Raw genomic sequence first — 57671 nt, forward strand, 5'->3', positions numbered from 1 at the left:
ATTTTGCAAGATGTGACTTTTTCTATTCCGGTCGGCCAAATCATTGGGCTTGTTGGAGAAAATGGGAGTGGCAAGTCGACACTATTAAAAGTATTAGCGGGCTTATTACGACCATCTAGTGGTGAGGTCTTGCTAAATGGAAAGGCTGTTACACGTAGAAGTGCTGATCAGATTGCTTATTTACCAGATATTGATTTGTTTTTTGATTTTTACACAGGAGAGCAGCTTTTTCAGCACTATGCCTCTCAATTTGAAGATTTTTCGTATGATAAGGCATGTATCGTTGCAGAGTTTTTAAACGTTGATAAAAATATGAAGCTACGGCAATTATCAAAGGGGAACCGAGGTCGAATGAAAATGGCCGCAACTCTTGGGCGAGAAGTACCCTTTTATTTAATGGATGAGCCATTTTCTGGCCTGGATCCAATTGTTCGTGAACAGCTTATTAAAGGGTTAATTCAATTTACAGATATTGAACACCAAACAATACTGTTATCAACGCATGAAGTATATGAGGTAGAACCTATTTTAGATCAAATCATTTTACTACAAAATGGATCGATTATTGCACATGAGGAAGTAGAGACGATTCGAGATATTACGAATAAGGATGCTGTGCAATGGATGAAGACGTATTATAAGAAAGGATGAAATTAATGACAACACAACCAATAGTTCAATTGCAAAATTTATCAAAAACTATTCGTGGTAAGCAATTAATTCAGCAATTAAATATCGATTTATATCCAGGTCAAATCACTGGATTTTTAGGACCAAATGGCGCAGGGAAAACGACGACTATTCGTATGATGACAGGGCTTATGCATCCAACAGAGGGGAAAGTTATTGTTGATGGCCTTTCCTTACAGGAGAATTATGAAGAAGCAATTAGTAAGATCGGCGTAATTGTAGAAAACCCGGAAATGTATAAATTTATGACGGGTTATAAAAACTTATTGCATTTTGCGCGCATGCATAAAAACGTCACAAAAGAGCGTATTGAAGAGGTGGTTAGACAGGTCGGTCTAGAGAAACGCATTCATGAAAAAGTATCGACGTATTCACTTGGGATGCGTCAGCGTTTAGGACTTGCTCAGGCACTACTTCATCGACCAAAATTTTTAATTTTAGATGAACCAACAAATGGTCTAGATCCAGCAGGCATTCGTGAGTTTCGTATGTATTTACGTAAAATCGCGGCTGAGGATGGAGTATCTGTTTTTGTTTCTAGCCATTTATTATCTGAAATTGAGTTAATGTGTGATCGAGTTGCTGTCATACAAAATGGTAAGCTTATCGATATTCGTGATATTCACATTGAAACTTCTTCGTTTTATTATATTGAAGCTACACCAAATGAACAGGCTGCTGCTCACCTACAAAAGCTCGATTACAAATTTGTTAAAGAGAATAATGGTTACGTGGTAGAAATAAAGAAAGAGGATATTCCGAAACTAATTACGCAATTTGTCAATGAAGATATTCAATTATTTGCCGTACAACCACATCAAAAAACATTAGAGGATCAATTCTTAGAAATGACAGGAGGTGGCCAAATTGCTGAAGCTAATTCAAAATGAATGGATGAAATTGTGGCATAAAAAAGGAACTTGGGCAATGGTCGCACTATTAATCCTCTTTATTGTTGGTCCTGGTATTATGATGAAATACTATGATACAAAAACGACAGAGGATATATCGTGGCAGGAAAGTGAACAACAGGTCATTAATAATAATAAAGACATGTTGAAGGGTGACGATGTTTCAGAAGCAGATAAAAAACACATTGAAGAGCAAATTGCTATTTCTGAGTATCGATTAGCAAATGACGTGCCATCTCAAACAGAGGGAAGCCTTGCAAGCTTTATGTCATTTGCAGGTAATATGCTAACTTTAGTGACATTGTTTACAGTGATTATCGCAGCAAGTATCGTATCAAATGAATTCTCAACAGGTACGATTAAAATGCTGTTAACACGTCCGATGTCACGTGCAAAAATATTAACTTCAAAATTATTGATAACCTTCATATTCGGACTCTTTTTAGTTGTTGTCAATGTAGTAGTTAGCGCTCTAGTAGGGTTAATACTATTTGGCGGTACAACGGGTGTTGAATTAGAGATGGTCAATGGTCAGATTGTTGAAAAAGCAGTATGGAATGATTTAGCATATCACTACTTACTGTCTGGCGGAGACTTTGTGATGTCAACATTGTTTGCTTTCTTAGTGGGCTCAGTTTTCCGTTCAAGCTCTTTAGCGATTGGTTTAACGATGTTCTTATCGTTTATGGGTGGAATGATTGTGATGTTCTTAAGTAGATACGAATTTGTTAAATATATTTGGATAACACATTCTAATTTAACACAGTATGAAAGTGGTAATTTAATGGTAGAAGGTATTACAATGCCATTCTCTCTTACAATTCTCGCGATTTATGCGGTTATTTTCCTTGTGATTAGCTATACGTCCTTCATGAAACGTGATGTGACAGCATAAAAAAGACACGGTATGAAATTTGGTTTTCGTACCGTGTTTTCTATTTTATTTCTGAATCTACAAATGTTTGGAAATAATTTGCTGTAGCTTTGCTTGAATATTAGGTAAGTCCTGTATCGTAATTGTTGTTCTGAAATTGCTTTCGTCCATATCTAAAGCTTCAGAGAAGAAGCTACCAATACCTCTTACTTTTCGATCAATTTGCATGAGTAATTCTACTGAATGATTAGTTTGAGATAAAAAGACGATTTCAAGTTCATCTAAATGTCCTCTAAATTGCCCAGTTGGCACAAATTCAAACTCTTGAATGAATGGATAGTACCCACGGAATTTGGCTGGCGCTTGCTCACATTCGGCTTCGCGTAAACGGAATCCAAGTCCGTTAATTGCACCGAGAATACGTTCTGCAAGCTCGGAAGGTTGGACACGAATGTAATCTCGATCATTTGGGTCTACTGCATTTTTAATATCAAGCCCAGTTTGAATCCATACTTTTGTTTTACCCGCCGTAATAGGTGTTTCGAATGGCAATGTGAATGAAATAGGAAATACTTTCTTCTCACCGCTGGCAATCACAAATGGCTCTGTTACTTTAACTTTTTGTAGAGCTGCGACTTCCGTATATTTATGGTCATTAGATTCTCGAATGTAAGTAGTATTCACCGACAAAAAAATAGTATCGACTTGCTGCTCAACATTTCCACCTTGTACAACGATTTCACCACGCATAACTTCTCCCGCCTGGTATGTAGACTTCTCTAGTATTGTATCGACTGTTGCCGAGCCAATCCCAATACTTGCAAATGCTTTGTTAAAAAATGACATCCAAATTCCTCCTATTGACTTTTATAATTATACATACGCATAATTTTGGAAAAGGTTTCAAGACGTGAACAGTTTTCGATATAATGAATGAAAAACTAGAGAGGCATACTTATGGAGACAGAATGGTTACGAACTTTTATTGTTGCTGCGAAAACAGAGAATTTTCGTGAGACGGCAGAACAACGTTTTATTACTCAATCGACAGTATCGAAGCATATGCAACATCTAGAAAAAGAACTTCAAGCAACGCTTTTTGAAAGACAGGGTAAGCATGTGAAATTAAATCATATTGGTGCCCATTTTTTACTACAAGCAGAGAAAATGATTGCAACAATTGATGAAGGATTACAAAATACTGCGTCCTTTATGAATGGGTATACATCTCAGTTAACAATTGGTGTTGCACCTCAAATCGCTAATTCTACTTTACCGATAATCATTCATACATTTCAGCAGCAAAGACCTGCCATTCAAATAACGATTGAACTGTTAAAATCCAATGAAATCGGAGAAGCGGTATATGCAGGTGTAGTAGATATCGGCTTATCAAAATTGACAACAACACGAGACATTCACGAAGTTCTTCTAGCACAGGAACCACTTCAATTGATTGCTCCGATGTCAAAAAGAGCAACAGATGCACTGACTCTTTTACAGCAGGAAACTATTTTAACACATGAATATGCACCTTATTGGCAAGACATACAACAAGTACTACAACGATTCCCAAGCTATAAAAGTATGAATATTAATCAAACAGAGGTCATCAAAAACTTTGTCAAACATGGATTAGGTATCGCCTTTTTACCAAAGAGTGTGATAGAGGCGGAATTTCAGCAGCAATTGCTTCATAGCTACTCGGTGCAGGAATTTTCCCATATTGTTTCAAATACCTATTTTTTATCGAAATATTTGTCTGCGGATATTGAGGCATTCTTAGCGGTTTGTCATTCCATCTACTGACTAAAGGAACAAGCTAATAAACCCTATTGCCGCTTTAAACATAGACATAATTTGGTCAAAATTAGTTCTAATCAAGCTTTATTCGCGTTAATCTGCATCATTTATTCATATTTACCTTTTAAACTGTGGAATGTCAGAATTGATACCTTAGTTTAAGGAGGAGTGGAAAAATGAAAGCAGGAAAAATAATGTTTAGTTTGTTAGTTGCAATATCTGTATTATCTGCTTGTATTGCTAATGAGGATAAGAGATTTACGTATGAAGAAATTAAAAATAGTACAGTAGAACATATCCATGGTTTAGGTTATATAAATGGTCAACAAGAAATAGCCATAGCAACGCACAATGGTTTATACAAATATGGTCAAGATGGATGGCGAGAAGCGAATGGTCAGAAACATGATTATATGGGCTTTCAAGCGACAAGAGATGGTTTCTTTGCGAGCGGACATCCCGAAAAAGGATCAAATTTGAAAAATCCATTTGGCTTAATAAAAAGTACTGACAGCGGTGCGAGCTTTGAACAATTGTCGTTTTATGGAGAAAACGATTTCCATTATCTTGCAGCTGGTTATAATTCTAATATGGTGTATGTTTATAATGAAACCGCTACTAATGACATGGAAGTTGGATTACATTTTTCTGAAAATGAAGGGGAATCGTGGACAAAGGTTAAAATGAAGGGATACAACTCGAATACACTTTCTAATTTAGCAGCACATCCACGAAAAAGGAGCTATTAGTAGTAGGGAGTCAAGATGGGGTATTTATGTCCAATGATTAAGGTGAAAACTTTACATTAATCAATCATGCTAAAATGGTGACATTTGTGATATTAAATCAAATAGGCGGATTCTATTCAAATTTCGAAAATGAGCAAGTAAAGCTTAAGGCATTCTTCTTTGATAAAAAAGATGAAAAAAACATTCCATTACCTAAAGAAGAAAATTTACAGCCCATTTTATATATCGCAACAAACCCTGAAAATCCTAAAGAAATCGTTTTTATGACAAACAATATTGATATTTATCTAACGAAAGATGAAGGTATTACTTGGAATAAACTTGCTGCCGAGGGTGAGTTATTAGAATAAAAATAGAAGGTGTTTCTATATGTATAGTTTGATGTCGAAAATAAGCCAAATCATCAGTGAACCTATAACAGTATTTTTAAACTCCTATGAACATTCACCGTTTATTATTGCGATTCTACTTGGATTAATAGGCGCATTAGCACCTTGTCAATTATCGGGGAATATGAGTGCTATCACTTTTTATGGAAGTCGAACATTGCAAATGAAAAGCAATTGGCAAGAAATCATGTTTTTTATACTTGGGAAAGTCGTCGTTTTTAGTTTAATCGGCTTATTTGCTTGGCTTTTCGGTCAGTCCTTTGAAACTAAGATGACTAAGTATTTTCCTATTTTTCGCCAAGCAATTGGTCCAATCATGCTTATAACAGGACTTGTGTTGGTTGGAATTTTAAAATTAAAATTTCTGAATCGAATTCCTTCGTATATTCCGACCGTTTTAAAAGAGGGGAAATTGGGTTCCTTTCTGATGGGTGCTAGTTTTTCCATTGCTTTTTGTCCAACGATGTTCGTTCTTTTCTTTGTGTGGTTAATGCCAACAGTCGCTACATCTTCGTATGGATTAGTTTTGCCGGCGATTTTTGGTGTGGCAACCTCTGTACCCCTTTTGGTGATACTTGGGCTTATTCATTTATTTGATGCAAAAAGATTCATTATGCGGACAAGCATGAAAATGGGGAGAATCATTCAAATCGGAGCGGGTGTTGTTCTGATTATTATAGGCGTAACGGATACGATTACATACTGGGGATTGTATTAAAGAAAATATAGCAAAAAGTATGGTACAAGTAAGGGTAGTAAAAACATAATAGCGATATCTACTTCAATATTTCGCCTATCTCCCATTAAAATAAACCATTTTTGTACCTTGGTTGAACAGGAGAGAAGCGAAATTTTTTTTGATTTCATTAATGGTAAAGTGCTTTTATGTATAATAGAGTAGACAATGCTAAAATTTTCTTTTAAAAATATATAGAAAGAGTGAAAAAAATGATTAGTGCAACATTATTATTTATCCTCGCAGGTATCGGCGAAATTGGGGGCGGCTATTTAATTTGGCTTTGGTTAAGAGAAGGTAAACCGTTTTATTGGGGCATTATAGGCGGGATTGCGTTAGCTTTATATGGAGTTGTCGCTACTTTTCAGACCTTCCCAACCTTTGGAAGGGTCTATGCAGCCTACGGAGGAGTCTTTATTGTCCTTTCCATTTTGTGGGGCTGGGGAATCGACGGGAAAAAACCAGATGTCCTAGATTGGGTCGGAGCAGGTATTTGTTTAATTGGAGTGATGGTGATTTTATTACCTCGTTCATGATAGGATAAATGTTTCCTTAAAATATTTTTATGAGCCTTCACAATTTGAGTAAAATCATGATTGTGAAGGATTTTTTATATAAAAATTAATTTTTTTGTAAAAAATAAAAGATTTTGTAACGAATCCTATTTAATATCTATATATAAGTGTCACCGTTAAGATTCTAGTGAGGGGAGGGAGGACAGTGGAGAATTTAAGTGAAATTTACAAATCATATGCAGATGAAGTAAAACGATTTCTTATTTGTTTAACAACTAATGTCGATTTAGCTGAGGAACTGACGCAAGAAACCTTTTATCAAGCTGTAAAGTCGATTGAGCGATATAACGGTGAATGTAAGATGTCTGTTTGGTTATGTCAGATTGCAAAGCATACATACTATAACCATTTAAAAAAGGAAAAACGTCATAGCCATATGAGTGTGGAACACATGATGGAAATAGGGTTGGATGTACCATCTAATGCGGAATTACCAGACGAGGAACTTGCAAAACGTAATACATTTATTTCATTACATAGAGAAATTCATCTATTAAAAGAACCGTATCGTGAAATATTTTTACTTAGAACTTCCGTCAATCTTAGCTTCAAAGAAATTGGAGAGATATTCGATAAAAGTGAAAACTGGGCAAGGGTAACATATTATCGAGCCAAATTAAAATTAGTAGAAAGGATCCGAGGTGAACTAAATGAACTGTAATATTATAAAGGATTTATTACCCTCTTATATTGATGGTATTTGTAGTGAAGATACTACTAAAGTTGTCGAGGAACATTTAAATTGTTGTGAAGAGTGTAGGTTACATCTAGATGTGATGGAACAGCCAACAACTGATATTCTGCCAGAAGAAGTAATAGTAGCAAAAGCACCATTTAAAAAAATTAATAAAAAGCGTCGTATTCAAGTTTTAATTACCATTTTGATTACTTTTAGTATCACAATCATAGGCTCACTAGTTGTTCAAGAAGTGGGAGCTGTAAATCAAATCTTTTTTCCAATGAGTACTGCTACTGTAAATTTAACAGATGATAAAGATGAGTGGACTACATTATATTTTGACGATAAGGATTATTTAAAGTTCGATAGTGTTTTTTGGAACAAGGAAATCGTTAATCATGCAAATAGTAATAGTGATGTAATTTTAAGAATAAAAGATGAAAATGGCCATATTGTAGTAGATGAATTTAAGCTATCCCCTGGGAAAAGCGTGAAATTGGATGAACTAAAGAATAATATAAAATATTCTTTTGAATTGAAGGCTAAAAAAGGGCAATTTCTTATTAATGTAGTTTGAAAACTTGAAAGCCACTTTAAAAAGAGGGATATTTAACGCGTTTAAATTCACGAAAAAATAGAAGAATGTATATTTTTAATTGAAAATATACGTTCTTTTTGTTTACCTATAGAAATATATTTTGGCGGATTAGAAAATAAACAAAAAGCACAAAGAAGAAGGACTTTTAGAATTTGAATCGAAATATCTTAAAGTAATCCCAAAAAAGTTTGGAGGTCGCAATTTTGTTACTTTATTTCTGATATATATCATCAGCCTAAAATTAAAAAATAATTTAGGAGTTGATATATGTTGATATACAAAAATTCACTTGATGGAATTTCTTCTGATATGCTGAATGGCTTTTTTGTTGATTGGCCTAATCCACCAAATCCACAAACTCACTTAAAGCTGTTAAAACACAGTAATAAAGTGGTCATTGCTTTAGACGATAATACGAATCAAGTAGTTGGATTTATAACAGCGATTAGCGATGGGGTTCTATCAGCCTACATTCCGTTCCTTGAAGTTTTGCCAGACTATAAAAATAAAGGCATTGGCAAGGAATTAGTCAAACAAATGTTAAAAGAGCTTGATGATATTTATATGGTTGATTTGTGCTGTGAGGATGACTTAGTTCCTTATTATGAGAAGTTTGGAATGATAAAAGTAAACGGAATGGTCGTTAGAAATTACGAAATGCAGTCTGGAATTTCAAACAAATAAATATAAAGAAAAACGCTTGGACTTTCCAAGCGTTTTTTACGTACTAAATTATTCTGTTTACTGCGATTCCATTTGTGAGAAGGTCTGCTTTTTTACTGTTCTATATTTAAAAATGTTATTTTTTTATTGCAACAAAGCGTAATCTACAATAATCAGCAACCCATTGATTGTCCTGATAATTCATAGGCTTTAATAATTCTTCGCATTTTGCATAGATCTGTTCTTTTTCAGTTTCTGATAAATGCTTGAGCATATTATTGCTGAACATTACTAGCCAATTACGTAGTCCATCCTCGCCTTGAAGAGGTGTTGGGCGCTCATATAGTGTAATCATTTCAACAGTAAAGCCTGCATTTTCTAATTTCGACTGATATTCTTCTAAAGTTGGAAAATACCATGGGAAATATTCTTCTATATAAGATAGTTTTAATTCCTCCATACTTTTTTGAAGTGCCCATACAATCGAAGCAATATTACCGTGGCCCCCCATTTCAGCAACGAATTGACCACCTTGTTTAAGTGCAGTGTAAATATTTTGAATGACTCCATCCGGCTGCTTCATCCAATGAAGGGCAGCGTTTGAGAAGACCGCATCAAATTGATTTGTCATGTGAAGTGCGGTAGCATCCAGTGTGTGAAACTTAATGTCAGGATATTTTTGCTGTGCAGCGAAAATCATATCGTGCGAGGCATCTATCCCTTGAACATTGGCACTAAGCGATGCAATTTCATGTGCTAAATCACCTGTGCCACAACCGACATCTAAAATTTTTTCATTTTCTTGTGGTGCAAGTAAGTCTACTAAGCTTCCTCCAAATTTTGAAACAAAGTCATGCTTTTGATCATATAAATTGGCATTCCATGTTGTTGTCATTTCTCTTCATCTCCTTTGTTTGAGCATAACAGAGAGTTTAGGTGAACAGAATTGCGGAAAATGATCAGTTTTGATTCCATATTGGAATATAGGGAGGGATTATACTAACCTCAATAAACATCAATTTAGCATTAATTTTGGAGATCCTTATCATAAGTAAGTGCGGTTTTTTTAAAGAACTTAACTGCAGATAGAAAGAATACACAAAAGAATCACCAAGAATTATGCATTTTAGAATATGGTCCAGATTTAAAAGCAAAAAGATGGTGTAGGATTGAATAAATAAGCAAAAAAGAACCTAATCTGGTTCTTTTTTTGCTTATTAGACCGGTTAAGTTAGTCTAATATTGTGACCTTTAATTGTTTTACTCCAAAATTAATTGCATCTTGTTGAGAAGGGAAAAAGACATCGATTCGATTTCCTTTAATTGCACCGCCAGTATCCCCTGCGATTGCTTCACCATAGCCTTCCACATAAACTTTACTACCCAGTGGAATTACAGTTGGGTCAACTGAGATGACCTTCGCATTTGGGTTTGTTTTAAGGTTAATTCCAGTAGCAGTAATACCAGAACATCCCTCACATGAAGCCGTATAGGCTGAAGCTTTCACTAAAAGTTCCTTTGAAGCAGTATTATTTGTTGATGGAGCAGTTGCTTTAGGTGTATTCTCCTTTGAAGCAGTATTATTTGTTGATGGAGCAGTTGCTTTAGGTGTATTCTCCTTTGAAGCAGTATTATTTGTTGATGGAGCAGTTGCTTTAGGTGTATTCTCCTTTGAAGCAGTATTATTTGTTGATGGAGCAGTTGCTTTAGGTGTATTCTCCTTTGAAGCAGTATTACTTATTGATGGAGCGGTCGCTTCAGGTGCACTATCCTTTGAAGCTGTTTTACTTGTTGATGAAACAGTTTCTTCAGGTTTACCCTCCATTGCAGTTGTATTATTTGTTACTAAAGTTGTAGTTTCCTTTGCTGCATGAGCTGCAGGCTTTATTGGTTTGTCAGTTACAGCCGTACTCGTTTTCGTACCATTAATAATGGATAGATTTAAACCTGGATGAATAAGGTCCGTATGTAATTGGTTCCATTCTTTAATTTGCGAAACAGTGACTTGATGATCTAGGGCTATGTCCCATAGTGTATCACCTTGCTTAACGGTATATTGTTGTGCAATGGTAAGGACATCGCCAGGGTGAATAAGGTTAGTAGGAATATGATTCAATGTTTTGATATTTTCTACAGAAGTATTATGTGCACGAGATAAATCCCAAAGAGTATCTCCTTTTTGTACGGTAATTGTTGCAGCTTGAGCATTAGCACCTAAAGTTGCCGAAAGCATTGCAACGGGTACAATTGAAATTATTTTTTTAAGCATTTATTAATCCTCCATGTGCGTTCTTAGTTGTTAATGTAAAATCATCGTAACATAGATTTTTCTGAGAAAAAGAACAAGGAGGTGTTAATTTGATTTCGTCTATGGCATTTATATTGCAATAATATTACTAATAGTAAAGGATACTATTTCCATGACGAAGATACCTGATTCATTAAGGGTTAAATGTGATAATGTTTATACATTAAATAAATTTAATAAATGAGGGATAATCATGTCAGTTGTGAACCTGTTAGCTTCTCAATTAAATCGAAACGATGAAGAGCCAAATATTGAGCTGGCACATAAATTAGTTAATGAAGAAAATTATACGTGCATAGAAGAAATAATTGAAAACCTAACTTGCAAAGATAAAAAGATTCAATACGATTGTATTAAAGTAGCGTACGAAATTGGGCAAGTTAAACCAGAACTCATCAGTAAGTATGTCCTGACTTTTATAGAGTTGCTAAAAAGCCCTAATAATCGTTTAGTCTGGGGTGGAATGACGGCATTAGCAACGATTGCGGAGGGAGCATCAGAAACCATTATGGCTCATCTTAATATATTAAAAAGTGCTATAAAAGTTGGTTCAGTTATTACAATTGATAAAGGTGTCCTAACTCTTGCGAAGCTAGCAGCTGTCAGTAAGGAAAACAATGATGTGATTTTTCCAATATTACTTCATCACCTTGAGAATTGCAGAACAAAGGAAATTCCTCAGCACTCGGAAAGTACGCTATTAGCCGTAACAGATGAAAATAAAGAGGAATTATTGAAAGTGTTACGAAAAAGAGAAAAATACCTAACTGCACCACAATTAAAAAGAGTCAAAAATATTTATAAAACATTAGAAGCTTAATAAAAATTGTGAAAATTCCCCTATATGTGCCGTGCCATTAATGTGAATTTTAGCACCAGCGATGTTATTAGGGATTATTGAATAAATGTTCATAAAATAAAAACCGCACTTGGCCGCGTTACGGAGAACCGTATCATAAGTAGTGCGGTTTTAATGAAAATATAAAAAGCTGGTTCGATTCAGCTTTTTAGTGAATCTGTATAGCTCCATTTGAACCTTTCATTACTTTGATCCGTAGAGTCATTTTTTACTAAAATCACAATTATAGACAATTGATGTTAATATACTATTCATTCGATTTTTAACATTCAATAATTGCTCCTTGTAAATATAAATAGCATTTAAATGTCCAAAATAATAAATTTTGGGTAAACCGCTCTTAGCTCCCTTAAGGAGAGCTGTTCGAAAAATATAAATAAATCTAAGCTCAGTAAAGTGTATAGTGTACTGCAAAATATAGGGCAGTATAACAGTGGTTTTTTCAGAGAAGCAGATTTTATAAAAAATAATTTGACATTTTGTACTGTTTTTTTGTATTATATTGAACAAAAGAATGCCCGGACTAGAACGGGAGAGGTTCATAGCTGATACCCTCTATAAAAAACTATGGAAACATGATAATTATGCCATGTCCATATCGGACGTGGCTTTTTTTATGTTTTTACTTATGTTTTAATAGAACGATTGGTGATGCCTCTCTTGAAAAGTGTTGGGAAACATTTTACAAGGAGGTTTTTTTATGTCTGGCCAAAGCCTAGAAGAAGGACTGACGGATTTAACATTATTGGGGAACCAAAGTACAAAATATTCATATGTCGTTTAATGAATCACGATATTAATCCAGAAAAAATTGATTATCGATAAATGCGGAATTGAATAGTTCAATCAAGAAAGAGGTATTTAGCTACCCTCTAAAAAAAACTAAGAAGAAGCAGTATTTTTTTTCTTATAGTGCTGTTTTTTTGATACAAGGGAGATTTTACACATGAAGCAGGAAAAAGCAATTGTTGTATTTAGTGGAGGCCAGGACAGTACAACTTGTTTGTTCTGGGCAAAGGAACGTTTTCAAGAGGTTGAGGCAGTAACTTTTGATTATGGTCAAAGGCATCGTCTTGAAATTGAATGTGCGAAGATGATAGCAGGGGAGCTCGGTGTCAAGCATCACATTCTTGATATGTCACTCCTGAACCAGCTTGCTCCGAATGCATTGACACGACAAGACATAAAGGTAGAAGACGGTGAAAATGGTGAGCTTCCATCGACTTTTGTACCTGGTCGAAATCTTCTTTTTCTTTCATTTGCAGGCGTTTTAGCGAGCCAAGTAGGAGCTAAGCATATTGTAACTGGCGTTTGCGAAACAGATTTTAGCGGATATCCGGATTGCCGAGATGTTTTTATTAAATCCTTGAATGTAACGTTAAATTTATCGATGGATGATTCCTTTGTGATTGATACACCGTTGATGTGGCTCAATAAGGCTCAGACATGGGAGCTTGCTGATCAGTTTGGAGCACTTGAATTTGTTCGGGAAAGAACGTTGACTTGCTATAACGGTGTAATAGCAGATGGCTGTGGTGAATGCCCAGCATGTAAACTGCGAAAAAAAGGGCTTGATGAGTATTTGAGTTATAGGAAGGAGTCTTAAGGCATGTCAGATTTTAGAATCGTCGATAAGCTCCAAAAAATAGATGTAGATATTCAAAGAAATCAATTGAACTATCATGCAAAGCGTGTGCTCGTAAGCAAAGAATTTACCTTCGATGCTGCCCATCATTTACATGATTATGAGGGGAAATGTAAAAACCTGCACGGTCATACGTATCGCGTAATATTAGGACTAAGTGGATACACAGATGAACGCGGTTTGATGATTGATTTTGGCGACATAAAAAGAATATGGAAAGAAAAAATAGAGATTCATTTGGATCACCGTTATTTAAATGAAACGCTTCCACCCATGAATACGACGGCTGAGAACATTGTTGTTTGGATTTACGAAAAGTTGGCTGAGGCCTTACTTGATGAACAAACATATAACGGTGCGCGTGTTGAGTTTATCCAGCTATATGAAACTCCGACTAGCTATGCAGAGGCGAGACGGGAGTGGATGGAAGTTGAGTAAAATACCTGTTATCGAGATTTTTGGACCGACGATTCAAGGTGAGGGAATGGTAGTTGGCCAAAAGACAATGTTTGTGAGAACTGCCGGCTGTGATTATTCCTGTTCTTGGTGTGATTCATCGTTTACGTGGGATGGCAGCGGAAAGCATCTTATTGTCCAAATGACAGCTGAAGAGATTTGGTCTGAGTTGAAACGTCTCGGAGGCAGTGGCTTTTCATTTGTCACGATTTCAGGCGGCAATCCTGCACTCATCCAAAATTTGGAGGGGGTCATTACACTTTTAAAAGAAAATGACATAAAGGTCGGGGTGGAAACTCAGGGAAGTAGGTGGCAAAAATGGATGTATGAGATTGATGAACTGACAATTTCCCCAAAGCCACCTAGTTCTGGAATGACCACAAACTATTCGGTGCTCTCTGATATCTTCGAAAAACTAAAAAATCGAAACAGTAATCACCATGTATCCCTCAAAGTAGTCGTTTTCAATCAAGAGGATTACGAGTATGCTAAACAAATTCACCATAGGTATCCAATGATTCCTTTTTATCTCCAAGTCGGTAACGATGATCTCACGACGACGGACAATTCACGATTAATTACACATTTATTAGATAAATATCATGCGCTGATTGATAAAGTGATGAAGGATGAGGAATTAACAGATGTCAAAGTACTGCCACAGTTGCATGCCCTTGTATGGGGGAATAAAAGAGGGGTATAGTGCCATTACAAAAATGTCTTTAGGAAAAATCTCTAGAAGAGGATTATGATTAACTTGGGACGATGTGAAAGTACAGGATAGGAAGGAAAAAAATCCCTTATGTCGAATAATCTATATAAGAATAGAAAGTATTCTAGATGAGGTGTTCGATTGAATAAAATAAGAACTGAAACAGATAGATTAGTTATTCGATTTCTTGAAGAAGGTGATTATTCTTCTTGGCTAACCCAATATGAAAATCGTTTACCTTCTCAACATAAATACGATCAAGGTAAATTAGATATGAGCATCTGTACGAAAGAATGGTTTCGTGATTTAGTTACTAAACATTATCAAATGGCTGAAGATGACAAGGTCTATGTATTTGGAGTGTTTAGAAAAGAAGATAATACTCATATTGGTTTTATAGACTTTTCGACAATTATGAGGGAAGAATTTCAATGGGCCAGGTTCGGATATACAATTCATAACCAGTTTTGGAGAAAAGGTTATGGGAATGAGGCTGTAAAAGCTTCCTTAGATCTAGCGTTTAAAAAATTAAATTATCATCGTATAGAAGCTCACATAAACCTTGATAATATGGCATCTATAAAGTTAGCAGAAAGTGTTGGAATGGTGTATGAATGCACGAGGAAAGGATTCATATTCGAGGACGACAAATGGACTGATCATCTAGTTTACTTTATAAACGCAAAGTAAGTTTAATAGTAGACAAGAACGATGTTGTTTCTGATACACATTCTCTAAAGAAGATTAATAAGCAATAGATCTTAATAAAACCCCTGATTCTTCTGCTTAGCGTAGAAAAATCAGGGGTTTTAATTTAAACCTTCGATAAGTAACAAAACCCCATTTTCACAAATAATAAAAAATCCTACCATTTTATCTACTTTCCAATCCGTATTTGTGTTAACTTATTATTTAATATGGTTAACACAAATTAGGGAGAATAGGAGGAATAAAATGATCAGAAAGTTTTCTACATATGATCTTGCTCAGATTTCATTGTTAGCTTGTCTTATTATCGTTACAGGCATGTTTAAAATTCCAACAGGTATTCCTGGGTCTGAATTTCAATTATCAGCACCCATTGCAGTTGCGATTGCAGCAGTGTTTGGATTTAAGCGATATTTTCTAGCGGGGATCATTGCAAGTTTAATCTTATTTTTATTAGGTATACATTCGATCTTAAATGTAGAGATCGCCTTAATTTTTCGATTGACTGTAGGACTGCTCATAGTTTTATTTGGGACTTCAATTCCGGTACTTGTTTTGGCAGGTCCAATTGGAACAACGATTGCTAGATTTGGTTTGGCTTTTACGTTAGGGACTCCATTTTTACCGTTATTAGTTTTGGCTATTCCAGGCATGGTAATCACAGCTATTAGTGTTTATCCTCTAACGAAAATGTTATATACAATTAATAGGAAAGTAGCTGGTAAAAATCATGTTAAAAGCGTGTTATAGTATTCGAATGCGTGCGGCTGAAAGAAATCCTGAACTTGGGGAAAAGCATATATCTGGTGGTGAACGGATAGGTAGTAAATCTCAGATAGAGCCAATTGTAAAACAGTTATTGAACAAAGCAAGTAATCATTCACGTGGCGATGCTGATTTTATTCAAATTACCGTTGAAAAAATTGCGCCTGATCAGATTCAGTATATGCCACCCTTAGAAATTACGACAGTTGAGGCGACTTCAATCGAAAAGGCCCATAGTGAAGCAAGAAAGATACTAACCTCATTAGGTGTTTCGGAACATGCACTGAATGTTGCTTTTCATCAACTTAGTAGTAATCAAAATCTCCGTGGGGCAATCATCCTAAATAGTAAAACCGGCATACGGCTTGACGATCGGGGGCAAAAGGGTGTTCGTGTATCACGAATCGATTGGCAAGATGCTGATGGGGACTTTAATGAGCGTGTACGTGAAGCGTTGGCTCTGGCGTCGAAAGTGGCAAATTCTCCGTTTACAATTGCAGAATTATGTTGGTCTGATGATCCAGATTACGTGACTGGCTATGTAAGTAATCGTGACATTGGTTATGTTAGAATTACACCGTTAAAAAGGGAAGGCTGTGAGAGCGGAGGGCGTGCTTTTTTTGTGTCAGATGAAGTTGAACTAGACTCTTATATAGATTATTTAGAAAGCGTACCTGTTCTCATTAGGAGGGATTAACAAATGGATCATTGGTTTCAACGGGAACTACAATTAATAGAAGAGAAAGGATTGACAAGGAAGTTACGTTCGTTTTCAAATGGCAATGAGAGCGAGGTAATCATGAATGGTAAGAAATTCTTGCTTTTTTCATCTAATAACTATTTAGGTCTTGCAACAGATTTTCGGTTGAAAAAGAAAGCATCTGAAGGTATTAGTAAATACGGTACAGGAGCTGGTGGTTCGAGATTAACAACTGGCAATTTCGATATTCATGAACAGCTTGAATCTGAAATTGCGGATTTGAAAAAAACTGAATCTGCCATTGTTTTCAGCAGTGGTTACTTAGCGAACATTGGCGTAATTTCGAGTGTGATGAAGGCAGGGGACATTATATTTTCTGATGCTTGGAATCATGCGAGTATTATAGATGGTTGTCGCCTTAGTCAAGCAAAAACAATTGTTTATGAACATGCGGATATGGTGGATTTAGAGCATAAATTGAGAGAATCACATGGAGATGGAAAGAAGTTAATTGTGACGGATGGCGTCTTTAGTATGGATGGTGATATTGCTCCACTTCCCGAAATAGTTGCGCTAGCAAAGAAATACAATGCTTACATAATGATTGATGATGCGCATGTGACAGGTGTCTTAGGAAGTGAAGGTCGAGGTACCGCTGATTATTTTGGATTGAAAGATGAGATTGATTTTACAGTGGGTACGCTGAGTAAAGCGATTGGTGCAGAGGGTGGTTTTGTGGCGACGTCGTCCATTGCAAAAAACTATTTACTAAATAACGCTAGATCATTTATTTTCCAAACAGGTTTATCTCCAAGTGCGATTGAGGCTGCACGAGAAGGAATATCCATTATTCAAAATGAGCCCGAACGAAGGGAACAATTGCTGAATAATGCTAAGTATTTACGTTTAAAATTGGGGGAATCCGGTTTTGTAGTTAATGAGGGGGAAACACCAATTATAACGCTTCTTATTGGAGATTCCCGTGAAGCTGTGCAATTTTCTGAAAAACTTATGGATGAAGGTGTCTTTATTCCAGCGATTCGACCACCAACTGTGCCAAAAGGGTCAAGCAGGTTGCGGATTACAGTAATGGCTACCCATACAATGGAGCAGCTCAATACAGTCATAAATAAAATGAAGAAAATAGGGAAAGAAATGGGTATTGTATAAAAGGTCATAATATCAAGTTTTAGAGGTTTTGTCAGATAAAGAACTATCAACTGTTAAGATTTTAAAGAAAAATGGATTTGTTGAAATAAAGTCATTTGAATATGTATAGATAAAGAATTAATCGGTCTTTCAAGGAACGAATTTGCCAAAAATACTTGGCGTTGCAGATTCTAATATTGATAATAAAACAATCCTTACAATTGGAAAAGGGATAATAAATGGAAAATCCAATTGCAAGTTCTTATGAAGACAAATGTGTAAATGTAGGTGACGTCTTGGATATTGATTAAGATAAGAAGAAACAGGTATTAGAAGAGTTATTATCATCAAAGGACAATGAAAAAATGATTAAGACAGACGACGTTTCATCTTAGGAGACAAATGTATCAAGTTAGAAATATATTAAAATTAGAGTATGTATTGAATAGTTTTTCAAAACATACTCTTGTTATTTTAATTAAATATTTAATTCCGTTTCAAGAAAAGTTGCTACATCATTCCAATCCTCTATTGGAGAACTTTTTTCATATTCAATAGATCCAAAATTCTCATTAGCATCTGGTTCATCTTCATAAAGTGAAAATTCTCGTATTAACTTGCCATTTTCTATTACTAGTAGCTCTGCGTTAAAATCCTCGTCGTAGTATCCATAAGTAACGGAATTATCCATTGCAAGTTCCATCCAAGATTCATTTGTTAAACCAAAGAACGCTTCTCCTTCTAAGTCTACAAAATATGTCCATCCATTTTCATGTTGTGAAATATGGATTGATTTATCAATTTCCTCATCTATCCAATCGCAATATCTTTTTTTGGCACCTTCTAATGGTAAATTCAATTTAAAACAACATTTTCTCATTTCGATTTAACCCCTCAATTCAAACACGACTACTATTAATTTACAGTTTAACATGAAAGATACTCAACAAAAAAGGTAGCTGGGACAAAACTCGTTCAAAACCTAAAAACGCGAGAAATTAATTTAGAAACGTTGATTTCTCGCGCTTTTTTAATGAAAAATTTAGTGTTTCATGGAGGTAGATGTCGATATTAATCGAAAGTTGGTCGATAAATCGAAAAAGTTAGTCTATAAAAGTTCTCAAGGTAGTAAATCTCCGGAAATATACTGCTATTAACAGAGAAATAGGGTAAAGAAAATAGAATGATTTAGTCAAACAAGAAAAAAGAGAAATCGAATGGCATCGATTTCTCTTTTTTCTTTAATATCAGCTACCAATCTTATTTTTCAAGCTTCGTTAATGTTTTGCCACTCCAACCAAAGATGATTGTTAAAATTGGTCCGAGTAGACAGAAGAAGGTATATGGCAGGTAAGATGTTGTTGGTATATCTAGTACACTAGCAATAAAAATACCACAAACACTCCACGGAACAAGAGGGTTCACTACAGTACCTGCGTCCTCCATGACACGGGATAGATTTTTAGGGGCAAGTCCAACCTTCTCAAATTGTGCTTTAAATGCTTCCCCAGTTAGGAGGATGGATAGATATTGCTCACCAATTAATGTGTTGACACCAATTCCTGTAATGGCAGCGCCTGTAATAACAGAGCCAGCACTTTTAAAGAAACCTTCCACCTTCGATAAAATACTTTGAATAATGCCGAGCGTAAATAATAGACCACCCATTGTTAATGCTAATAAAACTAATGCAATTGTAAATAGCATACTGTTCATACCACCACGTGTCAGTAATGCATCTACGTCCTTATTACCAGTATTAGAGACATAGCCATCAAAAAGCATTTTGAATACATTTGACAGTGCAATCGGTTCTTGTATGTAGGCAAGTCCAACACCAATAATTGAGACGACTGCAAGTGTAATCAGTGCGGGTGCTTTATAAAATGTCATAATAACAAGAACTACAATTGGTAATAATGTATACCAATGAACAAGTCCAGTTGACAGTAAGCCCTCTTTAAATTGCTCAACTGTTTCAAATGAAGTATCTGCTCCTGTTGGCGATAATATTGCATAAAGAACAAATGATATTAAGAAAGCTGGAAACGTTGTCCAACCCATATTTTTAATATGTTCGAAAAGATCTACGCCAACCGTACCAGATGCAAGATTTGTTGTATCCGATAAGGGAGACATTTTATCTCCAAAGAAGGCGCCAGAAACAATTGCCCCAGCTGTAATGGATAAAGAGATGTCCATTGCACCTGCAATGCCCATAAAAGCTACGCCAACGGTCGCAACTGTTGTTAATGAACTACCAACAGAAATGCCGACGATACTACAAATAAGAAATACAATTGCAAAGAAAAAGCTTGGTGAAACCGTTAAAAAACCGTAGTAGATGAGCGTTGGAATTGTACCACCCATAATCCAGCTCGAAATTAAAATACCAATAAAGAAGAAAATAAAAACGGCTCCAAGACCAGCACTTGCACCTGCAACCATACCAGCTTCAAGCTCACGAAAAGGAACTTTTTTTAGTAATCCATAGGCAATTAAAAGTGAAATGACAAGTAAAATAGGTATGTGGGGTGTCGCTTGTAAATACCCAATACTGAACGCCATCGTGGCAATAATTAATAGTATGATGAAGCTTGCCTCGATAAATCGAGGGTTACTTTTTGCTTCAATTCGAAACATGCTAAACCTCCTAACAGTTACTTCTACGCTTCAATGCGGTGAAGCCCAAAAGTATTATAGCACGCTAATAAATTTTGTCAATTGATTGAAAATTCTGTCATGGCGATCGGTACGGTCCCAAACTTTCTTGAAAACCGTATAAGTAGCAACTAGGAAGAGCATAACAAGCATTAGAGGCTTTGTTATAGCTGGGGAAATAAGATGTACGGTGTATGCACCAATTAATGAAATGTATTATGTATGTAAATTTTAACATCAAACAAATGTTAGCATGCTTGTTTCATTATATTGGCCAGTTTGTGGTGATAGCTGTACTTGGCGACAGACCAACATCCATGAGAGTCCTCCGCCACCAACAATCACATTCAAAAAGGGTGCGATAAAACCGAGCACTAAAAGTATTGCGTGTGATAGTAAATCGATGTCCATTTATATAATGACTCACAACCTTCTTTTAACCGGCTCATCGGACGCTCCTAGGAAAGTCGCCCAGTCGGAGCGAAAATCAATGCTTTATATTACTACTAATTGGTAATAAGTAACAATGAAGATTCGACATATTTATGTAAAGAACGTTTACAATTCCTTAACATTAATAAAGATAAAAAAATTGAAGAGAAAAAAGTTTTTACAAGTATTTTTGTTAAAATAAAAGAAAAAACGGTAATATATAAAGAAAAAACGGTAATTTTCATCGTTGAGTTTCCAACGTTTTCAACTTGGAAAAGTACTTAAAAATAAATGTGGCGAATTTTATATTACATTTATGTAAATTCAACTCGTTTTTGTTTAAAAATCTGTAGAAATGTGTAAAGGTTTTGTTATGATGATTGCAGAAATTGATAATATTCATTCAACAGGAGGAACATTATGTTCAACTCAAACAAGCAAGATCCATTTTTTAAGGCGTTATTAAACATTTCTAAAAATGTTAATGAAGGTATTTACTATGCACATAATGCACGTATTCAAGATATTGATGCCTTAAAAGAGATCGCAGACACGATGAAACAATATGAAAAAAGTGGAGATAAATTGATTCATGAGCTTATCGTTATGCTGAATAAATCGTTTATGACGCCTATCGAACGTGAAGATATTTTAGCTCTTGCAAATAAATTAGATGATGTAATTGATGGCATGGAAGGCTGTATTGCTCATTTTGATATGTATAATTTAACTGAAGTTACAGATCCAATGCGTCAATTCCTAACATATATTGCGAAAAGTACAGATGAAATGGTACAAGCAATGGAGCTATTAAATAGTAAAAAGCTTGTAGAAATGCGTAAACATGCGATTCAAATTAAGGACTATGAGCGTGAATGTGATGAAATTTTCCGTTCTTCGATGAAGCAATTATTTATCCAAGAAAAAGATCCAATGCGTATCATCGTGTTCAAAGATATTTACGAACAATTTGAAGATATTGCAGACTGCTGTCAAACAGTAGCAAATACAATTGAAACAATAATTATGCGTAACGCGTAAGATGGAGTGTACGAAATGGATACGATATTACTAATAACAATATTAATCGTTATATTCGCACTTGTGTTCGACTTTATTAACGGTTTCCATGATACAGCCAACGCGATCGCAACTTCTGTATCAACAAGAGCTTTGAAGCCGAGAACAGCAGTATATTTGGCTGCGGGTATGAACTTCATAGGAGCTATTACATTTGTTGGGGTAGCGAAAGCATTGACAAAGGATATTGTTGACCCATACAGCTTGAATGCTTTTGATGGAGATACTACAGGTTCAGTCGTTATTTTAGCGGCATTATTTTCAGCGATAACATGGAATTTAGTAACTTGGTACTTTGGAATTCCGTCTAGTTCATCACATACATTAATTGGTTCTGTGGCAGGGGCTGCCATTGCAGCGGCCGGCTTTGATGCTTTGAACTACAGTGGCTTTATAAAAATCCTTCAAGCGCTTATTTTCTCACCATTACTTGCGTTTGCAGCTGGTTTCTTAATGATGTCGTTATTTAAAGTTATATTCAAGGATATGAATTTATATCGAACGAATAAAGGTTTCCGAACGATGCAAATTGGGACAGCAGCTTTACAATCATTTACTCACGGTACTAATGATGCGCAAAAAGCGATGGGGATTATAACACTTGCATTAATTGCAGGAGGCTTGCATCAAGGTGATGACATTCCTTTCTGGGTACGTTTTGCAGCAGCATGTGCGATGGGTCTTGGTACATCAGTAGGTGGTTATAAAATCATCAAAACAGTTGGTGGTAAGATTATGAAAATCCGTCCAGTAAATGGGGTTGCAGCTGACCTTGCTTCTGCATCTATCATTTTTGGAGCGACATTAATTCACTTGCCAGTATCTACAACACATGTTATTTCTTCATCCATCATGGGAGTAGGAACAGCACATCGTGTAAAAGGTGTTAAATGGGGTATGGCACGAAAAATTGTGACGACATGGGTGATCACAATGCCAATCTCTGCAGTCATGGCAGGAGCTATTTATTTTTTATTAAGTTTATTTTTCTAACATAATGAGGGAATGCACAATTTGCGTGCATTCCTTTTTTGATTTGATTAAATCAGATAGGTAGAGCAACGGAAAGACCGAGCAGAACGACGGAAAGAAATGCAGGCGACGGATAGATCGGTCAGAGCGACGGATAGAGAAGGAAAAGCGACGGAAAGCCAGCCCAGAGCGACGGAAAGAAATGCAGGCGACGGATAGATTGGTCAGACAGACGGATAAAAAAGGCGAAGCGACGGAAAGGACGCACAGAGCGACGGAAAGAAATGCAGACGACGGAAAGGCCGGTCAGAACGACGGATAGAAAAGGCGAAGCGACGGAAAGGCCGAGCAGGACGACGGATAGAAAAGGTAAAGCGACGGATATTCCGGTCAGAGCGATGGAAAGAAATACAGGCGACGGATAAATCGGTCAGAACGACGGATAGAAAAGATAAAGCGACGGATATTCCGGTCAGAGCGATGGAAAGAAATACAGGCGACGGATAGATCGGTCAGACCGACGGATAGAAAAGGTAAAGCGACGGATATACCGGTCAGACCGACGGAAAGAAATGCAGGGCCGGGTAGATTGGTCAGACCGACGGATAAAAAAGGCGAAGCGACGGAAAGGATGCCTGGAGCGACGGATAGAGAAGGCGAAGTGACGGAAAGAAATACAGGCGACGGAAAGATCGGTCAGACCGACGGATAGAAAAGGCAAAGCGACGGATATACCGGTCAGACCGACGGAAAGAAATGCAGGCGACGGAAAGGCTGGTCAGAGCGACGGATAAAAAAGGCGAAGCGACGGAAAGGACGCCTGGAACGACGGATAGAGAAGGCGAAGTGACGGAAAGAAATACAGGCGACGGAAAGATCGGTCAGACCGACGGATAGAAAAGGTAAAGCGACGGATATACCGGTCAGACCGACGGAAAGAAATGCAGGCGACGGAAAGGCTGGTCAGAGCGACGGATAAAAAAGGCGAAGCGACGGAAAGACAGCCCAGACCGACGGATATAAAAGGAGAATCGACGTATAGCCAGATCTATGGTAATTATAAAGAAAGTATAAAGTTCAGAAAAAATGTCTTTTTACATAGTAAGGTTAGTACAGGAGGAAAACAGATGAAAGAAAAGCTATTACTGATTGAGGATGATACGGCGATTGGACGTATTGTAAAGGATACGCTTGAACAAGAGGGTTATCAAGTTACTTGGGCAACAACAGGACTTGAAGGATTAGCTGATTTCCAAGCAGATTCGTTCGATTTAGTGTTAGTCGATTGGATGTTACCTGAGATGGATGGTCTTACGGTTTGTCAAAATATCCGCTGGGAAAGTGATGTACCAATTTTAATGATGAGTGCGCGTAAGGAAGAGGCAGATAAGGTTGAGGGCTTGCAGGGCGCTGATGATTATATAGCGAAACCGTTTAGTTTAGAGGAGTTAAAGGCGCGCGTAGCCTCACACTTACGTCGCTGGAAACGTTATACAAAAAAAGAAATCGCTGAAGATGTTACATCCTTTGCATACGGCTTAAAGATTGATTGGCAAAAGGAAACAGTGCGCCTTGATGATGAAGAGCTTGCTTTAACACAGAAGGAGTTTGCTGTATTAAAACTACTTACGAAAAATCCAAGTCAAACCTTTTCCAAAGAAGAGCTATATCAGCATATTTGGCAACAGGCAAGCGTAGTTGAAACACATACAGTCACAGTTCATATAAAGGCACTACGAGAAAAGCTAAAAGACCCAGTCAAAACCCCGTATTTTATACAGACAGTATGGGGCAAGGGCTACCGCTTTATTGGTGAACCGCTATGAAAATTAAAACTTGGTTACTCATCACTTTTTTCATCGTGATGATTTTACCGATAGCAGGTGCATATAGCCTTTATGTGTGGATTAACGCCTATTATCAAGATAAAAACGTTGCTGAGTATTTCGAAAAATTGACAGAGCTTAATCAGGTAAAATCGGTTCTCGAAAATCCTGTACATTATAAGAAAAATGCGGATAGAAAAGGAATTGAAGCACTAACGAACGATCAGCTCGCTATCACACTTTACTCGAAATCTGGCTTTGTTTTGTATTCCTCAAATCCGTTGAGATTGGAATATGAATCTAGAGAGAGTGTTTTTAAAGGCTTATATGAATTAAAGCAAAACTACAATGCCTTTACTTATAAAGAACCAGTTTATCAAGATGGGGAATTGCTTGGGGTTTATAAAATTCAATTAGTTAGGACGGATTGGGTAAAAGGTGTAGAAAGTCGTTCTTGGCTTGTAATAGCGAGCTCTATACTATTATTTCTTCTAATTTATTTTGCATTAATGATGCTGCTTAACCGTAAATTAAATCGACCGTTACATGAACTGATGCGGCAAATGCGTGCTTTTGCAAAGGGGGAGCATGTGGAATCGAATTTAGTAGCAAGAAAAGATGAAATTGGTGAACTTGCTCAAACCTTTCTTGCGATGCAGGATGAAATAGAAACTGCTCGTACTCACTTAAAAGCTGAACAAGAGCAAAAAGAGCTAATGATTGCAAGTATTTCTCATGATTTGAAAACACCCCTTACAGCTATTCAAGCATATGCTGAGTCTTTACAAAGCAAGGCATTATCAGAAGAACAGCAAGTCGAGTACCGACAGATTATTTTAACAAAGTCTGAAACGATGAAGCATATGTTAGATGATTTACTAATGTACACGTTACTGCAATCTACAAACTATAGTTTAGAACTTATTACAGTAGATGGGGAAGAATTTTTTGAAATGGCACTGTCGGATTATGAGCAGCTAAGTGAGAATCAAGGATTTACACTTGAAGTTACCTGTGACATAGAAGGGCTATATGCAGTGCATCCGAAGCAGCTTCAACGTGTGATCGACAATTTAATAAGTAATGCTTGGCGCTATGGAGAAATAAGTACAACGATAGGTTTAGCAGCCATAAATGCTGGGAAGTGTCCTATATGGTGCTTTGATTTTATGAAGCCAGCACTGGCAAAGCATGATGGTATGTATATTATTGTGCAAAATAGCGGGCAAGGTGTAAATAAAGAAAATATTGAGAAGTTATTTGAGCCAATGTACCAAGCTGATACGGCACGAACAAAGGCTGGGGAGCGAGGTACTGGACTAGGCTTAAATATTGCAAAACAAATAATAGAAAAGCATGGTGGGACAGTAGAGCTGATATCAAAAGAAGGCTATGGAACAGCTGTACTATGCTGGTTGCCACCATTTAAAGGAGAGATTTCATAATGAATTGGAAAAAATCATTACGTGCAGCAGGCTTAGTTGCCGCATTAACGTTTAGCTTAGTAGGTTGTAATACGGAGGGATCATATTCACCACAGGAAATTATTGATCATGCATTACAGGAAACGAAAGAACCACTTGCTTATTACGGTGAATACACAATGGATATGGGCGAGGCTGGTGGAAAAGCTCAAATCAAAGAGTGGACTAAAGATGGTAAACGACGTATTGAGACAACAGCAGAAAATGGTGAGCATAGCATCGCAGTCAACAATGGCTCACAGGTTATGATGTATGATGTTGTTAAAAATACTGTTCATAAAATAGATATTAGCAAAGGCGGGTTAGATGAATTCCCATCACAAAGAGATCAGTTAGAAATGCTATTTAACACAATTAAGGATACACATGATGTGAAAATTGCAGGAGAGGAGAAGATTGCTGGAAGAGATACGTATAAAATTGTAGCGAAAGCTAAAAAAGATGATACTTTAATAGGTGATATAGAAGTATGGGTTGATAAAAAAACATGGGTAATATTAAAAACAATAACGAATAGTGCCGGAAATAAAATGACAACAGAGTATACGAAACTTGATGACAGTGCAAAAATTGATGATGCACAATTTACAATTGATATTCCAAAGGATGCAAAAGTGGAAGATATAAGTGTACCTGAATCTGAGTCAGTAACACTGGATACAGTGAAAGAACAGCTTGGTGAATTTTTAATGGTGCCAGAAGAAAATGGACTAACTTTGGAAGGTATTTCATTAGATAAAGGGATAGAAGATCGTTCAGAGTATACCTTTAATTATTCAAAGAATGATCAGCAAGATATTTCAGTAGCAGTTTTTAAAGCAAATAGTAATGCTACTAAGGTGGAGCCTATTTTTGGTGAAAAAGAAATGGACATCCGAGGTCAAAAAGGTACTGTAATGGATGAGAAAAAATTCCGTAGTATTAGCTGGCAGGAAAACGGCTATCAATACACCATTTTTATTGGAGATTCTGAGTTAACAATTGAAGACCTTGCCGCATACGCAAAACAAATGACCATCGTAAAGTGAGGTGAATTGTATGAAGAGAAATGAATTTATAAAATGTCTCGCATTGTTTTTATTTAGTACAGTTTTTTTATATGGTGTAGGCGAAACATATGACGTTTCATGGCTGCAATTTCATTTCTTAGGACAATACAATGAGGAGGGGTTTTATTTTAGCTTTACTTCTTTAATCCCTATATTTGGAGGCATATTAATTGTTGCATTATATGAGACGATGATTAAGCGACTTATTTAATGTGAGGAATAAGAAAAGCGCGAGAAATCAACGTTTCTAAAATTGATTTCTCGCGCTTTTTAAGGTTTCGACCAGTTATGTCCCATTCACTTTCTTTTTTATCTTGATTCAACTTCAAATTTAAATGCTATAATATGTAAAAACTTTTAGGGAGAGTTGTGAATGGAATGTGAGATTGTAGAAACTGATTATTTTACTTTGCATGCTTTATGTGATGGAATATTTGCTGCGATTGCTAAGCCAGGTCAAGGTGCATGGAGTAATGCGGGAATAATTGATTTAGGTGAAGAGCTTCTTGTCTTTGACTCACTCAGTACTCCTTCTGCGGGGAGAGAATTAAGACGCCAAGCTGAAAGTTTAACGGGTAAGAAAGTAAAGTATTTGATTAACAGTCACTATCACGGAGATCACGTTTTTGGAAATCAAGAATTTTCAGATACAACGATTATTTCTACATATTTAACTGAGAAATTGTGTAATGAAAAAAATAAGGTTGAAGATTATGAGAAGGAAAAGAAGGACATGGATCATTACCTGCTTCAGCTTAAAAATCAAATCGATTCAACAGAAGATAACATTTTAAAAGCAAGCTTAATTAACCAATATCAAGAAATGTCGAAGGTGTTGGATGATTTATCCCAATTACAAATCGTTTTACCATGCCTGTTGTTTGAAGAAAAATTGACTATTTCTGGTGCAAATAGAACAGTGGAATTATATTGTTTTGGCGGAGGACATTCACCTAGTGATACATTTATGTACCTACCTAAAGAAAAAATAGCTTTTATGGGTGATTTGGCGACAGAGGATTTACATGTACCGATCTATAATCCTGAGGAATTTTTGACAATATTAAAGCGAATTAAACAAATCGATATAAATATAATTGTACCTGGTCATGGTCGCGTTGCTACTATGACTTTATGTGATACATTAATTGATTATTTATCTTTCATGATTCAACGTGCAAAAGAGGCTCTTCAAAACAAAATGTCACTTGAAGATTTTATTTGTGAGTTTGATGTACCGAAGGAGTATAAGGAATGGAAGGGAGTAAACGGTATTAAAGCTAACCTTACAACGATATACACATACCTTCATAAAAGCTAACAATCCACTTTTGAAAACGTGGATTTTTTAGCGTTGATGAAATACGGACAATAAAATCTGATTAATGATAATTAATATTGCAAATACATAAGCTAATTGAGTTCGTCCTGTAGCATACAGAGCTATGACTGCTAAAGAAAATATCCCTAATTCAAGCATAATGTGTAAAATACCATCTGCGGGTATCGCTGCTTTGGGTGAACCAAAAGTACCCCAAATAATTGCTACTAAAACAGGGGCTCCAATTCCAAGTAAAAGCTTGAAGAAAATGCCTTTCCCAGTTTGTAGTCCCCAATACCCGAGAGCCATTAACACACAAATCTCTAAGAGAAAGCGAAGAGCTAAATTCAATACCATATTAAACCTCCGAAAAATTGGCTTTTGAAAGGATGAACATAAACGCCGATAAAGTGAATAGAACTGCTGATAAGAATGCTCATCGCTGATAAAACGCCGACCATCGCTGATAAAAGAGTCAAAATCGCTGATAAAACGCCGACCATCGCTGATAAACAGTCAGAATCGCTGATAAACCATCGAACATCGCTGATAAAACCCCGCCCATCGCTGATAAAAGAGTCAAAATCGCTGATAAAAAGCCAACCCCGCCGATACGACCTTAAGCTATTTGCTGTAAATGAGTTTTCTTGAAGGCTTCATCATATTTTAATCCATAGCCTAGTGCACGATCTAAAAATATATGGGCTAGCCAAATAATAGAAGCCATTAGAAGCGGTGTCGATACAGTAACAAAGCCTATAATCAAGAGAATTACTGGGACAACTAAACTATGGCCAATATTGTAGAATAATGCGCCGACTTTCGTGTTGACAATATAGCCTAGCATGCTTATATCAGGTAGTAATAAAAACAATACAAAATAAAGGAACGAAAATTCGAAATGCCAGTAGAAAAATACACTTCCTAAAAATGCTATTAAATATTCCAATGAGATAATTTTACGTAGTTTCATGATGACCACGACCTTCCTGTAATTTGTTATACATATCCTCGATAAGTGAGCCAATGACCATTTTATTTTCCGCATATTTTCCTTCAGCCATTAATGTTTGAGTGATCTGTAAGGATTGGAGTGCCTGCTGATAAAAAAGTAACTGCTGTTCAATGTGAGTGATCTTTGCAGAGAATAGCTGAACCGTTTCTTGATTGCATGAATCTGAAACAGGCTTTTGTTCTAGTGTAAGTAGTTGTTTGATTTCTTGTAATGTGAAGCCGAGCTGTCTTAATACTAAAATAAATTTAATAGTATGTTCACAAGTGACATCGTACACTCGATAGCCATTGTCCTGTTTATTTGGATGTAGTAATCCTTCTTTTTCATAGTAACGCACTGTATCAGTAGATAAATTATATTTAGCTGCAAACTGTTTGATATGCATGTGAGCACCTCCTGAATTTATCCTAACATTGGAGTATGCTCCAAGGTCAATATGATTTATTAAAATTTTTCGGAAATATGTGAAACGGTCATTTATTGGCAGTCGTTTATAGTGTAAGAGGGGGAGGTGGAAGGCATACTTGAGAAAATTATGGATGAACATGCAGAGCATTTATTGCGTCTTGCCTATTTTTACGTGAAAAATAGGCACGCGGCAGAGGATATCGTGCAGGAGGTTTTTATAAAATTTTCTCAGCATGATTATGAGGAACGTGGACAGCTACGTGCTTATTTATCGACATTAACGATTAATAAAAGCAAGGATTATTTAAAAAGCTGGCATTATAAAAAATTAATTTTACAAGAGAAAATATTTCCGGTGAAGGCTAACAAACAGCGCGAAGCACTGATTGAAGCGGAGGAAAGATCACATATTGGGGCAGCTATCTTAAAACTGCCATTATTATATAGAGAGCCAATAATTCTTTACTACTATGAAGAAATGAAAATTGCCGACATAGCACAGGTTCTAGGTATTGCAGAAAACACTGTTAAAACAAGGCTTCGAAGGGCAAGAGAAGCCCTAAAGCCTCATCTAAAGCAGGAGGAATGGGAGGTGCTTGGACATGAATGAATGGCAAAAAGAATTGGTGAAAGTTGCAGGAGATATGGTAGCGAGTAAAGAACGTGTTAAAAAACGTGTCTTTCAGCAGCATGATATTAAACCGAAAAAACCCATTCGTTTCGCGTTATTAACGACGATTGTGACGTTATGCTTCTTTGGATTTATCATAGTGCAACTATTGAATAAAGAAACGAAGCAATCGGCAAACTTGTTTAACGATACACAGCTTGCTCATTTTGAAAATACTATGCGCATTTATTGGGGCGAACAAGACGAGGAGTTTTATACAGAAGAGGCTTATGAAAAATACAAGAAGCTAATGGCCACTTATTATTATGCACAGTCACTAGGTCTTCAATATTCTGAGGCAGAGTTAGAGGCTACGAGGAAGGAGCACTATGACAATCTTACGATGCTAAAACAATTACCTGAATACGCTGATCTTTTTAAAGAGAAGGGAATCAAAAAATATTTTAAGACGTATATTGAGCCACTGTTACCGATGTATACAGCTAAAAAAAAGCTTGGTACCTTTTATTTAGATAAATATCCAACTTTTCCGAATGGTTTGGTACAACAAATTGCCGCCGAAGATGCACTCCGTTATTTTAATAAGCATTTTGCAGAACAGGCAAAAGCGTTTCAGGAGCAACAAGGAATTAAGAATAGTTCAAGTAGTTCACATGGAATTATGTATATAGGTACAGTCATAAAAGTAGAATCCAATGCCTTTCTATTTGTTGAAGGAGCTATTCCAGAAGACTTAGAAATACTTACTCAAGCACAAATTATGAAAAAATATCAAAATGCTACTTGGTATCCGGTAGTAGATGATTTTCCCGTTAAGAAAGGCGATTATGTCCGTTTAGATTCAAAAAGCAATGAATCAATTGAAGAAGGTGGAAAAGTCACACACTACGGCTCATTAAACAATGTGGAGATTTTTGATCCAACAGTTACTACTAAGCTCAACATCCAAAATGAACAGGAAGTCATTCAATTCTTTCATCAAACGGAGTGGCAGCCCCCAGAAGATATGAAAGACCCTCCAGATTATACATTTATGCTAGAGGGAGTACGTGTAGATGTCTGGAATAGTTACGGTCAATCACTATATGTGCATAAGCTGGAATACGGTGCTGTACATTTTAGCCAAAAAAAATCACAAGAGTTAAAGGCGATATTAGGTATTGAAGAATCTTAACAAGTCTCTATTAGAAGAGGCTTGTTTTTGTTAGCAAACTATAGTAATTGTACAGATTGAATAAAATTATTAGGATAAATTAATCATTAAATGTTATTATTAGGTAAAATTTGCTCAGTAATTTGAAAAAAATGAGCCTGAAGAATTGTAATATATTACACATGAAGATAGTATTAAAGAAGTGAGGGGTAATATAAGGAGGGGCGGTATGAACACACAAGAATTTGAAGAATTATGGATTACGCTAAATGAATTATATAACGCAAATCGCTTTTTAGAATATATAGAATTAAGTAGTACTGCAATAGAAAGTGCCATTGCGCTTGGTATGTATAAAAAAGCAATCCTTTTATTACGTTATCGCTGTGCAAGCTATTTTCAAACAGGTGATTTACAAGTTTCCATTAGTGTGCTTGAGCAATATCGTGAATTAACCTTTCAATATGGTGATGATATCGATTTAATCCATCATTATATTTTAGCGTCCATTTACTGGGGGACATTTGGTCATTTAAAGAAATCAGAAGAATTTATGATCAAGGGACTAAATATTGCTGAGCGTATTCAGCATATAGAAAGCATGGGGAAAATTTATAATAATTTAAGTGATTTAGAAATTTCATTGGGAAGTTATCATAAGGCAAAAGAGTTTGCTTTAAAGAGCCTATACTACGCTAATGCTTTTGAGAGGAAGTATGACAATCCTTATACAGGAATTATTCATCCCAAAACAAACTTAGCTATTGCACAAATTTGGTTAGGGGAATTTGATGAAGCAAATGAAATATTGCAAGAGCTGCTGAAGACGGTTCAGAAACCACCATATTCCAAGGTGCAATTGGAGGTTATGAATGCATATGCTTTGTTTTGTGAAAAACAAGGACGCATTGGCGAGGCAATAGATTGGTATCAAAAGTCGAAGCACTATGCTTTACAAAATAATGATTTATCTTTGCTTCAAACCATCTACAATTCTTTAGTGAAACTAATAGAAGAGCAAGGTAACAAAATTGTCTTATGTTCGATACAAAAGGAATATATAAATATTTTACTGGAAATCCAGAGGGAAAATTATACGCATGTGTTATTTGAGATGGAATACAATGACCAGAAGAAGCAATTAGAAAAAACTTCTTATATTGATCCTTTAACGAATATTTATAATCGTCGTTATTTTGATGAGAAGGCAGAGAAAATGGTAGGAAAAGCTTTAACAGAAAATCAGCAATTAGCGCTATTGATGATTGATTTAGACCATTTTAAAACAATTAATGATACAAATGGTCATTTATTTGGGGATGATGCATTGACGATTACTGCAACTACATTAAAGGAATTTTTTCATCGGTTTGAATCGATTGTCGCCCGCTTTGGAGGAGATGAGTTTATTGTCCTTATCCAATTAAAGGAGGGCGAAGCTGTTCAAACGATGGCGGAAAATCTCTATCAAACATTAACTCCTCTGTTCTTAACAATGAATGATGAGGTCGTTCATTTGGAATTCAGCATTGGCGTAAGTACAAATAAAATAGGGCACATTACAGAAGTTGAGGAACTAATTCAAAATGCGGATCAAGCACTCTATACGTCAAAGCGTAATGGACGAAACCAAATAACAATCTATAACCATTATAGTGAAGTGGGAAATAGTAGATAATAGAAAAGGGGCATGCCTAATGTGGTGCTGAACCCCAAAAGTTAGACTTAATTTGGAGAGAAGAAAACTCTCCATTTTTTTCTGTGAAAAAAACTTTTCATTATTGGATTGGGAGTTCGGAAACTCATGAAATTTTTATTTAATTATTTCGATGACTGCATCAAAATATTGCTCCATAAAACTAACTTGCTCCCAAATTTCCTCAACTGAAAATTCTTCATTTGGTAAACCAACTACCCATTTATCCTCGATATCATCATTTCTATGAATAATGGCGACTAAATTTCCAGTAAATGATTCGAGTGGTTCTTGCTTTCTTTTTGAGATGATATATGCATCTTGTTCTTCAGCATCACCACCTATCAGACCAGGGATATAACCATAATTAATTGGGTAAACATTGTTATAATTATCAACGTATCCAATCGGCCTATCTATCGTTACAATTAATTCCATAGACTTCATGTTAAGCAATCATCCTCTCGCGATATTTTAAAGGATTAACACTATTGAGCTTTGATTTTTATCTTTCCTGATTATAGCACTCAAGATAATATCATCAAAAGAGTTTTAACATTGTCTAAAATTAATTAATAAAATTTTAGGTATGTTGATTACGAAAATATATATTGACCCATCTTTAATTGATTACAGGCGTGTTGATTAGGAAAAATAGGTTTATTATTGAGTGGTGAAAAAGATTTTTTCGTTACCACTTTGCTAAAATATCTCCATTTTAACTGATTGTAGCTACGGTCTACTCGACTCCCGCGGGAAAGTGAGTAGACCGTAGCGGAAATCAGCCTCTTCGAATGTATAAAAATGGTTAATCGATACACTTGATGAAATTTATGCAAACGATAATAATATCGTTAAAATGAATAAAAGATTATTGTGAAACGATAAATACTGTGTTAAGTTCTAATTGACAATAAATAGATGAGGTGCTTTTTATGAAACGAGAAACACTCTTTTTAAAGATTGCTGTTTTTCTTATAGGAATTCCGGTTCTTGCTTTGTGTATATTTTGGTTGCCTTGGTTCTCTAATAAAGCAGCAGAGCATTATCCAAAGTTAGCTTATTTACAATATCCCACTTTAATTGGTGTATATGTAACAGCGATAGTGTTTTTCGTAGCCTTATATATGGCTTTAAGACTTTTAAGCTATATTGACAAGAATGAAGCTTTTTCGGATTTGTCTGTTAGAGCTTTAAAAAATATAAAATATTGTGCAATCATTATCAGTAGCATGTATGTGATAGGCATGCCTCTATTTTATCTCATGGCGGATATAGACGACGCACCGGGTATTATTGTAATCGGAATGGTCATTATTTTTGCTTCGTTTGTAATTGCAGTCTTTGCTGCAGTTCTTCAAAAGCTCTTGAAAAATGCCATAGATATAAAATCAGAAAATGATTTAACGGTCTGAGGTGAATAATATGGCAATGATAATTAATATTGATGTGATGCTAGCTAAAAGGAAAATGAGCGTAACAGAGCTTTCGGAGAAGGTTGGAATTACGATGGCTAATCTTTCTATTTTGAAGAATGGAAAAGCAAAAGCGATTCGTTTTTCAACTTTAGAGGCAATTTGCGAGGCATTAGAATGTCAGCCTGGAGATATTTTGGAATACAAAAGAAACGAAGATACTCAAGGATTATAAAATTGGATTGAAAAACCTAGTTAAGAATCTGCTTTATTTCAGCGAATCGTCGTTGGAATTTTGCAGATTCTTTTCTTTAAAAAATTTTTAAAAAAAATGAATCGGAAATGAAGTGACGTCCGTCTGTAGTTTAGAAAGAAGGTGAGGACAACAATGAATATCGAAAAAATTATTGCTGAGCACGGTGACTATTTACTAAAGGTTGCTTATTTATATGTGAAAAATGAAGCAACAGCTGAGGACATTGTGCAGGATGTGTTTATCGCCTTTTATCAAAAGCAGGAACAATTTCGGCAAGAATCATCATTACGTACATATTTAGTAAAAATGACGGTCAATCGAAGCCATGATTATTTGCGAAGCTGGAAAAGCAAACGGCTGGCACTATTTGAAAAAATAACAGGACGTACGACAGCAGTTACACCTGAAAAAGAATTTCTTGCAAAGTCCACAAAACAAGAGCTTGTGGAAGCTTTGTTTACATTATCTATGGCATACAGAGAAGTCCTTATTCTCTATTATTTTGAGGATATGACAACAGTGGAAATTGCACAGCTCGTGTGTTGTCCGGAAGCAACAGTACGCACTAGATTACAACGTGCTAGAAAACAGCTTGCAGTAGCTATCGGTGACTATGATTGGGAGGTGTTACGCCATGAATCAATTTAAAGAAGATGTGCTAAAAGAACTTCAAGATGTAAAACTCTCAGAAGAGCGAAAACAAATGATTGCACAAAAAGCTCGTAGTAAAAGTGAGCGAAGAAAAAGTAATCCGTGGCAATACCGTGTAGTGCTTGCAACGTTTACGATTTTTGTGATTGGTTTTAGTTATTTATTATCGCAGAATAAAGACCAACATACAGGAAGTCATCAGGCTGCGAGCTTAAAACAAGAAGCGGATACATGGAGTATTTGGACATTTTTACAATACGATTTAGTAAAAGGTATATTGCTTTTTAGCTTTTTGGTAGGGATTTCCTTTATTATTAAACGTGTGTTAATCAAAAAGGGATATGGCCTACCGGTGTGTATTGAGTGTGGCGAAACATGGTCAGTGAAGCAATCTCGAAAAATGTACCGGAAAAATGGACAACTCGAATGTCCTTATTGTGGAAAAAAACAATATCGCACAAGAAAATCTATTAACATGGGTGGTATTTTAACATTTCCTATTCCTCTTATGGTTTTTATGCATATAGTTTTTGATAATATTTCAATCGGGACAATTTTCTTTTTAGCTGGTGCTTTTATTTATTATCGACTACTAGCACCATATGTATTTGATTTACAAGAAGATGACCCTATGAACGATCCGCTTTGGTAATTATTTTACTGCCGCACTCATTGTCATGTTCCTGGCAGTTACAGCTCTTCTTCATTTCGAATTATCCAAACGTTATCGCAGTGGACCGTACAGGAACGACGCGAATCGGCAAATACGTGCTGAAACACTCGTTCATGCTTCAAGTGTTAATCGCAACCGGATTCGGACTTGCGCAGCTTATATTTATAAGACTCTTCTTTAAATGAAAAAACGATATGAAAAGCCCCTCCTAATCACTCGGCTATCGAGCGATCAAGAGGGGTTTTGATTATTGAGATTTTTTGGACAATTTGATAACCACATCTGCGAAACGTTTAGCAGTTATTCCTCTGCCAATTAAACTTTCTGCTTGTCAATCTCCTTGTTTTCGTCTTGTGACGGTTGTTCCGATTGTGCAGGTTGCTCCGGTTGCTCTGATTGTGTCGGTTGTTCCTCCGACTGCGCTTTCTTCAATCCGATTCTTCTGCGAACAAATCCCCAAATCGCGCCGCCAGCTATCACAATCACGATACCAAACTTCTTCAATAGAGGGATGAGCACAGCAAACAAACCTGCTTTTTTAGCAACCGCCAGACCCGCGCCTCCGAGAATTAATCCAGTCAATCCGAATTCAGCTTCTTTATCGGTTTTGCTGTCAAAATCCTCATATCGTTGGCCCTGCTTTAGGTTAAACTGCGACAGGATCTTGTTGTTAAACACTATACGGTCCGCCTGCAAATTCGCCGGATCTGAGACGAGTATCGCCGAGATATAGCCTTCGCGCGTTAGAAGGCGCACATTGTAGTTAATAACACCGTTGTCCTGATAATCATGTGCCAATAATGACCACGATAAACTGTGTAAGTCGTTGTCGTAGAACGGAGCGACATCCCATTCATCAACGAATAACTGATTTTCAGGACTGAGATCTTTATTCATTTCTTCCGTGCCTTTTTTGTAGCTTTCCAGCAAGGCGTCAGCATCGATTTCCGTTTTCTCGTCATCTTTTATATGCCCGGATTCAGAATATTCGAAATAAACTGCCCAAGTCTGTTTTTCATCCTTTGGGAAAACCACACCGATTTCTGATCCGTTCGCTTCCATTCCGTTCTGCGTTAAGTACTTTTTTGTATTTTCTTCATCAAGAAAAATAAATTCGTTGCCTAACTGCAGTTCCGCTAAATTGGTTCCCACGTCGACTTTCTGTCCACCTTCTACCCAATTCAACGTCTCTTCGGCGAATGCAGGAGCCGCACACACCGTCATAATAAAAGTCATAATAGTTACTGATTTTAATAGTTTTGTAATCCAAGATTTCAAAAATAGCTTCCTCCCAAACCATGTGTTCTTACGCAGCGGACGACTTGTCCTTCTTTCCTTTAAATAAATGAATGCCTAATAGGACGGCGCCGATACATGCAAGAGCAATTTCGGCAATAGTTTCGCCTCCGCCAAAAATTTTGCCAAAAACGGTAAATACTTTGAATTGTAGACCGAAATACGGCAGTATGAATGCACCTAACCCTAAAATTAAAAACAAGATACCAACACTTTTCATAAATAACCTCCTTAATAATGGAAAAATACTTCTGTAGATTATCATATAAGCCAAAATGTGGCAACCTATATTTTTCTGGAAATTAAAACATTCTGGTACAATTTCTGCCGCTTGCTCGCTTGTGTTGGGGGCTAAATTACCCGTTTTTCATTTTTGGGATACGGGCCTTTTTCAGAACACTTCCAATCTTAATGTACTAATTGTGGTCAAAAAACTAACGTAAATTGCAGATCGTTGACGAATCGACATTCAATATGCATATGCGACTAATCATATTACACTATTTTGGGACATCACCAAAAGTTGTGGATGACATTTGTTAATTATAGGTTGATCTTCTTTCCGACCGGACGCCCCTAAGAGAGCGCCCAGTCGAACGGAAATCAATTACACGCTATGGTGATGAGCCATTATTTTTTGATAACCTTTAATTAGAATTGATTTTATATGGTTGGTGAGATTTTCTTGTTTCATCAAATAATAGGTGTGTTGATTAGGAAAAAATAGGATTATTATTGAGCTACATATAAGGGTTTTTCAGTTGTTGTTTTGCTAATGTATTCCAATTTTAACTGATTGTAGCGTAGGGCTACTTGAGTGCTCCGGTCGCTTTGCTTTCGTTGCAGAGCAAAGCTTCCAGCGGGAAAGCGAGACAGACGAGACCCTGCATGGAGCGAATGTTTTCTGTGCGAATGCGAAGCGTCAGCAACAACTGTTTTATCTGTGCGAAAGCGTAGCGACAGCAACAACTGTTTTATCTGTGCGAAAGCGTAGCGACAGCAACAACGAATGTTTTGTGTGCGAATGCGTAATGCAACGTAGCGGCATCGACATCAGCGGAGGAAGCGGCTCGACGCTCGCACGCAGCGGAAATCAACCACACGTTTTGGTGAAGATCCACATCTGATCAAATAACCCTTTATTTGTTTGAAATATAAGTTGACGATTCTATAAATACACCACTTTGGTAATGGCCTTTATGAAAAGAAATTGCTAGTTCACTATAGCAATATTTCAAAATAGATTGACAACAGTTATCATTTGCTTTATCGTTGTGTTAACTTATTTATACTTGGAGTTAACGCACAAAGGGAGGCAATTTAGTTTGAAAAAGAGTAGTACATATAATTATGTGTTGGCGGCATTTGGTGCAGCGATTATCGCAGTGTTAGCACAAGTTAGCATTCCATTACCATTTTCACCTGTACCGATTACAGGACAAACATTAGCAGTAGGCTTAATTGTAACGATTTTAGGGACAAGACTTGGTACGTTTTCAGTACTGATATATATTTTACTTGGAGCAGTAGGTCTTCCTGTATTTAGTGGTATGTCGGGAGGATTTGCAATTTTGGTTGGCCCAACCGGTGGCTATATTGTTGGCTTCCTAGTTACGGCAATCATTATGGGCTTATACTTAGATAAATTTGGCATTACGATCTTCCACGCTATTATTGCTAACCTGATTGGGATGGTTGTGACATTAGCATTTGGAACGGTTTGGTTAAAAGTTGTAGGAGACTTAAGTTGGACAGCAGCATTTATGGGCGGCGTTGCACCATTTATCGTTGTTGGTATTTTAAAAGCTGTTCTAGCAGCATGGGTTGGCGTAATTGTTCGTCGACGTTTAGAAAGTGCACATTTAATAGAAGCGATTGCATAGGAGGAGAATTGTTTTGGCAACGTTATGGACAGGTGGAACAATTTACACGATGGCGCAAGTTGGCGAAACAGTTGAAGCAGTCCTTGTAGAAGATGGAAAAATTGTGGCGACAGGCTCAGTAGATAGCTTGTCGCCACATGCTGCTTCTATTCAAGATTTACAAGGGAATGTGATGTACCCGGGCTTTGTCGATAGTCATTTACATATTATTGGCTATGGGGAAAAATTAAAGCATATTGATGTATCGAACGTCCAAAGTAAGGACGAGCTACTAGCAATTATTCGTGAACGGATGATTGAAGTTCACGCGAATGAATGGGTGATCGCAATAGGGCTTAATGAGACACAATTTGAAGATCCTATTTTCCCAACATTGTCGGAGCTTGATGCTCTGGGTGAAGCACATCTCATTATTAAACGAAGTTGTCACCATTTAATCTTAGCTAATTCTAAGGCATTAGCATTTGCAGGCATAACAAATGATACCCCTTCACCAGAGGGAGGCGTGATTGATAAGGTGGATGGACGTCTAACAGGTGTATTAAAGGATGCTGCCTTGTATTTGATTGTTAACCACATGCCACATATTACGCCTGAATATATTGAGGATGCGCTTGAGAAAGCAGTAGTATCGCTGCAATCATTCGGTTTAGTAGGTGGTCATTCTGAAGATTTAAGCTATTACGGGCCACCGATTCAACCAATAAATGCTTTTCAAAAGATTGTCGAGGTACAGCAATCATTTAAAGTTCATTTATTACAACATCATACGGTATTTGAGGAAGTTGCGAACATGCAAGAAACATCTTCTCCCTATTTAGAATTTGGTGCAATGAAGATCTTTATCGACGGTGCCTTTGGGGGACGTACTGCTGCCTTACGTGAACCGTATTGTGATGAGCTAGACAATTGCGGTATGCTTGTACATTCAACAGAGCAATTAAAGGAATATGTTCAACTTGCTCGTCAGCATGAACAAACAGTAGCGGTGCATGCCATTGGAGATTTAGCCATCGAAACGATTTTAGAAGTATTTGCAGCCTATCCACCACGTGAGGGTCAATTAGATCGTGTTATTCATTGTAGTTTAGTTGATGAAGGTATATTAGAAAAACTTGCATCACTACCAATTGCAGTGGATATGCAACCGCAGTTTGTGCAGGGAGAATATGCAGCAGAACTAGCTAGACTAGGGAAGGAACGAGCACAAGGCTTGCACCCGTTAAAATCGCTGCTTGATCGTGGGCTAGTTGTTGCAGGTGGCAGCGATGCCCCAATTGAAGTGCCAAATCCTTTGTACGGTATCTATACTGCGGTGACTAGAAGAAATTTTGGAGAGCTGCATGATGGCTACAATCCACAGGAGAAAATTTCACGCTTTGAAGCAGTAAAGCTCTATACCGTAGGAGCTGCACAAATAATAGCGCAAGACCATATTCGAGGTAAGATTGAAAAGGACTATGCAGCAGACTTCACGGTTCTAGAGGAAGATCTTTTTACAATAGATATCGAAAACATTCCACAAGTTAAAGTAACATATACGGTTGTTGATGGCCGAATCGTTTATAAATCGCTGTAAAGAATAAACTTTACAGCGGTTTTTTTTTTGTGATTCCACAAAAAGAGAGGGATAGGCTGTAATGATACCTTCCCCCGTGTTTTAGGATCTACTGTCTTTCTGCCCGTTAATGCGGGATAAATCTTTCACTTGTTGCTCTAGACTTTTAACTCGTGATGATAAATCATCTACTTTTTGCTGAAGTGTTTGCTGTGGAGGCAAGGGAGCTGTAGACTTCATTTTTTTAATCATATTAATCATCACGAAAAATATGATGAAGAAAATAACAAGAAATACGGTTGTACTAATGATATCTCCGAAGTTAAAAATTATTTGACTCATAAATATTTGGCCCCTTCAAATTGTATCGATACTATTATTTACTGAGTTCCATATTAAAAAGTTTCAAGAAAATATTTTTAAACATCATAAATACACAAATCTTATTATTTTTCCTCGCATATTATATGGGACAAACTGTATTTATAGTGCTGAAGGTAATTTGAATCAAACGGCTTAACATATCATAAAGGAAGAGCTTATAAAAAATGCAAACATGTTTAAGATAGGGTATACGATAGTTTGACTGGGGTGAGTGAATGCATAAAGCGGGACAAGTAATGCGACAAGCCATCTACAATATTTATATATATCGCATTGATTATCTACAGGTCTTTGCACTGATGAGGTTATTTCAGTTTTTATTAATGATGCCGGTGACAACTATCGTATTGAAGCTAATGCTAAAAGTAACAGGCTATACACATATTACTGAGCAAAATATTCAAAGCTTTTTTGCGCATCCTTTTGTCATCTCTATGATCATTCTTTTAATCATGATCATTTTGTTATTTATTTATTATGAAATGGGCTTTCTTTTTTTAATGGCCTTTCACCAACAAAAGGGTATTCGTTATCGATTTTTACACATATGGAAGCAGCTCAACCGTAAAGTCATTTCTTTTTTTAGTGTGCAAGTTCTTTTTTTAGTTGTCTATATTGCTCTATTACTACCATTAGCGTCATTTATGTTACCACTAACGTTAACTCAAATAATCTCTCTTCCACATTTTTTAACAGATGAAATTATGGGCAGTCTCTCTGGCAGGCTACTCTATGCTGCTGTAGTGAGTATTTTTGTAATAATAGGTATCCGTAGTATTTTGACATTGCCGATTTTTATAATCCAACCGAAGATATCTATAATTCGTTCATTAAAACAAAGCTGGCGTTTTTCAAGACGTGGCCTGATTATACTGCTTGTAGTGTTTGCCATGCTTTTAGCGGGTCATTTACTCGTAATGCTAGGAATTACGGTTATAAGCACCTTGCCGCTATATCTGTTAGAGCGTTTTATGCCAAGTGCAGCACTTATTACAGCAGGGATGACGCTTGCTTTTTTAGAAATGGTCTTCGTGGTGCTACTTAGTTTACTACAAGCAACATTTTCACAAGTAATGGTAGCTATTACTTATAATACAACTGTTTTAGGTAAGTTAAAGTTTACACCGAAGTATAAAAAAAGGCGCTATAAGCCATTGTCTTTCATTATTTTGATTGTATTCATCGTATTAAGTGTCATGAACACTATTTCGCTTGAGAAAAGCGTCTATGCACCAAATACAAAAATTATTGCTCATCGGGGCTATACGGCTGGTAATGTTGAAAATACGATCAGTGGTCTTGTAAGTGCAGCGAGTGCTGGAGCAGATTTAATCGAGGTTGATATTCAGCAAACAGCTGATGGAGAATTCGTTGTTTTCCACGATCGAACATTAAGAAGATTGACAGGTAAAAATGGGGTAATAGCCAATATGACGCTCGGAGAATTAAAGACGCTGACGATTCACGCAAATGGCTTTAACGATAAAATTTCATCTTTAGATGATTTTATTGAAGTAGCAAAGGCTCTCGACGTTGCCTTGCTGATTGAATTGAAAGTTCATGGGAAAGAAACGGAAGATGTATTGCCCAAGTTAGTAGAAAAGCTAAAAACTTATAAGGTACTCGATACGTACTATGTGCAGTCTTCAGATCTACAAATGATGGCACAACTAAAAAAATTGGCGCCCAACTTACGTGTTGGCATTGTCTATGCATTAAATATCGGACCTATCGTTGAAACTGTAGATTTTATTTCACTTGAGGAATCTTGGATAACAGATCAGCTAATCGCAGAGCTGAAGCAACAAAAAATTGATTTGTTTGTATGGACATTGAATAAAGATCATTCACTACAAGAATTTATCGAGAAAAATGTCAATGGCGTCATAACCGATGACCCAGATGTAGCCCTGGATATACGAACAAAGCAAAGTGAACAACAATACTTTTTAAAGCGTGTACTCAATCGACTGCAATTTATATTTTAATTCTTTATAGGCAGGAGGATACCCGCGCGAGAAGAAGACCCGCGGAGGCGAGGGAAATACCCGCGCGGAGGAGGAGAATACCCGCGGAAGCGAGGTGAATGTCCGCGAGGAGAGGATACCCGCGGAAGCGAGGTAAATACCCGCGCGGAAGAGGGGAATACCCGCGGAAGCGAGGTAAATACCCGCGCAGAGGAGGAGAATACCCGCAAAAACGAGGAAAATACCCGCGCGAATGAGGAGAATACCCGGGAAGCGAAGAAAATGTCCGCGCGGAGAGGATACCCGCGGAAGCGAAGTAAATACCCGCGCGGAGGAGGGGAATACCCGCGAAAGCGAGGGAAATGTCCGCGCGGAGAGGATACCCGCGGAAGCGAAGTAAATACCCGCGACAAGCGAAGCCAATCCCCCGAACCGAACAAAATACCCGTCCAAACAGCAAAAGTAAAAGCCGTGATTCTTCATCATTAAAAAGAATCACGGCTTTTTAGGGTAATTTTTAAAAAAATGTTGGCAATACTGTAACCTTTTTCTTTTATAACCGACTACTACTATGAATTTGTAAAATGAGGGAGATGCTTTTTTATGAAAATGAAGAAAGTCGTACCATTTGCTATGACAGCATTATTAATTGGGGGTGCTGTAGTAGCTCCATCCGCATCAGCAAACGAAGGAAAAGCAGGTGTGACGAACACTACTGATAATAAGGAGCAAAATCCTCAGGTTGAGCCGGTTTTTATTAAAGTAGATGGAACAGTTGACAATGTTGAAAAACGTGAAAATGCAACGTATTACACTGTTAAAGAGGGCGAAGATACAAATGTTTTTGTCGTAAATGGCGATACACTTGTTTTCGATAATACTGGTAAAGAAGTAAAACTACAAAAAGGTGATAAAGTAACAGCATACACATATGCAAATAAGCCAATGCTTACGATTTATCCACCACAATATAACCCTGAAGTAATCATTGCTGAAACAAAAGAAATGGGAACTGTTGAAGTAGACTTTTTCAATAAAGAATTAGTGAATACTGACAACACGTTAAAACTAAACGTTGGTAAAGAAACGGAATTATTTAGCTTATCCGGTAAAGAAGTAAAGGCTGAGGATTTAGCAGAACAGCATTTACTAGTGTTTTATACGATTACAACAATGAGCATTCCAGCACAAACACCACCTTCAAAAGTAGTCGTTTTAGATACGATTGCAGAAGAGGCGGGTGAGGTTGATCCAGCTGAATCTAAAGTACAAGAAATCATTAACAGTGATTTTTATGAAGTTGAAGGTACAAAAATGGTCCCACTACGTTTAATTGCCGAAGAGTTGGGCTATAAAGTAGAATCAACAGGAAAAGGCGCGATTATCTCTAAAGGCGCAGTATCTTACACAATTACACGTGATCAAAAAGAATACGGCTATAATAAAGCAATTCGTCACTTTAAAGTAGCACCAGCTCTATTAGAACCAACAAAAACATATGTACCAGTTGAATTTGTTGAAGAATTAATGAAATAAAAACATTTTTACCCCTTCATGGCACGATGCTGTGAAGGGGATTTTTCGTTTAGATTTATTAAGACTTATAGGCAGCTATGAAATACAGCCCAATATTTTGATTTCATTGTTGCAGTATCGACTTTAGAACACTAAAATCAGAAAAAGCTTTTGATGAGGTAGTCGACAAATAGCAGAAGGAACTATTAAGAAACGGTTTTGTTGAATAAGATTTTGTAAATGCGAAGGAGAGGAATAATTTATGTTATTTTTGCTTTTGATTGTCGTACCGTTATTAGGAGTTTTATGGTTTTTAAATTTTACTACTTTTTTGAAGAACTTAAAGAATGGAAAGAGCATTCATAACCAAAATGTTTTAGGAGCAGTCTTAACTTTTATTTTTATCTTTGCTCTAATGTACTGCTATGCTGGAACCCACTAAATAAAAAAGATTGTGAACCATTGCACTTAAACTAACAGTGCTGGTCAGTTCAATATTGATTTGTATTGTTAGAAAAAGATTAACCATTTAGATCAAACCTCACTCTGGTTTGTTATAATTAACAAAAAAGGGTGGTATTACATGAAATTAACCATTTTAGTAGATAATAATACTTTAATTGATCGCTATTTTTTAGGGGAACCTGGGCTTTCTTTTTTTATTGAAGAAGATAATAAACGTATCCTTTTTGATACTGGATATTCTGATGTCTTTATAAAGAATGCAGATAAAATGAGAATTGATTTAAGAAATCTCGATTATGTTGTTTTGTCGCATGGGCATGTGGATCATACTTGGGGACTGACGCATTTAATTAGACTACATATGGAAGCAAAAAATGAAGAAATACTACACAATACGCCTAAGATTATTGGGCATCCATTGGTTTTTAACACTAAACTATTTGATCCTGTAGGAGAGATAGGGAGTATCTTATCTCTTGAAAAGATAAGTAGACATTTTCCAGTCCGATTAGCTAAAGAACCATTATGGCTAACAGATCGACTAGTATTTCTAGGGGAAATTAAAAGAATATTTGATTTTGAAGGAAAAGATTTTATAGGGCAAGTTGTGACAGATCAAGGGAGTGTCAACGACTTCGTTTTGGATGACACTGCAATCGTTTATAAATCTTCAGAAGGGTTAGTTATTATCGTTGGATGTGCACATTCTGGGATATGTAACATTATTGAATATGCAAAAGAGGTATGTCAGGAAGAGAGAGTAGTTGATATTATTGGAGGATTTCACCTATTAAATCCTTCGAAAGAGCAGTTAGATAACACAGTTCGTTATATAAATGATCTTAAACCTACTAAGCTTCATGCGTGTCATTGTACAGATTTACACTCTAAAATAGCTCTTTCGAAAGTTGCTTATTTAGGAGAAGTTGGAGTAGGATTACAACTTTCATATCTATAGTTTTAACATGTTAGCAATAAAAGCGTTACCATTATTCCACTAATGAAGGCATGAGATTAAGATGCGGCTGCCGAAGTCAACTTTTTTTATTAATAAGAGCTATGTTCTTAGGAGGAGAAAAATGAAAAAATTAATTATAATCAGTATAGTTTTACTTACACTTTTAACAGCCTGTAATTCATCTTCAAAAGTTGTTGATGACTATGATACAAGCCAATTAAGTGCTGATTTTGGTGACAATGAAGCTTATGCAATAGGAGCTAATGCTAAGGGAAAGCCCATTTTTAAAAATCATAAGAAAGCATTACAACAAGCTCAAGTTGATTATGAAAAAGGATTTGCTGCCACTGCCAAAGAATATGATTTAAAGCCTATTAGCCAAAAAAATTATAAAGATTATAAGACCTTAGCTTGGCAACTTGAAACTAAAGATGAAACTGTTGTTCAACAAGGTGTAATGATATCGAAATTCTTGGATATTTATGAAAATAGTTTTGAATAATTAATTTTACTAATTGAGCTAGTTGAATAAGGCTCATTTTACTTATCGAACTTTTCAGAAAAATCTCATAATTAGTTAGAAAGAGTTACTCCATTTTGATCATTCTTTTTCCAAAATGGAGTTTTTGCATTTGCAGATAAATATTACATTCTTTAATCATTTAAGGGGGCATCACAAAATGATAGCTAGATGGACATGTGGTGTTACCCCATAGACTACTATTTTAGTAAGTGGCGGAAAATGTCGAAAAATTGTAAAATTCTGATTGCTTTATTACTTATTTGATGCTAAATTCATAGTTATAAGAAAGAATGAAATAGATTCGTTTCATCCCTCCATCCTGCCTTACATAATTAAGATCTCTTAGCTAGTATTTATCATGATTTAGGATGAGGGTGTCTTTCTTCGATTTATCAAATTATAGAAAGGTGTGTGGTGTTAAGTGAAACAAAATAGTAAAAAAAGAAATAAGGAGATAGCAATCAAAACCTTTATAGCTGTGAATATACTTGCTTTTCCATTTATAGGTGGAACGACGGGGATAACAAAAGTCTCAGCTGAAACCCAAGAACAAACTGTAGAGAAACAAGTATCCACTGAGCGTATTTTTCATGTGATTGGTAAGGGAAATGTAAATCAAATCCAAGATAGGGATAGACGCCAATTTAGATTTAGTCCATATGAACCAACAGGATTCTATGCAAGCCCGAATGAAAAAATAACAATTCAAGTGGACGGGACACAAAATATTCAAGCTTATATAGGAACAGTCTCCTACGATGGCGCATGGAATATGGATTCGTTAGTAAAGTCGTTTACTTTAAAATCAGGGGAAAATACAATTGAATCACCAAACGGTGGAATGATTTATTTTTACAATCCACAACAAGGTGGCACAGTACAAACTGAAATAAAAACTGGGGGAACACCTACGCCTTTTTTTGAATTAGGTAAAAATACGAAACAAGATTTGGTAGACATGCTAGATAAATATCCCGATGCCCACGCAGTGGAACTAAAAGGAGAACGCTCGCTAATAACGGCAAGTCCTGAAAAGGTTAAAAAATACTTATTAGGTTCTAATACAGATCCTGTAGAACTCTTAAAAAAAATAGACGAAGCGATTAGAATTGAAGATCGAGTTTCTGGTTTATCTGAAGAACAAGCAGACAAGCATTACATTCATTTTGTAGAGGATACTCATTCTGATTATTATATGTATGCGTTTTCTGGTAGAACTGCTTATGTAGGAGAATCGATTCAATATGTATTAGATATAAATAAGTTTACAAAAGATGGATGGGGACCTTGGCATGAAATGGGTCATCAGCGACAACAAAACCCTTGGAAGTGGGATGGGTTAGGAGAAGTTACTACAAATATTTATAGTATGTCTGTGCAACGGGCTTTTGGAAATACATCAAGATTAGAGAATGGAACATATGCAAAAGCATTTACATATTTAAACAAGCCTCAATCAGAAAAAGATTTTAATAAAATTGATGATGTTTTTGTGAAGTTAGTTATGTTTTGGCAATTAGACTTAACTTTTGGCGAAGAATTTTATCCAAAATTACATCAATTATACCGTGCAATACCTAAAGAAGAACTTCCGAAAACGAGTGACGAGAAAATACAAGCATTTATTTATAATACATCCAAAGTGGCAAAGCAAAATTTACTTCCATTTTTTGACCAGTGGGGACTTTTAGCATCACCGGAAACAAGACAAAAAATAGAAGCTTTACAATACCCAACATTAACTGCTCCTATTTGGGAGGAAACTGATACTAGGCATGTTCCACTAGGTACATTATCTAAAATAAACATGAAAGCAATTGCAAACAGCGAAGAATCAGGGCATGATCATGCTAGTAATGCGATTGATGGGAATCCATATACAATTTGGCATAACAAATGGAGTACCCCATACCAATATCCGTACAATTTAACACTTGATCTTGGTGATACTCGTACCATTACACAACTAGCATATCTTCCAAGGCAAGATAGCAATGTAAATGGTCGTATTCTAAGCTACAATATTTACACAAGTACGGATGGTGTGAACTATCAAAAAGTGACTTCTGGAACGTGGGAAAATAATAAGAAACAAAAATTTGCAACATTTGATCCTATAACTGCTAAATATGTGAAATTAGAGGTCGTAAACGGGATGAATGGGCATGCTTCAGCAGCAGAAGTAGATATTTTAGGATATTAATCTATCTGTAAAACGACAATGACGTTATCCTTTCTATAAATAGAATAGGATAACGTTTTTTATGATTTTTCGATTCAAGTTGAACAACAATTATTTGCTGGAGAATTACTCTTTAAGAGAGAACTAGATTGTGTAAACGAAAGCGTAAATTTTTCAGAGCATATTTTAGCGTGGTGTCACCGTATCATATCGTGAAAATTGTACGTTTAAATGACTTTTAATCTATTCTAGAATATCGGCTTGTATAATAATGCCTTATCTACTATTTCTTCAGCTGTTAATGCTTCGTCACTCCAAAAAATGTAGTCGCTAATATTGGGATCGGCAACCGAACTGGTAACCATGTCTAACCAGATATCAATTTCCCATTCTTCTCCTGCGCACTCCATAACTTGTTCAACAAGGTGAATCAACTCCTCTCTATGTAGCTCTCCAAATTTGATAACCTTATGATGAAAAGCCCTTTTGAGTATATATTCTGCGTTTTGGTCAGTGCGAAATAATTGCTCAACATCCGGATAAGAAACGTTATCTTGAAATTGCCTCATTTGATTATCATATGGCGTATCACCAAAATAGAGGCCTTGTATTTCCTTTACTAGCTTAAAAAGTTGCTCATAGTTTAATCTTTCACTCATATGGCTTATTCCCCCTACCTGTGATCGACTCAAAAACCTTAATCAATTCTTGAAACGGATCAAATTAATTAATATGTTCCTATGATCTCGTCTACTTTATCTTTAAATCGGTCTGGCGTATCTTGGCTAATCGATTGAAGTAATTGAATAAGAGGTTGTCTCTGACTTGCTTCAAATGTATGGAGATACTCTTTGTACCATATACGAGATTGATCATGATTTAGAATTCTACAGTGCATCGTATCTGCCCATTCTGCCGCATTTTCCATCATTCGCGGAGTAGCTAACATGACTTGCTTTATTGCATCCTTCCACTCAAATGCTTCAATACAATGAATCAAACCATACATAACCTCAGGGCATTCCGTTTCATCATCAAAAACGAGACAAAGATCATAAACCAACGCAGGATTAGACAGGTCAACTTGAGCCAGTGTAGCCTCGAATGTTTCGAATTCCTCTATGGAGTATAAAAGCCTATTCTTATATAATATTTCTGCAATTTTGTGCAATTGTCATCATCCTTTCTTGCATTTAGAACAGTATCATGGTTAATTTTGAATCTACATTCCATATTCCAGAATTAAAAAATTGATCTAAAACTTTTAACTGATTGTAGCTCGTATGATTTTATCTATTTACCAAATTGTACCGCATATTATTTTCTTACGCAAAAAGTACTAATGTTTTGCAGCAGTCCTCTATTTTTAGGTGAATGGCAAACACACCTTAAAGATGTCCCATTGTTGAAAAAGAGCAATACAACCTGCTATAGTTCAGCTTTTAAAAGAGAAGTCGGTGAAAACAAGATTAGAGTTGAAAAGATAATTTCATAGTCGTGTGTACCGAAAAGGTGCGCTTTTTTTATTTCGGACCTACCTTACAGTAGATTGGCTTTTAACTCTATTATAAGGGGAAATAATAGACTCCTTTTTACGTTACAGGCAAGTAGCGACTAAAAATCGAAAAATAGTTTTGTATCAAAAAATATCCGAAATATTATAAAAATACAGAAAAAAGGATTGACCAATGACATTTTTAATATTAAGATGTAACCAAAGATAACCAAAACATAACCAATACATAATAATTTTGGTTGGAGAATTAACAAATACTTGAAGGTTATCGATCCATGCATTGATTTCAAAGGAGTAATTCCAAAAATAAAGGGGGCAATAGAAATGGTTCACGTAACAGTAAAGGTTGAGAAACTCAAAAACTATATAAATGGTGAGTGGATAGAAAGCAAAACTAAACAATATGAAGATGTATATAACCCTGCTACTAAAGAAATAATTGCTCAAGTTCCAATTTCTACAAAAGAAGATGTTGATTATGCGATAGAAGTAGCAAGTAAGGCATTTAAAGAGTGGAAAAATACCCCTGTACAAAAACGTGCCAGAATCTTATTTAACTTCCAACAGTTATTACAAAAAAATACAGATGAATTAGCCCGAATTATTACCATTGAAAACGGTAAAAACCTTACAGAAGCATTAGGTGAAGTTGGACGAGGAATTGAAAATGTTGAGTTTGCGGCAGGAGCTCCTACTCTCATGATGGGTGATTCATTGACAACAATCGCAAAAGATGTAGAAATAACAAACTATCGGTATCCAATTGGGGTTGTTGGAGGAATCACACCATTCAACTTCCCGATGATGGTACCTTGCTGGATGTTCCCAATGGCGATTGCAGTAGGGAATACATTTGTACTAAAGCCATCAGAAAGAACGCCATTTTTAGCGCAAAAATTAGCAGAACTATTAGAAGAAGCTGGCTTACCTAAAGGTGTGTTCAATGTAGTCCATGGAGCACACGATGTAGTAAACGGACTTCTCGATCATCCAAAAGTTAAAGCCATTTCATTTGTTGGTTCACAACCAGTTGGTGAATATGTTTACAAACGCGGAAGTGAGAACCTTAAACGTGTCCAAGCCTTAACAGGTGCAAAAAATCACTCCATCGTATTAAATGATGCTGATTTAGAACATGCTGCAACAAATGTTATTGCTTCTGCATTTGGTTCTGCTGGTGAACGCTGCATGGCTTGCTCTGTTGTAACTGTAGAAGAAAGTGTTGCAGATACATTCCTCGATAAATTAATCGAAGAAGCAAAAAATATAAAAATTGGAAATGGTCTAGATGAAGGCGTGTTCCTAGGTCCTGTCATCAGAGAACAAAACCATCAGCGTACATTGGGGTACATCCAAAAAGGCATTGAAGAAGGTGCAAAATTAGTTTGTGATGGCCGCGAAAATGCACTAGAAGAAGGATATTTTGTTGGCCCGACTATTTTTGACGGTGTCACAACAGATATGAGTATTTGGAAAGATGAAATCTTCGCTCCTGTTTTATCAATCGTTCGAGTTAAAAACTTAAAAGAAGCAGTTGAAACAGCAAATGAATCAGAGTTTGCAAATGGTGCATGTATTTATACATCAAATGCTTCATCGATTCGGTACTTCCGTGAAAATATCGATGCAGGTATGTTAGGTGTTAACTTAGGTGTTCCAGCACCAATGGCATTCTTCCCATTCTCTGGTTGGAAATCATCGTTCTACGGAACATTACCTGCCAACGGTAAAGATGGTGTTGAGTTCTATACTCGAAAGAAAGTAGTGACTGCTAACTACAAAGCTCCATCATTTGAATAAGATCTCTACATTTAGCTATTATTCTGGCTAATGTAAGTTAGGATAATAGCTATTAATAAATGACCTACATAGGAGTTGAAACAAGCGTGAGTAAATTACTTCTAAAACCAAATTTTGTAGAAACGTCATCAGGAGTTAAGATTGTCCATGATGTAAATAGCCAAAATTCGCCATTGAAATATGTAGCAATGAAGGTGGTGGATTTAGCTCCTCAAGCTAGCTATAGAGAAGACTTAGGAAAAGTAGAATGTTGTATTGTTGCCTTAACTGGGAAAATAAATGTAACAGACTATATAGAAGTATTTGAAAATATCGGCACTAGAGAAAGCGTTTTCGAAAAGAAATCAACTGACAGTGTCTATATTTCAAATGATCGTTCGTTTGCAATTGAAGCGGTATCAGAAGCACGCGTTATTCTTTGCTATTCGCCATCTGAGAAGCAACTACCTACGAAGCTGATAAAAGCGGAAGATAACAGCATTGAAGATAGAGGAAAGTTTAATAATAAACGGTTAGTACATAATATTTTACCGGATTCGGATCCTTCTGCTAATAGCTTACTAGTAGTAGAGGTGTTTACCGAAAGCGGAAACTGGTCTAGCTATCCTCCTCATAAACATGATCAAGACAATTTACCACATGAATCGTTTTTGGAAGAAACTTACTACCATGAAATGAATCCAAGACAAGGCTTTGTTTTCCAAAGAGTGTATACAGAGGATCGTTCAATCGATGAAACGATGGCAGTAGAAAATGGAGATGTTGTAATAGTCCCAGCAGGGTATCATCCTGTATCGGTTCCAGATGGATATGAATCTTATTATTTAAACATAATGGCAGGGCCGAAAAGAATTTGGAAATTTCACAACGAATCTGCTCATGAGTGGATCCTTGATCGAAAATAATGGAGAGGAGTTGTTAAATAATATGAAAATCGAACTTCATTCAGAAAGAGAATTTGACATCATTGCGATTGGTCGTGCATGTATCGATTTAAACGCAGTGGAATATAACCGTCCAATGGAAGAAACGATGACATTTAAAAAATATGTTGGTGGCTCGCCAGCGAATATCGTCATCGGCATGTCTAAATTAGGCTTAAAAGCAGGTTTTATCGGTAAATTAGCAGATGACCAACATGGCCGTTTTATTGAGCAATATATGAGAGGTGTTGGGGTAGATACAACTCAGCTGGTAGTGGACAGAGAAGGGCATAAGACGGGGTTAGCTTTTACTGAGATTAAAAGCCCAGAAGAATGTAGCATTTTAATGTACCGAGATGAAGTAGCAGACCTTTATTTAAATCCTTCTGAAGTAAATGAAGCGTATATTAAACAGGCAAAAATCCTTCTTGTTTCTGGTACAGCTTTGGCAAAAAGTCTTTCACGTGAAGCGGTATTTAAAGCTATTTATTTAGCGAAGAAGAATAATGTAAAAGTGATATTCGAATTAGACTATCGTGGATATACATGGGTATCACCCGATGAAACATCCGCCTATTATACTTTGGTAGCTGAGCAAGCAGATGTAGTCATAGGTACTCGTGAGGAGTTTAATGTGATGGAAAATAGGACAGATGGAAGCAATGAGGACACGATAAGTCATTTATTTAAACACTCTCCAGAGCTAATTGTTATTAAACATGGTGTTGAAGGGTCATATGCCTATACAAAATCAGGGGAAGTATTCAAAGGTTATGCTTATTTAACGGAAGTATTAAAAACATTTGGTGCAGGTGATTCATACGCTTCCGCTTTCTTATATGCTTTAATTTCGAATAAAGATATTGAAACAGCTCTAAAATACGGAAGTGCCTCTGCGGCAATTGTTGTGAGCAAGCACAGTTCTTCTGAAGCGATGCCAACTGTAGAAGAAATCGAGCATTTAATTGCTGAACATTCCAAAGAAATAGTGGCAAATCAATAAGAGGTGAAGATGACCATGAAGAAAATTAGATTAACTACCGCACAAGCTTTAATCAAATTTTTAAATCAACAATATATCCATATCGATGGCAAGGAATTCCCATTCGTTGAAGGTGTTTTCAATGTGTTCGGTCACGGGAATGTATTAGGGATTGGTCAAGCACTGGAACAAGAAGCAGGTCATTTACATGTTATTCAAGGAAAAAATGAACAAGGGATGGCACACGCTGCCATCGCTTATAGTAAACAAATGTTACGTCAAAAAATTTATGCAGTAACAACTTCTGTTGGACCTGGTTCCGCAAACTTAGTAGCTGCAGCGGGTACAGCTTTAGCTAACAATATCCCTGTGTTGCTTATTCCGGGTGATACATTTGCATCAAGACAGCCGGATCCTGTTTTACAACAAGTTGAACAAGAATATAGCTTAGCAATTACTACGAATGATGCTTTAAAACCTGTTTCAAGATATTGGGATCGTATAACTCGCCCTGAACAGTTAATGTCAAGTTTAATACGTGCTTTTGAGGTAATGACAGATCCAGGGAATTCTGGCCCTGCAACCATTTGTATTGCACAAGATGTTGAAGGTGAAGCATTTGACTACGATGAAAAGTTCTTTGAAAAACGTGTGCATTACTTAGACCGTAAATCACCAGTGGAACGTGAACTAAATGGAGCGGCAGAATTAATCAAAGCAAGTAAAAAACCAGTAATTCTTGTTGGCGGTGGAGCGAAATATTCAGGTGCCCGTGACATTTTAATTGCCTTATCCGAGAAACATAATATCCCATTAGTAGAAACGCAGGCTGGTAAGGCTACAATTGAGTCCACTTTTAAAAATAACCTGGGTGGAATGGGGATTACAGGTACTCTTGCGGCTAATAAGGCTGCGCGCCAGTCGGATTTAATAATTGGTATTGGTACTAGATACACTGATTTTGCAACTTCATCTAAAACAGCATTCAGCTTTGAAACAACAAAGTTTTTAAATATTAACGTTAGCCGTTTTCAAACATACAAGTTAGATGCCTTCCAGGTAGTAGCAGATGCTAAAACAACATTAGAGCAATTGGCACCACTTATAGAAGGATATCAGAGTGAGTTCGGACAAATCATTGAGGATTTAAAAGAAGAGTGGAATGCTGAGCGGGACCGTCTAAGTAAAGTGGCCTTTTCTCGTGAAAACTTCGCTCCAGAAGTTAAAAACCATTTCTCACAAGAGGTATTCAATGAATATGCTGATGCTCTTAACACAGAATTGGCACAAACAACAGCATTAATTGCTGTCAATGATACGATTGCACCAGATAGTACGATTATTACTTCTGCTGGATCACTTCCAGGCGATGCACAGCGTATTTGGAATCCAACAGTGCCGAATACGTATAACGTAGAATATGGTTATTCATGTATGGGTTACGAAGTATCAGGAGCATTAGGCATTAAATTGGCCGAACCAACTAAAGAAGTTTATTCACTTGTTGGTGACGGAAGTTTTTTAATGTTGCACTCAGAGTTAATTACAGCCATTCAATACGGCAAAAAAATTAATATTATTCTATTTGATAACTCAGGATTCGGCTGTATCAATAATTTACAAATGGATCATGGTGGCGGTAGCTATTTTTGTGAATTTAGAACATATGAAAACAAAATCTTAAATATTGATTATGCGAAGGTAGCAGAAGGATATGGTGCAAAAACATATCGAGTTAATACAGTTGAGCAATTAAAAGACGCCTTGAAAGATGCGAAAAAACAAGAAGTTTCAACTTTAATAGATATTAAAGTGCTTCCAAAAACAATGACTGATGGTTATGACAGCTGGTGGAATGTAGGAGTGGCGGAAGTATCTAACAGGGAAAGTATCCAGGAGGCACATATAGCTAGACTGCAAAAATTAGAAACAGCAAAACAATACTAGTGGGATGAGATTTCTAATAAATTTACTCCGACCACATTAATATTTACATCTTCCTATATGAAGATCTTTAATATTGACAAGAGAGGTGAGGTGGAAGTGACTTCAGTATCGACAAGATTAGTTTCGATGAAGAATATGCTTTTAAAAGCAAAAGAAGAGAAATATGCAGTTGCACAAATCAATATTAATAATTTCCATTGGGCTGAAGCAATTTTAGAAGCTGCACAAGAAGAGCAATCTCCTATTATTGTAGCTTCTTCTGATAGACTTGTAGATTATTTAGGTGGATTTAAAACAATTGCTACAATGATTAATAGTATTGTAGAAACAAAGAATATAACCATACCCATCGCTTTACACTTAGATCATGGAGTTAGTGTGGACCGTTGTAAAGAGGCGATTGATGCTGGATATACTTCCGTTATGATTGATGGATCACACCATCCAATTGATAAAAATATCGAAATGACTAAAATAGTAGTTGATTATGCAAGTCTTTATGGTGTTTCAGTTGAAGCAGAAGTTGGTACTGTAGGTGGTAATGAAGACGGACTTATTGGTGGCATTCAATATGCAGATCCAGGGGAATGTTTACGTATTGTCAAAGAAACAGGAATTGATGCATTAGCAGCAGCTCTTGGTTCTGTACATGGTCCATACAAAGGTGAGCCGAAGTTAGGGTTTACTGAGATGAAGGAGATTTCAAAGTTGACTAATATACCACTTGTTTTACATGGAGGCTCTGGTATCCCTAGTTTTCAAATACAAAAGGCTATTGAACTAGGCCATGCAAAGATAAACGTGAATACAGAGTGTTTACAGTCATGGGCAAAAGCTGTTCGTGAAGTATTGACTAAGGATAAAGAGGTTTATGATGTTCGTACTATCCTTTCTCCAGGTAAAGAAGCTGTAAAACAAACTGTAAAAGCAAAAATTACAGAATTCAAATCAAATAATAAAGCCTGATCAAGAAAGATTCTATTTGAGAAGGGATCTTTTTACCTTGAATATTCGTAAAATTCCGAACCGCAAACTAAGATTAAGGCGCGCACATTGGGATGACTTTTTTTGACTTTCAGT

At 36.4% G+C, this 57671-nt stretch carries 61 protein-coding genes and 1 riboswitch (1 of these 62 cut by a window edge); of the genes, 46 read left to right on the forward strand and 15 right to left on the reverse strand.

What is annotated here, in order from left to right:
* The 3 genes in view from QUF91_RS10600 to QUF91_RS10610 are tightly spaced (at most 5 nt apart) and all read left to right on the forward strand, a layout consistent with a single transcriptional unit that may run on beyond the window.
* Window positions 1-651: the 3' portion of an ABC transporter ATP-binding protein gene (locus QUF91_RS10600; RefSeq protein ID WP_285400402.1), read on the forward strand. 45 nt of this gene lie to the left of the window's left edge; the window shows 651 of its 696 coding nt (coding positions 46-696); its start codon lies beyond the left edge, outside the window; it ends in the stop codon at window positions 649-651.
* A 5-nt stretch (window positions 652-656) separates the two neighbouring features.
* Window positions 657-1580: an ABC transporter ATP-binding protein gene (locus QUF91_RS10605; RefSeq protein ID WP_285400403.1), complete on the forward strand. Its 924-nt coding sequence runs from the start codon at window positions 657-659 to the stop codon at window positions 1578-1580.
* Complete coding sequence (locus QUF91_RS10610; RefSeq protein WP_289417745.1) at window positions 1549-2496, forward strand: ABC transporter permease; 948 nt, start codon at window positions 1549-1551, stop codon at window positions 2494-2496. Before QUF91_RS10605 ends, QUF91_RS10610 begins: the two co-directional genes overlap by 32 nt.
* Window positions 2497-2553: 57 nt before the next feature.
* Here QUF91_RS10610 and QUF91_RS10615 read toward each other — a convergent pair whose 3' ends face one another.
* Window positions 2554-3321 (reverse strand): sporulation protein, encoded by a 768-nt coding sequence (locus QUF91_RS10615; RefSeq protein WP_289417746.1) that lies wholly within the window; start codon window positions 3319-3321, stop codon window positions 2554-2556.
* 111 nt (window positions 3322-3432) lie between these two features.
* On the opposite strand from QUF91_RS10615, the gene QUF91_RS10620 reads away from it, so the two are divergent.
* From QUF91_RS10620 to QUF91_RS10655, 8 genes are all read left to right on the forward strand, one after another.
* Entirely contained in the window at window positions 3433-4284 is an 852-nt protein-coding gene (locus QUF91_RS10620) for a LysR family transcriptional regulator (protein WP_289417747.1), read from the forward strand.
* A gap of 170 nt (window positions 4285-4454) precedes the next feature.
* Entirely contained in the window at window positions 4455-5027 is a 573-nt protein-coding gene (locus tag QUF91_RS10625) for a F510_1955 family glycosylhydrolase (RefSeq protein WP_289417748.1), read from the forward strand.
* An 86-nt stretch (window positions 5028-5113) separates the two neighbouring features.
* Entirely contained in the window at window positions 5114-5377 is a 264-nt protein-coding gene (locus QUF91_RS10630; protein ID WP_289417749.1) for a hypothetical protein, read from the forward strand.
* Window positions 5378-5396: 19 nt separating this feature from the next.
* On the forward strand, window positions 5397-6134 hold the full coding sequence (locus QUF91_RS10635; RefSeq protein WP_289417750.1) for an urease accessory protein UreH domain-containing protein: 738 nt from the start codon (window positions 5397-5399) through the stop codon (window positions 6132-6134).
* A gap of 230 nt (window positions 6135-6364) precedes the next feature.
* Window positions 6365-6688: a YnfA family protein gene (locus tag QUF91_RS10640; RefSeq protein WP_285400410.1), complete on the forward strand. Its 324-nt coding sequence runs from the start codon at window positions 6365-6367 to the stop codon at window positions 6686-6688.
* 184 nt (window positions 6689-6872) lie between these two features.
* Window positions 6873-7388 (forward strand): RNA polymerase sigma factor, encoded by a 516-nt coding sequence (locus QUF91_RS10645; protein ID WP_289417751.1) that lies wholly within the window; start codon window positions 6873-6875, stop codon window positions 7386-7388.
* Window positions 7378-7983 (forward strand): zf-HC2 domain-containing protein, encoded by a 606-nt coding sequence (locus QUF91_RS10650; protein WP_289417752.1) that lies wholly within the window; start codon window positions 7378-7380, stop codon window positions 7981-7983. The genes QUF91_RS10645 and QUF91_RS10650 overlap by 11 nt, the downstream gene beginning before the upstream one ends.
* Before the next feature lie 291 nt (window positions 7984-8274).
* Window positions 8275-8688, forward strand: coding sequence for a GNAT family N-acetyltransferase (locus QUF91_RS10655; protein WP_289420044.1), 414 nt, complete (start codon window positions 8275-8277; stop codon window positions 8686-8688).
* 115 nt (window positions 8689-8803) lie between these two features.
* Here the strand turns inward: QUF91_RS10655 and QUF91_RS10660 are convergent, their stop codons facing one another.
* Window positions 8804-9562 carry a class I SAM-dependent methyltransferase gene (locus tag QUF91_RS10660; protein ID WP_289417753.1) on the reverse strand — a complete coding sequence of 253 codons (759 nt, stop codon included), beginning with the start codon at window positions 9560-9562 and terminating at the stop codon, window positions 8804-8806.
* Between the two features lie 336 nt (window positions 9563-9898).
* Window positions 9899-10936, reverse strand: coding sequence for a LysM peptidoglycan-binding and 3D domain-containing protein (locus QUF91_RS10665; RefSeq protein WP_289417754.1), 1038 nt, complete (start codon window positions 10934-10936; stop codon window positions 9899-9901).
* A gap of 232 nt (window positions 10937-11168) precedes the next feature.
* Here QUF91_RS10665 and QUF91_RS10670 point away from each other — a divergent pair, with 232 nt between their 5' ends.
* The 8 genes from QUF91_RS10670 (at window position 11169) to bioF (ending at window position 17990) form a co-directional block, all read left to right on the forward strand.
* Window positions 11169-11795, forward strand: a complete 627-nt coding sequence (locus QUF91_RS10670) for a hypothetical protein (protein ID WP_289417755.1) — start codon at window positions 11169-11171, stop codon at window positions 11793-11795.
* 567 nt (window positions 11796-12362) lie between these two features.
* Window positions 12363-12409: riboswitch (PreQ1 riboswitch) on the forward strand.
* Between the two features lie 371 nt (window positions 12410-12780).
* Window positions 12781-13440 (forward strand): 7-cyano-7-deazaguanine synthase QueC, encoded by a 660-nt coding sequence (queC, locus tag QUF91_RS10675; protein WP_289417756.1) that lies wholly within the window; start codon window positions 12781-12783, stop codon window positions 13438-13440.
* A gap of 3 nt (window positions 13441-13443) precedes the next feature.
* Complete coding sequence (queD, locus tag QUF91_RS10680) at window positions 13444-13917, forward strand: 6-carboxytetrahydropterin synthase QueD (RefSeq protein ID WP_289417757.1); 474 nt, start codon at window positions 13444-13446, stop codon at window positions 13915-13917.
* Window positions 13910-14638 (forward strand): 7-carboxy-7-deazaguanine synthase QueE, encoded by a 729-nt coding sequence (queE, locus tag QUF91_RS10685; RefSeq protein WP_289417758.1) that lies wholly within the window; start codon window positions 13910-13912, stop codon window positions 14636-14638. Before queD ends, queE begins: the two co-directional genes overlap by 8 nt.
* 150 nt (window positions 14639-14788) lie before the next feature.
* Complete coding sequence (locus QUF91_RS10690; protein ID WP_285400303.1) at window positions 14789-15337, forward strand: GNAT family N-acetyltransferase; 549 nt, start codon at window positions 14789-14791, stop codon at window positions 15335-15337.
* 264 nt (window positions 15338-15601) lie between these two features.
* Window positions 15602-16105 carry a hypothetical protein gene (locus QUF91_RS10695; protein ID WP_285400305.1) on the forward strand — a complete coding sequence of 168 codons (504 nt, stop codon included), beginning with the start codon at window positions 15602-15604 and terminating at the stop codon, window positions 16103-16105.
* A complete protein-coding gene (gene bioW, locus QUF91_RS10700; protein WP_285400307.1) occupies window positions 16086-16817 on the forward strand; it encodes a 6-carboxyhexanoate--CoA ligase in 732 nt (243 codons plus the stop codon). Before QUF91_RS10695 ends, bioW begins: the two co-directional genes overlap by 20 nt.
* Before the next feature lie 3 nt (window positions 16818-16820).
* Window positions 16821-17990 (forward strand): 8-amino-7-oxononanoate synthase, encoded by a 1170-nt coding sequence (gene bioF, locus QUF91_RS10705; protein ID WP_285400309.1) that lies wholly within the window; start codon window positions 16821-16823, stop codon window positions 17988-17990.
* A 457-nt stretch (window positions 17991-18447) separates the two neighbouring features.
* Here bioF and QUF91_RS10710 read toward each other — a convergent pair whose 3' ends face one another.
* Window positions 18448-18849 carry a hypothetical protein gene (locus QUF91_RS10710; protein WP_285400310.1) on the reverse strand — a complete coding sequence of 134 codons (402 nt, stop codon included), beginning with the start codon at window positions 18847-18849 and terminating at the stop codon, window positions 18448-18450.
* Between the two features lie 380 nt (window positions 18850-19229).
* Entirely contained in the window at window positions 19230-20612 is a 1383-nt protein-coding gene (gene nhaC, locus QUF91_RS10715; RefSeq protein ID WP_285400312.1) for a Na+/H+ antiporter NhaC, read from the reverse strand.
* A gap of 870 nt (window positions 20613-21482) precedes the next feature.
* Between nhaC and QUF91_RS10720 the strand changes: the two genes are divergently transcribed.
* Both QUF91_RS10720 and QUF91_RS10725 read left to right on the forward strand, forming a co-directional pair.
* Window positions 21483-22103: a DUF47 domain-containing protein gene (locus QUF91_RS10720; protein ID WP_285400313.1), complete on the forward strand. Its 621-nt coding sequence runs from the start codon at window positions 21483-21485 to the stop codon at window positions 22101-22103.
* Between the two features lie 15 nt (window positions 22104-22118).
* Window positions 22119-23135: an inorganic phosphate transporter gene (locus QUF91_RS10725; RefSeq protein ID WP_285400314.1), complete on the forward strand. Its 1017-nt coding sequence runs from the start codon at window positions 22119-22121 to the stop codon at window positions 23133-23135.
* Between the two features lie 451 nt (window positions 23136-23586).
* Here QUF91_RS10725 and QUF91_RS10730 read toward each other — a convergent pair whose 3' ends face one another.
* On the reverse strand, window positions 23587-23835 hold the full coding sequence (locus QUF91_RS10730) for a hypothetical protein (protein ID WP_289417759.1): 249 nt from the start codon (window positions 23833-23835) through the stop codon (window positions 23587-23589).
* Between the two features lie 406 nt (window positions 23836-24241).
* Here QUF91_RS10730 and QUF91_RS10735 point away from each other — a divergent pair, with 406 nt between their 5' ends.
* The 5 genes from QUF91_RS10735 (at window position 24242) to QUF91_RS10755 (ending at window position 28794) form a co-directional block, all read left to right on the forward strand.
* The gene (locus QUF91_RS10735) at window positions 24242-24940 is read left to right on the forward strand and encodes a response regulator transcription factor (protein WP_285395339.1); all 699 of its coding nucleotides are present in this window, start codon (window positions 24242-24244) and stop codon (window positions 24938-24940) included.
* Window positions 24937-26385 (forward strand): HAMP domain-containing sensor histidine kinase, encoded by a 1449-nt coding sequence (locus QUF91_RS10740; protein ID WP_289417760.1) that lies wholly within the window; start codon window positions 24937-24939, stop codon window positions 26383-26385. The genes QUF91_RS10735 and QUF91_RS10740 overlap by 4 nt, the downstream gene beginning before the upstream one ends.
* A complete protein-coding gene (locus QUF91_RS10745) occupies window positions 26385-27452 on the forward strand; it encodes a LolA family protein (protein WP_289417761.1) in 1068 nt (355 codons plus the stop codon). Before QUF91_RS10740 ends, QUF91_RS10745 begins: the two co-directional genes overlap by 1 nt.
* 10 nt (window positions 27453-27462) lie before the next feature.
* Entirely contained in the window at window positions 27463-27684 is a 222-nt protein-coding gene (locus QUF91_RS10750) for a hypothetical protein (protein ID WP_289417762.1), read from the forward strand.
* A 162-nt stretch (window positions 27685-27846) separates the two neighbouring features.
* Complete coding sequence (locus QUF91_RS10755) at window positions 27847-28794, forward strand: MBL fold metallo-hydrolase (RefSeq protein ID WP_289417763.1); 948 nt, start codon at window positions 27847-27849, stop codon at window positions 28792-28794.
* Between the two features lie 27 nt (window positions 28795-28821).
* Here the strand turns inward: QUF91_RS10755 and QUF91_RS10760 are convergent, their stop codons facing one another.
* The 3 genes from QUF91_RS10760 to QUF91_RS10770 all read right to left on the reverse strand — a co-directional run bounded on the left by QUF91_RS10760 (window position 28822) and on the right by QUF91_RS10770 (window position 30194).
* The gene (locus QUF91_RS10760) at window positions 28822-29151 is read right to left on the reverse strand and encodes a YrdB family protein (RefSeq protein WP_289417764.1); all 330 of its coding nucleotides are present in this window, start codon (window positions 29149-29151) and stop codon (window positions 28822-28824) included.
* 262 nt (window positions 29152-29413) lie between these two features.
* The gene (locus tag QUF91_RS10765; protein ID WP_285395348.1) at window positions 29414-29767 is read right to left on the reverse strand and encodes a DUF4260 domain-containing protein; all 354 of its coding nucleotides are present in this window, start codon (window positions 29765-29767) and stop codon (window positions 29414-29416) included.
* A complete protein-coding gene (locus QUF91_RS10770; RefSeq protein ID WP_289417765.1) occupies window positions 29754-30194 on the reverse strand; it encodes a MerR family transcriptional regulator in 441 nt (146 codons plus the stop codon). The genes QUF91_RS10765 and QUF91_RS10770 overlap by 14 nt, the downstream gene beginning before the upstream one ends.
* A gap of 126 nt (window positions 30195-30320) precedes the next feature.
* Between QUF91_RS10770 and QUF91_RS10775 the strand changes: the two genes are divergently transcribed.
* The 3 genes from QUF91_RS10775 (at window position 30321) to QUF91_RS10785 (ending at window position 33679) form a co-directional block, all read left to right on the forward strand.
* Complete coding sequence (locus QUF91_RS10775; RefSeq protein ID WP_289417766.1) at window positions 30321-30827, forward strand: sigma-70 family RNA polymerase sigma factor; 507 nt, start codon at window positions 30321-30323, stop codon at window positions 30825-30827.
* Complete coding sequence (locus tag QUF91_RS10780; protein WP_289417767.1) at window positions 30820-32022, forward strand: hypothetical protein; 1203 nt, start codon at window positions 30820-30822, stop codon at window positions 32020-32022. The genes QUF91_RS10775 and QUF91_RS10780 overlap by 8 nt, the downstream gene beginning before the upstream one ends.
* Before the next feature lie 208 nt (window positions 32023-32230).
* Entirely contained in the window at window positions 32231-33679 is a 1449-nt protein-coding gene (locus QUF91_RS10785) for a tetratricopeptide repeat-containing diguanylate cyclase (RefSeq protein ID WP_289417768.1), read from the forward strand.
* Between the two features lie 135 nt (window positions 33680-33814).
* On the opposite strand, the gene QUF91_RS10790 is transcribed toward QUF91_RS10785, so the two are convergent.
* The gene (locus QUF91_RS10790) at window positions 33815-34144 is read right to left on the reverse strand and encodes an inorganic pyrophosphatase (protein WP_289420046.1); all 330 of its coding nucleotides are present in this window, start codon (window positions 34142-34144) and stop codon (window positions 33815-33817) included.
* A 488-nt stretch (window positions 34145-34632) separates the two neighbouring features.
* On the opposite strand from QUF91_RS10790, the gene QUF91_RS10795 reads away from it, so the two are divergent.
* The 4 genes from QUF91_RS10795 (at window position 34633) to QUF91_RS10810 (ending at window position 36671) form a co-directional block, all read left to right on the forward strand.
* Complete coding sequence (locus QUF91_RS10795) at window positions 34633-35112, forward strand: DUF2975 domain-containing protein (RefSeq protein WP_289417769.1); 480 nt, start codon at window positions 34633-34635, stop codon at window positions 35110-35112.
* Between the two features lie 10 nt (window positions 35113-35122).
* Window positions 35123-35347 (forward strand): helix-turn-helix domain-containing protein, encoded by a 225-nt coding sequence (locus QUF91_RS10800; RefSeq protein ID WP_285395355.1) that lies wholly within the window; start codon window positions 35123-35125, stop codon window positions 35345-35347.
* A 153-nt stretch (window positions 35348-35500) separates the two neighbouring features.
* Window positions 35501-36016 (forward strand): sigma-70 family RNA polymerase sigma factor, encoded by a 516-nt coding sequence (locus QUF91_RS10805; RefSeq protein ID WP_285395356.1) that lies wholly within the window; start codon window positions 35501-35503, stop codon window positions 36014-36016.
* Window positions 36003-36671: a TIGR04104 family putative zinc finger protein gene (locus QUF91_RS10810; RefSeq protein WP_285395357.1), complete on the forward strand. Its 669-nt coding sequence runs from the start codon at window positions 36003-36005 to the stop codon at window positions 36669-36671. The genes QUF91_RS10805 and QUF91_RS10810 overlap by 14 nt, the downstream gene beginning before the upstream one ends.
* A 336-nt stretch (window positions 36672-37007) precedes the next feature.
* Here the strand turns inward: QUF91_RS10810 and QUF91_RS10815 are convergent, their stop codons facing one another.
* Window positions 37008-37970 (reverse strand): DUF2167 domain-containing protein, encoded by a 963-nt coding sequence (locus QUF91_RS10815; protein WP_289417770.1) that lies wholly within the window; start codon window positions 37968-37970, stop codon window positions 37008-37010.
* A 28-nt stretch (window positions 37971-37998) separates the two neighbouring features.
* Window positions 37999-38208, reverse strand: coding sequence for a hypothetical protein (locus QUF91_RS10820; protein ID WP_285395359.1), 210 nt, complete (start codon window positions 38206-38208; stop codon window positions 37999-38001).
* A gap of 597 nt (window positions 38209-38805) precedes the next feature.
* Here QUF91_RS10820 and QUF91_RS10825 point away from each other — a divergent pair.
* From QUF91_RS10825 to QUF91_RS10835, 3 genes are all read left to right on the forward strand, one after another.
* Window positions 38806-38982 carry a hypothetical protein gene (locus tag QUF91_RS10825; RefSeq protein ID WP_289417771.1) on the forward strand — a complete coding sequence of 59 codons (177 nt, stop codon included), beginning with the start codon at window positions 38806-38808 and terminating at the stop codon, window positions 38980-38982.
* 331 nt (window positions 38983-39313) lie between these two features.
* Entirely contained in the window at window positions 39314-39871 is a 558-nt protein-coding gene (locus QUF91_RS10830) for a biotin transporter BioY (protein ID WP_285395361.1), read from the forward strand.
* 13 nt (window positions 39872-39884) lie between these two features.
* Window positions 39885-41450 carry an amidohydrolase gene (locus QUF91_RS10835; protein ID WP_289417772.1) on the forward strand — a complete coding sequence of 522 codons (1566 nt, stop codon included), beginning with the start codon at window positions 39885-39887 and terminating at the stop codon, window positions 41448-41450.
* A gap of 81 nt (window positions 41451-41531) precedes the next feature.
* Here QUF91_RS10835 and QUF91_RS10840 read toward each other — a convergent pair whose 3' ends face one another.
* On the reverse strand, window positions 41532-41771 hold the full coding sequence (locus QUF91_RS10840) for a hypothetical protein (RefSeq protein ID WP_285395363.1): 240 nt from the start codon (window positions 41769-41771) through the stop codon (window positions 41532-41534).
* Between the two features lie 257 nt (window positions 41772-42028).
* On the opposite strand from QUF91_RS10840, the gene QUF91_RS10845 reads away from it, so the two are divergent.
* From QUF91_RS10845 to QUF91_RS10865, 5 genes are all read left to right on the forward strand, one after another.
* Window positions 42029-43801 (forward strand): glycerophosphoryl diester phosphodiesterase membrane domain-containing protein, encoded by a 1773-nt coding sequence (locus tag QUF91_RS10845; protein ID WP_289417773.1) that lies wholly within the window; start codon window positions 42029-42031, stop codon window positions 43799-43801.
* Window positions 43802-44383: 582 nt separating this feature from the next.
* Window positions 44384-45316: a stalk domain-containing protein gene (locus tag QUF91_RS10850; RefSeq protein WP_285397327.1), complete on the forward strand. Its 933-nt coding sequence runs from the start codon at window positions 44384-44386 to the stop codon at window positions 45314-45316.
* 562 nt (window positions 45317-45878) lie between these two features.
* Window positions 45879-46718 carry an MBL fold metallo-hydrolase gene (locus QUF91_RS10855; RefSeq protein ID WP_289417774.1) on the forward strand — a complete coding sequence of 280 codons (840 nt, stop codon included), beginning with the start codon at window positions 45879-45881 and terminating at the stop codon, window positions 46716-46718.
* Window positions 46719-46839: 121 nt separating this feature from the next.
* Window positions 46840-47220 (forward strand): hypothetical protein, encoded by a 381-nt coding sequence (locus QUF91_RS10860; protein WP_289417775.1) that lies wholly within the window; start codon window positions 46840-46842, stop codon window positions 47218-47220.
* A gap of 499 nt (window positions 47221-47719) precedes the next feature.
* Window positions 47720-49444: a M60 family metallopeptidase gene (locus tag QUF91_RS10865; RefSeq protein ID WP_289420048.1), complete on the forward strand. Its 1725-nt coding sequence runs from the start codon at window positions 47720-47722 to the stop codon at window positions 49442-49444.
* Window positions 49445-49671: 227 nt separating this feature from the next.
* Here QUF91_RS10865 and QUF91_RS10870 read toward each other — a convergent pair whose 3' ends face one another.
* Complete coding sequence (locus QUF91_RS10870; RefSeq protein WP_289417776.1) at window positions 49672-50082, reverse strand: e9imm peptide; 411 nt, start codon at window positions 50080-50082, stop codon at window positions 49672-49674.
* A 68-nt stretch (window positions 50083-50150) separates the two neighbouring features.
* On the reverse strand, window positions 50151-50594 hold the full coding sequence (locus QUF91_RS10875) for an Imm30 family immunity protein (RefSeq protein ID WP_289417777.1): 444 nt from the start codon (window positions 50592-50594) through the stop codon (window positions 50151-50153).
* Window positions 50595-51263: 669 nt separating this feature from the next.
* Here QUF91_RS10875 and QUF91_RS10880 point away from each other — a divergent pair.
* The 5 genes from QUF91_RS10880 (at window position 51264) to fba (ending at window position 57557) form a co-directional block, all read left to right on the forward strand.
* Window positions 51264-52739, forward strand: coding sequence for a CoA-acylating methylmalonate-semialdehyde dehydrogenase (locus QUF91_RS10880; RefSeq protein WP_289417778.1), 1476 nt, complete (start codon window positions 51264-51266; stop codon window positions 52737-52739).
* Between the two features lie 86 nt (window positions 52740-52825).
* Window positions 52826-53644: a 5-deoxy-glucuronate isomerase gene (iolB, locus tag QUF91_RS10885; RefSeq protein WP_289417779.1), complete on the forward strand. Its 819-nt coding sequence runs from the start codon at window positions 52826-52828 to the stop codon at window positions 53642-53644.
* A gap of 22 nt (window positions 53645-53666) precedes the next feature.
* Window positions 53667-54665: a 5-dehydro-2-deoxygluconokinase gene (gene iolC, locus QUF91_RS10890; RefSeq protein WP_289417780.1), complete on the forward strand. Its 999-nt coding sequence runs from the start codon at window positions 53667-53669 to the stop codon at window positions 54663-54665.
* Between the two features lie 15 nt (window positions 54666-54680).
* Window positions 54681-56591, forward strand: a complete 1911-nt coding sequence (iolD, locus tag QUF91_RS10895) for a 3D-(3,5/4)-trihydroxycyclohexane-1,2-dione acylhydrolase (decyclizing) (RefSeq protein WP_289417781.1) — start codon at window positions 54681-54683, stop codon at window positions 56589-56591.
* A gap of 126 nt (window positions 56592-56717) precedes the next feature.
* Entirely contained in the window at window positions 56718-57557 is an 840-nt protein-coding gene (gene fba, locus QUF91_RS10900; RefSeq protein ID WP_289420050.1) for a class II fructose-1,6-bisphosphate aldolase, read from the forward strand.
* Window positions 57558-57671 lie beyond the last annotated feature (114 nt).

Origin of the sequence: Lysinibacillus sp. G4S2, from assembly GCF_030348505.1 — a bacterium.
In the GTDB taxonomy this organism is placed as follows: Bacteria; Bacillota; Bacilli; order Bacillales_A; family Planococcaceae; genus Lysinibacillus.

Excerpts from the sequence above, each read along its gene's own strand:
- QUF91_RS10740 (WP_289417760.1), top strand. The coding sequence starts at position 24,937 with ATGAAAATTAAAACTTGGTTACTCATCACTTTTTTCATCGTGATGATT.
- QUF91_RS10855 (WP_289417774.1), top strand. The coding sequence starts at position 45,879 with ATGAAATTAACCATTTTAGTAGATAATAATACTTTAATTGATCGCTAT.
- QUF91_RS10605 (WP_285400403.1), top strand. The coding sequence starts at position 657 with ATGACAACACAACCAATAGTTCAATTGCAAAATTTATCAAAAACTATT.
- QUF91_RS10665 (WP_289417754.1), bottom strand. The coding sequence starts at position 10,936 with ATGCTTAAAAAAATAATTTCAATTGTACCCGTTGCAATGCTTTCGGCA.
- QUF91_RS10880 (WP_289417778.1), top strand. The coding sequence starts at position 51,264 with ATGGTTCACGTAACAGTAAAGGTTGAGAAACTCAAAAACTATATAAAT.
- QUF91_RS10870 (WP_289417776.1), bottom strand. The coding sequence starts at position 50,082 with ATGAGTGAAAGATTAAACTATGAGCAACTTTTTAAGCTAGTAAAGGAA.
- QUF91_RS10745 (WP_289417761.1), top strand. The coding sequence starts at position 26,385 with ATGAATTGGAAAAAATCATTACGTGCAGCAGGCTTAGTTGCCGCATTA.
- QUF91_RS10760 (WP_289417764.1), bottom strand. The coding sequence starts at position 29,151 with ATGGTATTGAATTTAGCTCTTCGCTTTCTCTTAGAGATTTGTGTGTTA.
- QUF91_RS10790 (WP_289420046.1), bottom strand. The coding sequence starts at position 34,144 with ATGAAGTCTATGGAATTAATTGTAACGATAGATAGGCCGATTGGATAC.
- QUF91_RS10750 (WP_289417762.1), top strand. The coding sequence starts at position 27,463 with ATGAAGAGAAATGAATTTATAAAATGTCTCGCATTGTTTTTATTTAGT.
- QUF91_RS10785 (WP_289417768.1), top strand. The coding sequence starts at position 32,231 with ATGAACACACAAGAATTTGAAGAATTATGGATTACGCTAAATGAATTA.
- iolD (WP_289417781.1), top strand. The coding sequence starts at position 54,681 with ATGAAGAAAATTAGATTAACTACCGCACAAGCTTTAATCAAATTTTTA.
- QUF91_RS10795 (WP_289417769.1), top strand. The coding sequence starts at position 34,633 with ATGAAACGAGAAACACTCTTTTTAAAGATTGCTGTTTTTCTTATAGGA.
- queC (WP_289417756.1), top strand. The coding sequence starts at position 12,781 with ATGAAGCAGGAAAAAGCAATTGTTGTATTTAGTGGAGGCCAGGACAGT.
- QUF91_RS10670 (WP_289417755.1), top strand. The coding sequence starts at position 11,169 with ATGTCAGTTGTGAACCTGTTAGCTTCTCAATTAAATCGAAACGATGAA.
- queD (WP_289417757.1), top strand. The coding sequence starts at position 13,444 with ATGTCAGATTTTAGAATCGTCGATAAGCTCCAAAAAATAGATGTAGAT.
- QUF91_RS10725 (WP_285400314.1), top strand. The coding sequence starts at position 22,119 with ATGGATACGATATTACTAATAACAATATTAATCGTTATATTCGCACTT.
- QUF91_RS10780 (WP_289417767.1), top strand. The coding sequence starts at position 30,820 with ATGAATGAATGGCAAAAAGAATTGGTGAAAGTTGCAGGAGATATGGTA.
- QUF91_RS10820 (WP_285395359.1), bottom strand. The coding sequence starts at position 38,208 with ATGAAAAGTGTTGGTATCTTGTTTTTAATTTTAGGGTTAGGTGCATTC.
- QUF91_RS10840 (WP_285395363.1), bottom strand. The coding sequence starts at position 41,771 with ATGAGTCAAATAATTTTTAACTTCGGAGATATCATTAGTACAACCGTA.
- QUF91_RS10755 (WP_289417763.1), top strand. The coding sequence starts at position 27,847 with ATGGAATGTGAGATTGTAGAAACTGATTATTTTACTTTGCATGCTTTA.
- QUF91_RS10860 (WP_289417775.1), top strand. The coding sequence starts at position 46,840 with ATGAAAAAATTAATTATAATCAGTATAGTTTTACTTACACTTTTAACA.
- QUF91_RS10735 (WP_285395339.1), top strand. The coding sequence starts at position 24,242 with ATGAAAGAAAAGCTATTACTGATTGAGGATGATACGGCGATTGGACGT.
- QUF91_RS10615 (WP_289417746.1), bottom strand. The coding sequence starts at position 3,321 with ATGTCATTTTTTAACAAAGCATTTGCAAGTATTGGGATTGGCTCGGCA.
- bioF (WP_285400309.1), top strand. The coding sequence starts at position 16,821 with ATGGATCATTGGTTTCAACGGGAACTACAATTAATAGAAGAGAAAGGA.
- QUF91_RS10650 (WP_289417752.1), top strand. The coding sequence starts at position 7,378 with ATGAACTGTAATATTATAAAGGATTTATTACCCTCTTATATTGATGGT.
- QUF91_RS10640 (WP_285400410.1), top strand. The coding sequence starts at position 6,365 with ATGATTAGTGCAACATTATTATTTATCCTCGCAGGTATCGGCGAAATT.
- QUF91_RS10635 (WP_289417750.1), top strand. The coding sequence starts at position 5,397 with ATGTATAGTTTGATGTCGAAAATAAGCCAAATCATCAGTGAACCTATA.
- nhaC (WP_285400312.1), bottom strand. The coding sequence starts at position 20,612 with ATGTTTCGAATTGAAGCAAAAAGTAACCCTCGATTTATCGAGGCAAGC.
- QUF91_RS10800 (WP_285395355.1), top strand. The coding sequence starts at position 35,123 with ATGGCAATGATAATTAATATTGATGTGATGCTAGCTAAAAGGAAAATG.
- QUF91_RS10850 (WP_285397327.1), top strand. The coding sequence starts at position 44,384 with ATGAAAATGAAGAAAGTCGTACCATTTGCTATGACAGCATTATTAATT.
- QUF91_RS10620 (WP_289417747.1), top strand. The coding sequence starts at position 3,433 with ATGGAGACAGAATGGTTACGAACTTTTATTGTTGCTGCGAAAACAGAG.
- QUF91_RS10765 (WP_285395348.1), bottom strand. The coding sequence starts at position 29,767 with ATGAAACTACGTAAAATTATCTCATTGGAATATTTAATAGCATTTTTA.
- QUF91_RS10770 (WP_289417765.1), bottom strand. The coding sequence starts at position 30,194 with ATGCATATCAAACAGTTTGCAGCTAAATATAATTTATCTACTGATACA.
- QUF91_RS10625 (WP_289417748.1), top strand. The coding sequence starts at position 4,455 with ATGAAAGCAGGAAAAATAATGTTTAGTTTGTTAGTTGCAATATCTGTA.
- QUF91_RS10695 (WP_285400305.1), top strand. The coding sequence starts at position 15,602 with ATGATCAGAAAGTTTTCTACATATGATCTTGCTCAGATTTCATTGTTA.
- QUF91_RS10720 (WP_285400313.1), top strand. The coding sequence starts at position 21,483 with ATGTTCAACTCAAACAAGCAAGATCCATTTTTTAAGGCGTTATTAAAC.
- bioW (WP_285400307.1), top strand. The coding sequence starts at position 16,086 with ATGTTAAAAGCGTGTTATAGTATTCGAATGCGTGCGGCTGAAAGAAAT.
- QUF91_RS10810 (WP_285395357.1), top strand. The coding sequence starts at position 36,003 with ATGAATCAATTTAAAGAAGATGTGCTAAAAGAACTTCAAGATGTAAAA.
- QUF91_RS10845 (WP_289417773.1), top strand. The coding sequence starts at position 42,029 with ATGCATAAAGCGGGACAAGTAATGCGACAAGCCATCTACAATATTTAT.
- QUF91_RS10710 (WP_285400310.1), bottom strand. The coding sequence starts at position 18,849 with ATGAGAAAATGTTGTTTTAAATTGAATTTACCATTAGAAGGTGCCAAA.
- QUF91_RS10805 (WP_285395356.1), top strand. The coding sequence starts at position 35,501 with ATGAATATCGAAAAAATTATTGCTGAGCACGGTGACTATTTACTAAAG.
- QUF91_RS10660 (WP_289417753.1), bottom strand. The coding sequence starts at position 9,562 with ATGACAACAACATGGAATGCCAATTTATATGATCAAAAGCATGACTTT.
- iolC (WP_289417780.1), top strand. The coding sequence starts at position 53,667 with ATGAAAATCGAACTTCATTCAGAAAGAGAATTTGACATCATTGCGATT.
- fba (WP_289420050.1), top strand. The coding sequence starts at position 56,718 with ATGAAGAATATGCTTTTAAAAGCAAAAGAAGAGAAATATGCAGTTGCA.